This window comes from Brevundimonas sp. (assembly GCF_031412435.1).
Lineage (GTDB): Bacteria > Pseudomonadota > Alphaproteobacteria > Caulobacterales > Caulobacteraceae > Brevundimonas.
Window position 1 is genome coordinate 1 of sequence record NZ_JANODA010000063.1, and the last position, 55,548, is coordinate 55,548.

The window sequence follows — 55,548 nt, forward strand, 5'->3', positions numbered from 1 at the left end:
AGCGATCTGATCCCGGCCGGCGCGATTGCGTCTGTTGTGAAAGCTTGCCTAGCTGGGCGGGCGAACCTCGTGTGTGGGCGGCGCTTGCCGCCCGGAAATCAACAAAAGGCGGAATAGCCGTGACCGACAAGAAGCAGAACCTTCAGGACACCTTCCTCAACAGCGTGCGCAAGTCGAAGACGCCGCTCACCATCTTCCTGGTCAACGGCGTGAAGCTGCAGGGCGAGGTCAGCTGGTTCGACAACTTCTGCGTCCTGCTCCGGCGCGATGGACAGTCGCAGCTGGTCTACAAACACGCCATCTCGACCATCATGCCGTCTGCCCCCGTGCAGCTGTACGAGCCCGAGGCCGACGAGGACTGAGTTCAGTGCCAAGTGTTGAGTGGTGAGTAGCGAGCGTCAGCCGATGCGCTGACGCCCGCTCGTAACTACATGCGGTTCTGAGCGTTTCACGCCACTCGACACTCGCCACTCACCACTCGCCACTTGAGAGCCCCCCCTGAACGCCAAACTCATCGACCATTCCGTGCCGCTCATCCGCGCGGTCGTCATCCATCCCGACCTGGGCGAGCGCGCCTCGCGCCCGGCTGAGGAGCGTCTGGAGGAGGCCGCCGGCCTCGCCCGCGCCCTGGACCTCGACGTCCGCGCCGAAGAGATCGTGCGTCTGCGCAAGACCACGCCCGCGACCCTGTTCGGGGCCGGCAAGGTCGAGGAACTGGCCGCCCTGATCCGCGCCGCCGAGGCCGAGGCCGCCGTCATCGACTTCGACCTGACCCCGGTCCAGCAGCGCAATCTGGAAAAGGAATGGGACTGCAAGGTCATCGACCGCACCGGCCTGATCCTGGAGATTTTCGGCCGCCGCGCGCGAACGAAAGAAGGCAAACTTCAGGTCGAACTGGCCCGGCTCGACTATGAGAAGTCCCGCCTCGTCCGCACGTGGACCCACCTGGAGCGGCAACGCGGCGGCACCGGCTCGACCGGCGGCCCCGGCGAGACCCAGATCGAGCTCGACCGCCGCCTGATCGCCGACCGTATCGTCAAGCTGAAGGGCGAACTGGAGGAGGTCCGCCGCACCCGTGGCCTGCACCGCAAACAGCGCAAGAAGGCCCCGTTCCCAGCCGTCGCCCTGGTCGGCTACACCAATGCCGGCAAGTCGACGATCTTCAACCGGCTGACCGGCTCGGAGGTCCTGGCCAAGGACCTGCTGTTCGCCACCCTCGATACCACCCAGCGCACCATCCGCCTTCCGCAAGGCCGCCCGGCCATCATCGCCGACACTGTGGGCTTCATCTCCGACCTGCCGCACGAACTGGTCGAGAGCTTCCGCGCGACCCTCGAAGAAGTGGGCGAGGCCGACCTGATCCTCCACGTCCGCGACATCGCCTCGGCCGACAGCGCGGCGCAGGCGAAGGACGTCGAAGAGGTCCTGAAACAGATCGAACAGCCCGCCAATCCTGACGGGACGATCAAACCCCGCCGCATCCTCGAGGTCTGGAACAAGACCGACCTCCTCGACCCCGAGGCCCGCGAAGCGGTCGAGGGCCAGGCCGCACGCTCCGGCAATGCCTCGGTCGCCGTCTCCGCCTGGACCGGGGAGGGGATCGAGACCCTGCGCCAGGCCATCACCGACCTGATCGACGACGACCCCGAGACCGAACTGGTGCTCCAGCCCTCCCAGGGCGAGGCCCTCGCCTGGCTCTATGAGCACGGCCGGGTCACCGCGCGGGACACGGACGCCGAAGGGCGGATGCTGCTGACGGTGCGGCTCGACCCGCAGGCCATGGGTCGGTTCGAGCGGCAGTTCGGGTGAGGCCGTTCGACTGCGGCAGGCTCGGGACCGTCTACATTGCACACAGGGCTTTGTGGCCACGACCGACTTCGGGGCGGACATTTACTCTTCCGGAGCGCGACACGAATCTGAGCTGAACGCAAGTTGGTATTTGGGCCCGGCAAGCCCTTACAAAGGCCCCTGTTCCAACTTCTAGCGCAGGGTGCGTCCCAGGAGTTCGATCAGCTCGCCGGCCTTGGCCTTTCGCTCGGCCATGTCGTCGCCGGTCATCGCCTGCATGACGCAGTGATCAAGGTGATCCTTGAGGACTTCGTTTTCCACTCGCGTCAGCGCCGCCCGCGCGGCCTGCAGTTGGGTCAGGACATCGACGCAATAGCGGTCATCCTCGACCATCCGGCCGATGCCGCGCACCTGGCCTTCGATCCGGCTCAGGCGATTGCGGATCTTGGGTTTTGTTTCTGCCTGCATCGGTCGTCTCCGGTTCAGGTGCGTTATACCCCATGACCGTATCTTGCGATATACCCCCATGAGGTATACGTGTTCGGTTCGCCGTCAGGAGGCGCCGCATGTCCCGCCCAGAATCCTCTATCCCCGCCGACGCCTCAAAATCTTGCTGCTGTTCGGGCGCGAAGGCCGTCAGTGGCGCCAAAACGGCCATCGACCCCGTCTGCGGCATGAGCGTCGATCCAGACAAGACTGCACACCACGCGACATACGAGCACGCGGATTACGTCTTCTGTTCGGCGGGCTGTCGCACCAGGTTTGTCGCCTCGCCGCAGGCCTGGCTTGGACCGAAGAGTGAGCCCGTCCCGGCCGACCCGGGCACGATCTACACTTGCCCCATGCACCCGCAGATTCGTCAGGAAGGCCCCGGGGTCTGCCCGATCTGCGGCATGGCGCTGGAGCCGGAGACGGTGACGGCCGAGGCGCCCGTCAATCACGAGCTGATCGACTTCACGCGTCGGTTCTGGGTGGGGCTGGTGCTGACCCTGCCGGTCTTCGCCCTTGAGATGGGGGGACATCTGACAGGCCTGATGATGCGGATCCCGGGCCAGACCTCCAACTGGATCCAGTTCGTGCTGGCGACGCCGGTTGTGCTGTGGGCCGGTGCACCCTTCTTTCAGCGCGGCTGGGCGTCGTTGCGGACTCGCAACCTCAACATGTTCACCCTGATCGCCATGGGGGTCGGCGTCGCTTGGGGCTACAGCGTCGTGGCGGTGCTGGCCCCCGGCCTGTTCCCGCCCGCCTTCCTGCGCATGGACAGGAGCGCCCCGGTCTATTTCGAGGCGGCCGCGGTCATCACCGTACTCGTCCTCGTCGGCCAGATCCTGGAAATGCGCGCCCGGGAACAGACCTCGGGGGCCATTCGTGCGCTGCTGGACCTGACGCCAAAGACGGCGCGCCGCGTGCGGGAAGACGGAGCCGATGAAGACGTGACGCTGGATCTGGTCGTGGTCGGCGACAGGTTGCGGGTCCGTCCGGGCGAACAGGTGCCTGTCGATGGTGTGATCGTGGACGGCCGCGTCTCCATCGACGAGTCGATGGTCACCGGCGAATCGATGCCCGTCACCAAAGAGCCCGGAGCCGCCGTGGTGGGAGGTTCGCTGAACCGGACCGGGTCGTTCGTGATGCGCGCCGAAAAGGTCGGCGCCGACACGCTGTTGTCGCGCATCGTCCAGATGGTCGCCCAGGCTCAACGCAGTCGCGCCCCGATCCAGCGCCTGGCCGACATGGTTTCGGGCTGGTTCGTGCCCATGGTCATCGCCATGGCCATGCTGGCAGCCATTGTATGGGGCCTCGTCGGCCCTGAGCCGCGCCTGGCCTATGCCCTGGTCGCAGCGGTGTCGGTCCTGATCATCGCCTGTCCCTGCGCGCTCGGTCTTGCCACGCCGATCTCAATCATGGTCGGGGTGGGACGGGGAGCCAAGGCAGGCGTCCTGATCCGCAGCGCCGAGGCTCTGGAACGGTTCGAGAAGGTCGATACCCTGGTGGTGGACAAGACCGGGACCCTGACAGAGGGGCGGCCCTCTTTGACTGCGATCCAGCCGGTCGCGGGTTTCGACGAGAACGAACTTCTGCGTCTATCCGCCAGTCTGGAACGCGGCAGCGAGCATCCTCTCGCCGATGCCATCGTGGCAGCAGCGACCCAGCGTAATCTGATCCTGTCCGAAGCGACCGATTTTGACAGCCCGGTCGGGCGCGGTGTGTCTGGCCGGGTAGATGCAAAGGCGGTGGCTCTGGGCAATGCGCCGTTCATGGCCGGGCTCGGAGTAGACGTGTCGGCGTTGGAAGCCGGTGCTGAAGCCCTCAGAGCCGACGGGGCCACGGCGATCTTCGTCAGTGTCGACGCCCACGTCGCGGGCGTTCTGGGTATTTCGGATCCGATCAAGGCGACGACCGCCCAGGCCATCACCGATCTGCAGGCCGCGGGGCTGAGGCTGGTGATGATGACCGGCGACAATCGCACCACCGCCGAGGCCGTCGCGCGTCGGCTGGGCATCGACGACGTCCAGGCCGAGGTTCTCCCGGAGGACAAGGCCTCGATCGTTCAGCGCCTGAGATCCGAAGGCCGCGTCGTGGCGATGGCAGGCGACGGCGTTAACGACGCGCCGGCCCTCGCGGCGGCGGACGTGGGCGTCGCCATGGGCGCCGGCTCCGACGTCGCGATCGAGAGCGCGGGCGTGACCCTGCTGGGCGGCGATCTGCAGGGGATCGTGCGCGCGCGCCATCTGTCGAAGGCAGTGATGAGCAATATCCGCCAGAACCTGGTGTTCGCATTCGGCTACAACGCTTTGGGCATCCCGATTGCCGCAGGGCTTCTCTATCCGGCGTTCGGCTGGCTCCTGTCGCCAGCCATAGCCGCCCTGGCCATGGCGCTGTCGTCCGTGAGCGTCATCGCCAACGCCCTGCGACTGAGGGCCGTTCGGCTATGATGGACCTCAGCGCCTACGCGGTGAGGGTTCTCTAGCGATGACGCGTATTCCACCAAACCCGCTCGAACCGCTGAGGTCCATCCCCTTCGTCCGTATGTCCTATCCAGCATAGCGCAGGGACCCTGCCGCCTGTTTTCAGCCCTCCGCCAGCATTTCGCTTGCTAAACCGCCCGCCGCGACCGCTTCTGACGTAGCCGGATTCCAGACTGTCCGGCATGACCTCCGACACCCAGCTCAGCATCGCCGACCTCGACGGTCTTGGCGGAAACATGTGGGACCATATGCGGCGGGAGTATCTCGCCGGCGTGACGGCGGCCAGCATCTGTCAGAGGTGGGGCCTGTCGCTCAGCTCGTTCCGGATGCACGCCCGGGCCGGGGGCTGGCGGCGGATTGACCAGCTCGCGCGCGAGGCGCCGCCGGAAGCCGGCGAATACCATCCCGACGACAACGTCAGCTTCGCCGACCTGGCCGACGAGGCCTTCATGAACATCCGCCGGGCCCTCGGTACGGGCCGCGCGGCGGAGGCCGCGACCTGGATGCGCGTCTACGACAAGCTCGCCGACCGCGCCCGTTCAGAGGTCATGGCCAAACTGTCCGACATCGCGCCGCCCCGACTGGAGCGCGATCGTGAGCCGCTAAGGCTGGTCGAGGCCGACGATTGGAATGATAATGATTCGAATGCATTGTCGGATAATCCGGAGACCGCCCCGCAGGAATTGGACTCTTTGCACCCTGTTTTTTCGGAGTCCAATCCGTAACCGTCTCCTCCCTGTCGCGCAGCGATGGGGAGGTGGCGCGGCGCTTCTTCAGCGCCGTGACGGAGGGGGCGAGGTGATGCCTGAGGTTGGGGTTGCCGGCCCTCACTCATGCGCCTGTGTCGCCCCCCGCCACCCCCGCGCAAGGGCGCGGCGGTCTCCCTCCCCATTCGCCAGGCGGCCAACGGGGAGGAGAGGTTACCTCCGCTCCGCCACCTTCGCCGCGTCCCACAGGCCGTCCATCTCGGCCAGGTCCGACTGGTCCGGCGTCCGCCCGTCCTTCGCCAGCTCCGCCTCGATGAAGCCGAACCGCCGCACGAATTTGGCGTTGGCCCCGCGCAGGGCGTCCTCCGGCTCCACCCCCAGTTTGCGGGCCAGGTTGGCGACGACGAACAGCAGGTCGCCCATCTCCTCGCGAGCCTTGTCCAGGTCCCCGGCGGCGATCTCGACCTTCAGCTCGGCGACCTCCTCGGCCAGCTTGTCGAACACCTCGTCGGTGGAGGGCCAGTCGAACCCGACCCGCGCCGCCCGCTTGGTCAGCTTCGCCGCCCGGTGCAGGGCGGGCAGGCCGACCGGCACATCGTCCAGCACCCCGTGCTGGGACTTTCCGGCCCGCTCCGCCGCCTTGATGTCCTCCCAGCGCAGCTTCTGGGCCGGGCCCGAAGTCTGCGGATCCTCGTCGGCGAAGACATGGGGATGGCGGCGGACCAGCTTCTCCGACATGGCGTCGGCCACGTCGTCGAAGGCGAACAGCCCCTGTTCCTCGGCCATCCGCGCATGGAAGACGACCTGGAACAACAGGTCGCCGAGCTCGGTCTTCAGCTCCCCCATGTCGCCCCGCTCGATGGCGTCAGCGACCTCATAGGCCTCCTCGATCGTATAGGGGGCGATGGTCGCGAAGGTCTGTTCGACGTCCCACGGGCAGCCGCGGTTCGGGTCCCTCAGACGGACCATGATGGCCTTGAGCCGGTCGACGGGGCTCATGCGGCGGTCCTGTCCCGCGCTTCCAGCTCGCGCCGGATCTGGTCATGCCGCGCCGGCGTCAGCGGGTAGTTCCTCAGCAGCAGGGCCGCGCTGGCCAGCAGCAGGCCGGGCAGGGCGATGAACAGGATCTGGAGGATCAGCAGCGAGCTCTCGCTGTTTCCCTCCGCCGGAGCGATCGCCCGGAAGCCGACCCACTGCAGGATTAGATAGGGGATAAGGGCCACGACATGCCCGATCTTGGTCGTCGCCGACAGGATGGAGAACATCAGCCCGGTCCGGTCCACCCCGGTCTCCAGCCGCACCTCGTCGCCCACGTCCGCCATCATGGCCCGGAGCAGGAACAGGCCCGCCGCATACGGAAGCCCGGCGATGAACATGGCTGCGGCCGTGACGGCGAAGTTGCCGCCCGGAACCAGGGTCGCCCCGATGTAGAAGGCCGCGAAGACCAGGCTGGCCACGGCCAGAGCCCTGTCCTTGCCGATCCGTGTCGCCAGCCAGGCCCAGAACGGCGCCCCGACCAGGCCGGCGACGAAGTACAGCAGCATGAACAGCGACGCCTGGGTGTGGTCGTAGCCCTTGATCTGGCCGAAGAAGAAGAACAGCAGCGAGCCGGTGATGCCCGGCGCGACGCCCAGAACCAGGTCGGCCAGCAGCAGCTTCCGCACCGCCTTGCGCCTGAACAGTTCCAGATAGGCGCCCAGCCCCCCGTGCGGCGCCGCCCCCGCGTTGACCGGTTCCGGCACCACGAACAGGGCCAGTGCGATGGTGACGGGCAGGGCGATCAGAATGGCCCATCCCATGATCCGCACGCCGTCGGCATAGTCCCCGATGCCCGTCTGGATCACCACCGTCGGCAGGATCAGGATCAGGATCACCCCGATGATGTTGAACACCTGCCACCAGCCGTAGACGCGGCTGCGCTGGTCGTACTCCGGCGCCAGCACCGCAGCCCAGCCGAGCTGGCCCAGGGTCCCGATCGAGAAGCCGAGGTAGAGGACCAGCAACCAGGCGAACAGATACACCGGCTCGGCGCCAGGCTGGACCACCACGAACATCATGAAGGCCGCCAGCATCAGGATTGGCGTCGAGGCGACCATCCAGGGCCGGTAGCGGCCGAACCGGGTCTTCGTCCGGTCCATGGCCCAGCCGATGAAGGGGTCGAAGGTGATGTCGATCAGGCGGACGGCCATGAACACCGCCGCCACGACCCCCAGCTCCAGCCCCACATGGGTGGCGTAGAACTCCGGCAGGGTGACCGGCAGGGCGACCCCGAAGGCCGCCAGAGGCAGGCAGACCGAGGAGAAGGCGGCGAGGACCGCATTGTTGCGTCTCGTCGTCGTGGGGGCGATGGCGTCGGACATGGAGGGTTCCAGCGGCGTCGCCTTGAGTCGGCGCACGCCCTGACCATGCCAGTTTTGAGCTCGACGGAAGAGGGGCCTTGCTTGCGCCGCAACCGTGGGGCTTCCTCTCCTGATGCGCGTGGGGATGGCGGGACTGATCGTGGCGGCGGCTCTCGCATGGGGCCTGCCCGACGCCGCCTCGGCCCAGGGGCGATGCGAGACCCAGCGGCAGGTCTGGGCCGATCAGGCGGTCGCCAACGCCATCTCCCTGTATTCGCTGGAATGGACGCCGTTCGGGGCCAACGAAGTGGGCTGGGGCGTCTATCTGCCCCTGCTGCAGAAGGAGCTCGGGACCGACTGCGAGCCGGGCACCTCTGACTTCGCCGCGGCCATGGCGGCCTTCCAGGCGCGGTACGCCCTGCCGGCTACGGGCGGGTTCGATCAGGCGACCTTCGAGGTGCTGAAGGGCGTCCTGCAGGAGCGGCGGCCGTTCGTGATGGCCCGGGTACGCGACGAATGCCCCGATCCGCCGCCGTTGCGTGAGCTTGGCTATCTGGAGGCGCCGGAGGAGCATGCCGACCGGCTGACCCGGCTCTTGAGACGAGACGTCCTGGCCTCCTACCGTCGCATGGTCGCGGCAGCCCGCGCCGAGGTTCCGGAGGTCCGCAACGATCCCGAGCTGCTGCAGATCTTCTCGGGCTTCCGTGATCCGGAGGCGGATGCGGCGCGGTGCGCGGCGGAGCGGAACTGCGACGGGCTGAGACGGGCGGTCTGTTCGCCGCATCGGACCGGGACGGCGGTCGATCTCTACGTCGGACAGCTGCTGGGGATGGGCGTCGATTCGACCAACCCGGCGAGCCGCCAGCACATGACCCAGGGGGCGACCTATCGCTGGCTGGTGAAGAACGCCGGCCGGTTCGGCTTCGTGCCCTATATCTACGAACCCTGGCACTGGGAGTGGATCGGGCCGTCGGCGGGGTATGGCACGCCGTGAGGGCGCTGACCGAAGGCGAGAGGCGGCTGGCCCGGAGCGAGTTCGGGGAGGCGCTGGACTTCGAGCCCGTCCGGCTGGCGCCGACGCCCTGGCCGTTCGATCGGGCCTTCGTGCCGGGGCGCTGGTTCGGGCGGGACTGGATCCTGTGGCCGGGTCGGAGCCTGCCCAAGGACTTCGCCGTGGCGCCCGTCGCCCTGCAGGCCGTGCTGATCCACGAACTGGTTCATGTCGGGCAGGCGCAGCAGGGGGTGAACCTGCTGGCCGGCAAGATCAGGGCAGGGGACGGGCCCTCGGCCTATGGCTACCCTAGGGCGCCGTGCGGCTGGGATGAGCTGAACATCGAACAACAGGCCGTAACGGTGGAGCATCGATTCCGGGCGGCGCGGGGCCAGCGCGTCCCCGAAGAGGCGTCGCTCTACGCAGACCTGTGTCCGGTCGGAAGGACGAGCGCTTGAACGGTTAGCGATGATCGCGAGGAGCCCAAGCGCACTCTTATTCCGCGGCGGGCCTTATTCCGTAGGGCCGCCGCTCGCTCAGGCCGCCTCGGCTAGATCCACCAACGACTGGATCGCCACATAGTCGGTCTTGCCCGTCCCGAGCACCGGCAATTCACGCACCCTGACGATCTTCTTGGGCACGGCCAGCTCCGGCGCGCCGTGGGCGCGTGCCCATTCGGCGATCATGCCGACGTCGGCGTCGCTGCGCTCGGTGACCAGGACCAGTTTCTCGCCCTTGCGGCTGTCGGCGATCGAGATGACCGCATGGCGTTGCTCGGGCCAGACAGACTGGACCAGTCCCTCGACGGCGCTCAGGGAGACCATCTCGCCGCCGATCTTGGCGAACCGCTTCACCCGACCGAGAATGGCGATATAGCCCTCCTCGTCGATGTCGACGATGTCGCCGGTGTCGTGCCATCCGCCGTCCAGCGGATCGATCTTCGTCGGATCCTCGGGCGACATGTAGCCGGCCATGACGTTGGGCCCGCGCAGGAACAGCCGCCTGCCCTCGGCGATGCCCTCGACGGGCTCCAGGCGCGCCTCCATGCCAGGCAATAGTTGGCCGACGGTGCCCGGCCGGTTCCGGCCGGGATGGTTCACCGCGACCACGGGCGCGGCTTCGGTCGCGCCATAGCCTTCCAGCAGCTTCACGCCGCCGAATTTCGTGTTGAACAGATGGTGGGTCTCGTCGCGGACCCGCTCGGCGCCCGCGACCACGAACTGCAGGGTGCGGAAATCGTCCGGTGAGGCGACGCGCGCCCACTGGTTCAGGAAGGTGTCGGTCGCGAACAGGATCGAGGCCTTCACCTCGGCCAGCAGGGCGACGATCTGTTTGCCGTGCAGGGGGGAGGGGTACTGGAAGGTCTTCAGGCCATTCAGGATGGGCAGGATGACCCCGCCGGTCAGGCCGAAACAATGGAAGGTCGGCAGGGGGTTGAACATCACCCAGTCCGGATCGAGCGGGATGTGGGCGTTCACCTGACGCGCATTGGCGACCAGGTTTTTCTGGCTCAGCAGCACCCCCTTGGGCGCGCCGAAACTGCCGGAGGTGAACAGGACCACGCCCGGATCGTCGGGTTGGGTCTTCACGCGGAACTGTTTGGGCGCGATGCCGGCCATCAGGCCGAACAGCTTGTCCTGCAGGCCGATCGTGGCGCGGACGTCGTCGAGCCAGACGACCTCGGCGACCGTCTCCAGCTGGGTGATCAGCTCCTCCAGCTTGGCCTGTTCAACGAACCGCCGGGCGCACAGGATCTTCCGGACCCCGGCCGCCTGGATCGCCGCCTTCAGATTCCGCTCGCCCGAGGTGAAGTTCAGCATGACCGGCACCCGACCGAAGGCGTGCAGGCCGAAGAAGGTGACCACCACGCCCATCGATGACGGCAGCAGGACGCCGACGCGTTCGGCCGGCCGGGTCATGGCGGCGATCTTGCGGCCCAGGACGAAGGCCGCGCGGATCAGGCCGGTGTAGGTGAGGGGTTTCCTGTCCTGGTCCTCAAGGATTTCCTTGTCGCCGTATCGGGCGCGCGCCGCGATCAGGGCGTCGAACAGGGATTCTTCGCCTGCCGATGGGTCGAGGCCGGGCCTAAGCAATACGCGTCTCCTCCGGAGGGCTTTGACGCCGCCCCCTCGCTGTCAGGCGCGCAAACTAGTTAAGGCCCGCCGCGATGAAAAGGTGCGTTACGCAGCGTGAAGCTTTGGGTCCGGTGAGACAGACCGACACAGGCCGTGACTTGCCATCCGGAGACGGAAGGACGACATACCGCCTTCACCCTCCGGAGCCCGGCCCGCCTCGATGGTCACCCTCATCGACACCCTGACGCGCAAACCGTCAGACCTGCGTCACCCGGAAAAGCAGAACCGGCCCGAGACGGCCGTGCTGCGCAAGCCCGACTGGCTGAGGGTCAAGGCGCCGGGATCGGGCCAGTACAACGCCACGAAGGAGATCGTCCGCTCCAAGGGGCTGGTGACTGTCTGCGAGGAGGCGGCCTGTCCGAACATCGGCGAGTGCTGGAGCCAGAAGCACGCCACCCTGATGATCATGGGCGACACCTGCACGCGGGCCTGCGCCTTCTGCAACGTCAAGACGGGCCTGCCCCAGCCGCTGGATCCTGAAGAGCCGGGCAAGGTCGGGCTGGCCGTGGCGCAGCTGGGCCTCAACCATGTGGTGATCACCTCGGTCGACCGGGACGATGTGTCCGACGGGGGCGCGGCGCATTTCGCCGAGGTCGTGCGCCAGATCCGGCTTCAGGCGCCGGACACCACGATCGAGATCCTGACGCCGGACTTCCTGCGCAAGGACGGCGCGGCCGAGGTCATGATCGACGCCCAGCCGGATGTGTTCAACCACAACCTGGAGACCGTGCCGCGGCTGTATCTGAAGATCCGGCCCGGCGCCCGCTACTTCCATTCGCTGCGCCTGCTGCAGATGGTCAAGGAACGCGACCCCAACCAGTTCACCAAGTCGGGGATCATGGTGGGTCTGGGCGAGACCAAGGAGGAGGTCATGCAGGTCATGGACGACATGCGCTCCGCCGGCGTCGACTTCATCACCATCGGCCAGTATCTGCAGCCAACGCGCAAGCATGCCGCCATAGACCGGTTCGTCACGCCCGAAGAGTTCAAGGCCTATGAGGCGATCGCCCGGGCCAAGGGGTTCCTGATGGTGTCGTCGTCGCCGCTGACGCGGTCGTCGCATCACGCCGGAGACGACTTCGCCCGGCTTAAGGCGGCGCGTTTGGCCCAGACCGGACGGTGACTCGTACTCCTGGGCGGCAAGGAGTGAAGGCGGCGGGGACGGCGTTTTCGGCGCTTGGCGTGGCGACTTCCTGTTTCGCATCATATGCTTGGTTCGACTCCGCGCGTTTCAATACCGAGTTCAAGAGCACGAACTTCGGTGGCCCTGCTGAAAACTTCGGGCCGCTCGACGCTATGATGAACTTCGTTCCAGCAGGCGGAGTCGCTCTCATTGGGATTGGAATCTTGGTGACGTGGATCGCTGGGAAACTGCGGGCTGCTTGCTTGCTTTCGCTGACTCAGATCATTGCGCTGGTCGTGATCCGTCCCGGCATGTGGATCAGCTAACCGCAGTGGCTCTCCACCGCGTCACCCGCAATCTGCCGTACACGCCCGCCCAGCTCGCCGATCTGGTGGCGGACGTGGAGGCCTATCCGCGCTTCGTGAAATGGGTCACCGCCATGCGGGTGTGGAACCGGCGCGAGGAAAGCGAAGGCGTGTCCCTGCTGGACGCCGAGGCGGCGGTGGGGTTCTCGTTCCTGAAAGAGCGGTTCTCGACCTGGGTCCGGCATGACCGGAACACGCCGTCGGTCGAGGTCGGCCTGCTGCGCGGGCCGTTCCGGCACCTGAAGAACCGTTGGACTTTCGTTGAAATCCCGGAGGGTACGCGGCTGGAGTTCATGATCGACTTCGCCTTCAAGTCGCCGCTGCTCAACGCGGCGCTGCAGGCCAATTTCGACCGGGCGGTCTCCTCGCTGATCGGCAGCTTTGAGGACGAGGCCGCGCGGCGCTACGGGAAGCCGGGATGACACAGTTCGACTTCGACGCTGTCGTGGTGGGGGCAGGGGCCGTGGGTCTCGCCTGCGGGCGGGCGCTGTCGAAGCGGGGGCTGACGGTGCTGGTTCTGGAGAAGGAGCCGCACATCGGTCAGGGCGTGTCTTCGCGGAACTCCGAGGTCATCCACGGCGGGCTCTACTATCCGACCGGATCGCTGAAGGCGAAGTTCTGCGTCGAGGGGCGGCGGGCGCTCTACAAATATCTGGAGAGCCGCAAGATCGACTACCGCAAGTGCGGAAAACTGGTCGTGGCCACCCACGAGGACGAGGTGGCCCATATCGAGGCGATCTTCGAGCAGGCGACGACGAACGGCGTCGAGGGCCTGGAGCATCTGACAGGCGAACAGGCGCGGGCACTCGAGCCGGGGCTGAACGCCCATGCGGCTGTCCTGTCGCCCGAGAGCGGCGTGTTCGCCAGTCATGACTACATGCTGTCGCTGGAAGGCGAGATCGAGGACGGCGGCGGGTCGGTCGTGGTCTCGACGCCCTTTGAGCGGGCGGAGGTCCTGCCGGACGGCGGGTTCCGCATCACGGCCGGCGGGCCAGATTCGGGGGACGGCGGGGCGACCCTGACATGCCGCCTTCTGGTCACCGCTCCCGGTCTGTCGTCGCAGGACGTCGCGGGGCGGATCGAGGGCTTTCCGGCCGATCACATCCCGGCAGGCCATTTCGGCAAGGGCGTCTATTTCCGCCTGACGGGCAAGGCGCCCTTCGAGCGGCTGATCTATCCGCCCCCGATCGCGGGGGCGCTGGGCACCCACTACCGCAAGGATCTGGGCGGCCAGGCAGTGTTCGGGCCGGACCTCGAATTCGTCGAGACGGAGGACTATTCGGTCGATCCGTCCAAGGCCGACGGGTTCGCGACCTATATCCGCCGATTCTGGCCCGGGCTGCCGGACGGCGCCCTGACGCCCGACTATGCGGGGATCCGCCCCAAACTGCACGGCGCAGGCGAACCTCAGCCGGACTTTCAGCTGCGCGGCGCCGACGACCACGGCATCGACGGACTGGTGGCGTTGTTCGGCATCGAGAGCCCCGGCCTGACCAGCTCCCTTGCGATCGGAAAGGCGGTTGCGGCAATGCTGGAGCATGACTGAGCTCCTGATCCGCGACGCCGAGGCGTCGGACATCCCGGCCCTGCACGGCCTGATCGAAAGCGCCTACCGCGGCGAGACCTCCCGCGCCGGCTGGACCACAGAGGCCGACCTGCTGGGCGGGCAGCGAACGGATCCGCAGGAACTGGGCGTCATCATCGCCGATCCGAATCAGTTCCTGCTGACGGCCTGGGACCGATCCGGGCTGGTCGCTTGCGTGCGGGTTCTGAAGCTGTCGGACGAGGCGGGGTATTTCGGGATGCTGTCGGTGCGCCCGACGCTACAGGCCTCGGGCCTGGGCCGGCGCATGGTCGCGGCGGCCGAAGCGGCCATGGCCGGGCGATTCGGCGCCCGCCGGTCCCGCATCCAGGTCTTTCCCCAGCGACAGAGCCTGATCGCCTGGTACGAGCGGCTGGGCTACGCCCCGACCGGCGAGACCGCGCCCTTTCCCTACGACGATCTGCGCGTGGGACAGCCGCTGCGGGACGACCTGAGCTTCATCATCCTTGAGAAGCGACTGGGATGACGACGATCCGTACGGCGCGTCTTCTGCTCCGCCCTGCGCGATCCGACGATCTGGACGCCATCCACGCCGTCCTGTCGCACCCGGAGGCCACGCGCTGGTGGTCGACCCCGCCGCACGAAGACATCGAGCAGTCGCGTACCTGGCTCGAGGGGATGATCGCCAACACCGCGGCGGGCGCGGCGGATTTCGTCGTGGAGTATCAGGGCCGCGTCGTCGGCAAGGCCGGCTGCTGGAAGGCGCCCGAGGTGGGCTACATCCTCCACCCCGACGTCTGGGGGCGGGGGTTGGGGAACGAAGCGCTGGCGGCAGTGATCGACCATGTGTTCGCCACGAAGAACCTCGACGCCCTCACCGCGGACGTCGACCCGAACAATGCCGCGTCGATTCGTCTGCTGGAGCGTCTGGGCTTCGTCAGGACCGGTGAGGCCAAGGCCACATGGCATATCGGCGGCCAGTGGATGGACAGCCTCTACTACGGCCTCGAACGGTCTCGCTGGCAGATGCGTCGGGAGGGTTGAACTTCCGTCCGGCTTGAGGCATAAGCCCGCGCTCGCTGGCGGCTCTTTCGAAGGGCCGCCGCTTCTGTTTTTTGCGTCAGGCCCTCCGGGGAACCGGCGCCGTATACGAGATCGAGACGGACATGGCCGTTCCTAAGCGCAAAGTATCGCCCTCGCGTCGCAACATGCGCCGCGCCCACGACGCCCTGGGTACGAACCCGTACACCGAGGACAAGGACACGGGCGAACTGCGTCGCTCGCACCACATCGACCTGAAGACCGGCACCTATCGCGGCCGTCAGGTCCTGACGCCCAAGGAAGACTAGTTTTCGAAGCGAGGCCGGGCTCCGGTCTCACGAAGGAACTGTGAAGTTTGCGGCGCGCGGTTCACCCGCGCGCCGTTTTCGTGCGTTTATGGCGCCTCAACCGTCGAGGAGCGTCCCCATGATCCGCACCCTTACCGCCACCGCAGTCGTCGCCCTGCTACTCGCCGCCTGCGGCCAGCCCGAGGCCACGCCGCCCGCATCCGCCCCTGAAACTCCTGCAACGCCCGCGCCGACAACGCCCGCGCCGGACCCCAACGCCCTGACGGCCGGCGGCTATGGTCCGCTGCGGATCGGCATGACCCGCGCCGAGATGGTCACGGCTCTCGGCGACGACAGCGATCCGAACTCCGTCGGCGGCGCCGAGCCCGAGATCTGCGACCAGTGGCGTCCGGCCCGTGCGCCCGAGGGCGTGCTGGTGATGATTCAGGACGGTGTCCTGACCCGGATCTCGGCAGCCTCGCCCTCGACCCTGAAGACCGATCGCGGCTTCGGCGTCGGCGATACGGCCGCCGCCATCAAGGCCGCCTATGGCCCCCTGGCCGTCGCCACTCCGCATAAATATTCCGAGCCGCCGGCCGAGGACATCTTCGTCTGGGCCAGCGGCGGTCCGGCCACCGCGGGCGCCTGGGTGGATGACGCCGCAGCACGCGGTGTTCGTTACGAGATCAACGGCGAGGGCAAGGTCTCGATCGTCCACGTCGGCGGCCCGGCCATCCAGCTGGTCGAAGGCTGCTCCTGATCCGTCGTCAGCCGACGGTTGGCGATTCGCAGGCGTCGCGCTAAAGCCCGACGCCTGCACTCCCTCGCACCTCGAAGGCCTCCCCATGACCGACATCGCCGACATCGTCGCCCGCCAGATTCTCGACAGCCGGGGCAACCCCACGGTCGAGGTGGATGTGGTTCTGGATGACGGCTCCTTCGGCCGCGCCGCCGTGCCGTCGGGCGCTTCCACCGGCGCCCACGAGGCGGTTGAACTGCGCGACGGCGACAAGGACCGCTGGGGCGGCAAGGGCGTCCAGAACGCCGTCGACGCCGTCAACGGCGAGATCTTTGACGCCCTGTCCGGCATGGACGCCGAGGACCAGCGCCGTATCGACGAGGCCCTGATCACTCTCGACGGCACCGAGAACAAGGGCCGCCTGGGCGCCAACGCCATCCTCGGCGTGTCCCTGGCCGTCGCAAAGGCCAGCGCCATCTCCGTCGGTTTGCCGCTGTTCCGCTATGTCGGCGGCATTTCGGCCCGCGTCCTGCCGACCCCGATGATGAACATCATCAACGGCGGCGCCCACGCTGACAATCCGATCGACATCCAGGAGTTCATGATCCTGCCGACCGGCGCAGAGAGCTTCTCCGAAGGCCTGCGCATGGGCTCGGAGATCTTCCACGCCCTCAAGAAGCAGCTGAAGGACGCCGGCCACAACACCAACGTCGGCGACGAGGGCGGCTTCGCCCCGAACCTGGCCTCGGCTGAGGAAGCCCTGAGCTTCATCACCAAGGCGGGTCAGGCGGCCGGCTATCTGGCGGGCGAGGACTTCCACCTGGCCCTAGACGTCGCCGCGACCGAGTTCTTCAAGGACGGCGCCTACAACATGGCCGGCGAGGGCAAGATTCTGGGTGGCGAGGGCATGGTCGCCTATCTGGCCGACCTGTGCGAACGCTTCCCCATCGTCTCGATCGAGGACGGCTGCGCCGAGGACGACTTCGAGGGCTGGAAACTGCTGACGGATGCGCTCGGCGAGCGCGTCCAGATCGTCGGCGACGACCTGTTCGTCACCAACCCGGCCCGTCTGGCCGCCGGCATCGGCGAGGGTCTGGCCAACTCCATCCTGATCAAGGTCAACCAGATCGGCACCCTGTCCGAGACCCTGGACGCCGTCGATATGGCCCACCGCGCCGGCTACACTTCGGTGATGAGCCACCGTTCGGGCGAGACCGAGGACTCGACCATCGCCGACCTGGCCGTCGCCACCAACTGCGGACAGATCAAGACCGGCTCCCTGGCCCGTTCGGACCGGACGGCCAAATATAACCAGCTGCTGCGCATCGAGGAGCTTCTGGGCGACCAGGCGTCGTACTACGGCGACGGCATGCTGCTGAAATAGCCGCGGACGGGGGCGGGCGTCGTCTGCGTCCGTCCCCCTCGGCAGAACTAAGTAATTCTACGGCAGAGCTAGGGTTTGTTAGGCATTTTCGGTCACAGAGAAACAACTGTGTTCACGCTCAGAAGGAGCGTTCGTGATGCCCGAACGGATGAAGCCCTACTCGCTGTCTGCTTTCCTGTTCCTGCTCGTCGTGTACCTGGGAGTTCAGGCGCTGACGGGGGAACGGGGACTGCTCAGCGGCGCCGCGCGTGACGCACGGCTGGCCCAGCGCGAGGCCCAACTTACCAGCCTCACGGAGCAGCGCGCGGACCTCGAGGTCCGCGTCCGCTATCTGCGCACCGGCAGCCTGTCGCGTGATCTGCTCGAAGAGCGGGCCCGCGCCGTCCTCGGTTTCAGCGATCCGCGCGACTATGTGATCCGCACCGTCGCCACTGCGCCGACACCGGCGAGCGCCACCGTCTCCTGAACTCTTGTTACAGCCCCGGTGGCGTGCTTTGCCTTTCAGGAACGAAGGCTGCTACAGCCGCTTTCCGTAACGACAAGAGGCCCGAACGGCGCGTTTCGCCATGGGCTCACCCGGGAGATGCCGGATGGCGAGAGCCGCCCAGAAGACCACGGATTCCAAGGGGTCCGCCAAGATTCCAAACGCGCCCCCCCTCTCGAATAGTTTGGGGGCGTCCAAGGAGGACCTGCTCCGGTACTATCGAGAGATGGTCCTGATCCGCCGCTTCGAGGAGCGCGCCGGCCAGCTGTACGGCATGGGTCTGATCGGCGGGTTCTGCCACCTCTATATCGGCCAGGAGGCCGTGGCGGTGGGCGTTCAGGAGAGCGTCAGACAGGGCCACGACAAGATCATCACCGGCTATCGCGACCACGGCCATATGCTGGCCGCCGGCATGGACCCGAAAGAGGTAATGGCCGAGCTGACCGGTCGCTCGGGCGGATCGTCCAAGGGCAAGGGCGGGTCGATGCACATGTTCGACGTGCCGACCGGCTTCTACGGCGGTCACGGCATCGTCGGGGCCCAGGTGGCGCTGGGCACCGGCCTGGCCTTCGCCGGCAAGTATCGCGGCGATGACTCGGTCGCCTTCGTCTATTTCGGCGACGGCGCCTCGAACCAGGGTCAGGTCTACGAGAGCTTCAACATGGCCCAGCTGTGGAAGCTGCCGGCCATCTACATTATCGAGAACAACCAGTACGCCATGGGCACCAGCATCGAGCGCTCGTCCTCGACGACCGAGCTCTACATGCGCGGGGCCAGCTTCGGCATTCCCGGCGAGCAGGTCGATGGCATGGACGTGCTGGCGGTCAAGGATGCGGTCGAGCGCGCCGTGAAGCGCGCCCGCGAAGGCGGCGGCCCCTTCATCCTGGAAGTGAAAACCTATCGCTATCGCGGTCACTCGATGTCGGATCCGGCCAAATACCGGTCCAAGGACGAGGTCGACGAGGTCAAGAAGACCCGCGACCCGATCGACCACGTCAAGATGCTGCTCGAACAGGCCAAGGCCACCGAGGACGAGCTCAAGGCCATCGACGCCGAGATCAAACAGATTGTCGCCGAGGCGGTCCAGTTCGCCCAGGAAAGCCCTGAGCCCGATCCGTCAGAACTCTATACCGACGTCTATGTGGAGACCCCCGTCTTGGAGAACGCTCAGTGACCGACATCCTGATGCCGGCGCTGTCGCCCACGATGGAAGAGGGCAATCTGACCAAGTGGCACGTCAAGGCCGGCGACACGGTCAAGGCGGGCGATGTGATCGCTGAGATCGAGACCGACAAGGCGACCATGGAGGTCGAGGCCGTCGACGAGGGCGAGATCGCCGAGATTCTGGTCGCCGAAGGCTCCGAGGGTGTGAAGGTCAATACGCCGATCGCGCGCATGGCCGGCGAGGACGGCGCATCCGCCGCTCCGGCCACCGAAGCGGCCTCGGTCGCCGCACCCGTCGCAAAGCCCGACGCCGCCGAGGCCAAGTCGGGCGAGCCGGAGAAGGCGCCGCCCCAGACCGGCACCCCGACCCCGAAGGCTCCCCTGCGAGACCCCGAGATCCCGGCGGACGCCAAGCTCATCAAGACGACCGTCCGCGACGCCCTGCGCGACGCCATGGCCGAGGAAATGCGCCGTGACGAAAACGTCTTCCTGATCGGCGAGGAGGTCGCCCAGTACCAGGGGGCCTACAAGGTCAGCCGCGAGCTGCTGCAGGAGTTCGGCGACCGACGCGTGGTCGACACCCCGATCACCGAGCACGGCTTCGCCGGCCTGGGCGTCGGCGCGGCGATGGCGGGCCTGAAGCCGATCGTCGAGTTCATGACCTTCAACTTCGCCATGCAGGCGATCGACCACATCATCAACTCGGCGGCCAAGACCCTGTATATGTCGGGCGGCCAGATCCGGGCGCCCATCGTCTTCCGCGGCCCGAACGGCGCCGCCAGCCGCGTCGGCGCCCAGCACAGCCAGGACTATTCCGCCTGGTACGCCCAGGTGCCCGGCCTGAAGGTCGTCGCGCCCTACGACGCCGCCGACGCCAAGGGGCTGCTGAAAGCCGCGATCCGCGACCCGAACCCCGTCGTCTTCCTCGAACACGAGATGATGTACGGCATCGAGTTCGACGTGCCCGAGGTCGACGACTGGATTGTCCCGATCGGCAAGGCCAAGGTCCGCCGCGAAGGCACGGACGTGACCATCACGGCCCACGCCCGCATGGTCGGCTTCGCCCTTCAGGCCGCCGAACAACTGGAAGCCGAAGGCATCTCCTGCGAGGTCGTCGACCTGCGGACCCTGCGTCCGCTCGATCACGAGACCATCGTCGCCAGCGTCAGGAAGACCAGCCGTCTGGTCTCGGCCGAGGAAGGCTGGGGTCCGATGGGCGTCGGCGCCGAGGTCGTAGCCCGGGTCATCGAACACGCCTTCGACTACCTTGATGCACCGCCGATGCGCGTGCACCAGGAAGACGTGCCGCTGCCCTACGCCGCCAATCTGGAAGTCCTGTCGCTGCCCGGCGTCGACAAGATCGTCGCGGCCGTGAAAGCGGTGATGGCGTGAGCGACGCGCCGTCCGAGTTCCAGCTGACGGTGCCGGACAGCGTGGCGGCCGACCCGGGCGCCATCGAACTGATCCGCATCTGGTGGTCGAAGGACGAACCTGTGATGTCGGTGATGCCCGCGTTCGACGATCCGGCCAGGTTCGGCGAACTGCTGGCCATCGCCGCGCGGCACATGGCGTATGGATATGCTGTGCGTCACGGTCACGATGAGAAGACCGCCTATCATCGAATTCTCCACGGGCTCAGCGACGTGATCAAGGCCGACAATGTCGCCACCGTCGCCGAACCCGCCACCTTGAAGGGGGGCAACGCCTGATGACCGACATCCTGATGCCCGCCCTGTCGCCCACCATGGAAGAGGGCGTTCTGGCCAAATGGCACGTCAAGGTCGGCGATGCCGTCAAGGCCGGCGACGTGATCGCCGAGATCGAGACCGACAAGGCGACCATGGAGGTCGAGGCCGTCGATGAAGGCACGATCACGGATATCCTCGTGGCCGAAGGCGCCGAGGGCGTGAAGGTTAACACCCCGATCGCGCGTCTGGCGGAGGAGGGCGGCGCGGCCGCTCCCGCGCCCAAGGCGGAGCCGGCAAAGGCCGAGGCTCCGAAGGCTGCGGCAGCAGCCACACCTGCCGAGGCTCCCAAGGCCGCTGCGCCGGCGCCCGCCGCTGCCCCTGTCGCGAAATCCGGCGCACGCGTCTTCGCCTCGCCCCTGGCCCGTCGTCTGGCGAAGGACGCCGGTCTGGACCTGTCCACCGTCAAGGGCTCCGGCCCGCACGGCCGCATCGTGAAGTCCGATGTGGAGGCCGCCGGCAAGGGCGGCGCCCGCCCGGCCGCCGCGCCCGCAGCCGCCTCGGGCATCGAGGTCCGCAAGGTCCAGTCGCTGGCCGACATGGGCATTCCGGACGGCAGCTACGACCTGGTCCCCTTGGACGGGATGAAGAAGGCGATCGCCCGCCGCATGGTCGGCGCGGTCCAGAACGTGCCGCACTTCCCGCTGTTCATCGACGTCGAGATCGACGCCCTGCTGGCCGCACGCGCCAAAATCAATGCCGTGCTCGAAAAGTCGGGCGTGAAGGTCTCGGTCAATGACTTCGTCATCAAGGCCGCCGCCTTGGCCCTGAAGGCTGTGCCGGAAGCCAACGCCAGCTATTCGCCGGAGGGCATCGCCCTGCACCACAACGCCGATGTGGCCATGGCGGTGGCGATCGACGGCGGCCTGATCACGCCGATCATCTTCAAGGCCGAGACCAAGTCCCTGTCGCAGATCGCTGTAGAGTCAAAGGATCTGGCCAAGCGGGCGCGTGAGAAGAAGTTGAAGCCCGAAGAATTCCAGGGCGGCACCTTCAGCGTCTCGAACCTCGGCATGTTCGGCATCAAATCCTTCTCCTCGATCATCAACGAGCCCCAGGGCGCGATCATGAGTGTGGGCGCGGGCGAGCAGCGCCCGGTCGTGAAGGACGGGCAGTTGACGATCGCCACGGTCATGACGGTCACCGTCACCTGCGATCACCGTGTAGTCGACGGCGCGACCGGCGCCCGCTTCCTGCAGGCCTTCAAGCCGCTGATCGAAGATCCCGTGACGATGCTGGCCTGAGGCGATGACGGCGTCGGTCTATGATTTCACCGCGACCGGAATCGACGGGACCGAGGTCTCGCTGGACCGGTTTCAGGGGCAGGCGCTGCTGATCGTCAACACCGCGTCGAAGTGCGGCTTCACCGGCCAGTACGCCGGGCTTGAGGCCCTGCATCGCCAGTATGCCGACCAGCCGTTCGAGGTGCTGGGCTTTCCCTGCAACCAGTTCGGAGCGCAGGAGCCGGGTCGCGCCGCCGAGATCGCGTCCTTCTGTAGTTCCACCTTCGACGTCAGCTTCCCGATGTTCGACAAGGTCGAGGTCAAAGGGCCGAAGCGTCATCCGCTCTATGACTGGCTGACGCGCCAGAAGCGCGGCTTCCTCGGCAGCCGCGACGTGAAATGGAACTTCACCAAATTCCTGACCGACCGCGAGGGGAGGGTGGTCGGCCGCTTCGCGCCCCAGGTCGAGCCCGGTGCGATCGTCCCGGAAATCGACAAGCTTCTCTGACGGCCCTTGGCGGAAACGCCGGGTTTTCTATAGTGCTGTCCGAGGGTTGGGAGCGGACATGACGGACGTAATGGGAGTCTGCGCGGCGTGCGACACGCCTCTCGCCGGTCGCTACTGTCATGTGTGCGGCCAGGACGCGCGGGCCCGGCCGGCTCCATTGCGCCAGATGGCGGTCGAGGTCGCGGCCTCCTACAGCCCGCTCGACGGCAAGCTGGCGCGCACGATCGCGGTCCTGGTCCTGCGCCCGGGCCGTCTGCTGGAGGCCTACCGAAGCGGGGCCGGCTCCCTCTACGTCACGCCGTTGAAACTGTTCGTGGCCGCGACGGCCCTGTTCCTGTCGGTGCTTAACTTCAGCGACACGACCTTCTTCCAATACGTGTGGAAGGTGGACGAGCCGGGCAGGGCGGTTCACGCCGTCTATGATCCCGAGACCATGGAGGTCTCCGTCGTCGGCGCGACGGACGAGGACCGATGGCTCCAGCCCAGGATCGAGCCGGCGATCGATCCGGAAGTCACCGCCGCCATTGAGGCCGCCACCCGGAACGGCGCCGACGAGGCCACGCGGGCCAACATGCGCTACGAGCTGGTGCTGAACGATGAGCAGGAGAAGCTGGCGGCGCGGCTGTCCGCCTGGCTGCCCAATGTCCTGTGGCTGTTGATGCCCCTTTACGCCCTGGGCCTGATCCCCCTGTTCGGGCGCAAACGGCTGTTCCTGGAGCACGTTATCTTCGCCATGTGGGCCCACGCGGTCGCTTTCCTGCTGGCCATGGCGATTTCGGCGATCAACTCCCGAGGCGCCAATCTTTCGGCCGCGCTCCTGACCCTGCCCTATCTCGCCTATTTCACCCTGGCTGCCGCGCGATACTACGAACTGAGCCATCTGCAGGCGCTGTGGCGAGGGGTCGTGCACCTCATCTTCTACGTCTTCCTTGTTCTGTTTCCGACAGCGCTGGTGATCCTCGCGACCGTGACGGACTGGAACGCCTTCTTGATGTGGTTCCGGGCGCCCTGAGCGGTCACGGCTGGTTACGGCGGGACGGCCAAGCTTTCAGGCGGGGGCAGGGGCGGCTACAACCCCCTGACAATTCAACGGAGGCTTCGACTTGGCCGACTTCGATCTCATCGTCATTGGTTCGGGCCCCGGGGGCTATGTTGCCGCGATCCGCGCCAGCCAGCTGGGCCAGAAGGTCGCCATCGTCGAGCGGGAGAGCCTGGGCGGCATCTGCCTGAACTGGGGCTGTATCCCGACCAAGGCCCTGCTCAAGTCGGGTGAAAAGTTCGAGAGCCTCGGCCATCTGAAGGAGTACGGCCTGTCCGCCTCGGGCGCGACGTTCGACTTCGACGCCATCATCCAGCGCTCGCGCGGCGTCGCTGCGACGATGAGCAAGGGCATCACCTTCCTGATGAAGAAGAACAAGATCGAGGTCATCGAGGGCTCGGCGAAGCTTGAGAAGGGCGCGGCGGCGCCCAGGGTCGTCATCGATCTGAAGGCCGGCGGTTCGCGCACGGTCGAGGCGAAGGCGGTCATGCTGGCCGTCGGCGCGCGCGCCCGGTCCATCCCCCAGATCGGCCTGGAAGCCGACGGCGACAGGATCTGGGCCTATCGCGAGGCCCTGGCGCCCAAGACGATGCCCGCCTCGATCATCGTCATCGGCTCCGGCGCCATCGGCATCGAATTCGGCAGTTTCTACAGGGCCCTGGGCGCGGAAGTTACCGTCGTGGAAGCGGTCGACCGCATCATGCCGGTCGAGGACGAAGAGGTCTCCAAGGCCGCCCAGAAGTCGTTCGAGAAGCGCGGCATCAAGTTCCGTCTCGGCTGCAAGGTCACGAAGGTTTCGAAAGGCGGGAAGGGGGTGCAGGTCGCCATCGAGACCGACGGCAAGGCCGAGACTCTGGAAGCCGAGGTCTGCATCTCGGCGGTCGGCATCACCGCCAACACCGACGGCATCGGTCTGGAGGCGCTGGGCGTCAACATGGACCGCGGCCACATCACCATCGACGGCCACTGCGCCACGAACGTGAAGGGGCTCTACGCCATCGGCGACTGCGCCGGCGCGCCCTGGCTCGCGCACAAGGCGTCGCACGAAGGCATCCACGCCGCCGAATACATCGCCGGCTACAAGACCCCCAACGTCGTCTCGCCCATCGCCGGCTGCACCTATGCCCAGCCCCAGGTGGCCTCGGTCGGGATCACGGAGCAGGGCGCGCGCGAGGCCAAACGCGAGGTCAGGATCGGCCGCTTCCCGTTCCGGGTGAACGGCAAGGCCGTGGCGGCCGGCGAGGTCGACGGTTTCGTCAAGGTCATCTTCGACGCGAAGACCGGCGCCCTGATCGGCGCCCATATGATCGGCCACGAGGTCACCGAGATGATCCAGGGCTATGTCACCGCCATCGCCATGGAGGCGACCGAGGAAGACATCCACGGCATCGTCTATCCGCACCCCACCATGTCGGAGGCCATGCACGAGGCGGCGCTGGACGCCTACGGGCGGACGATCCACCTGTAGGGGCTGTAGATGTTCGCCAAAGTCACCGAGACGAACGGCACAGTGCATTGGGTCAACCTGACCCACGTTCGTGAACTGGTCATCAGACCGGGCAAGCCGGGCCTGCCGACACTCACCGAGATCCGCATCGACAACAACTGGGTCGAGCGGACGTTTCAGGTCGTTGAGACGCCGGAAGCGATCCTGTTCCAGACGGGCGGCTGAGGCTCAGCGCTTCTTGCCGAGCTCGGCGGCGATGTCCTTGACCATGCGGCCGGCCTTGCGATGGGCGGCGGTGATCTGGTCGCGGGTGACGCCCCAGCGCTTCATCCAGTATTCGACGGCCTGACGCTCGGAGAGGTCGAGACGGTCCTTGTCGATGAAGCCGCGTTTGTCCTTGAGACCGGCCATGAGGGCGTTTCCTGTTTGCGCCTAAGATATATTATGCGAAATTCTGTGTATCAAGAAGGCCATCAGATGGGCACGCTGGTGGTCCAGCCGTCGAAACCGACCTCGATGTTCGCCGGAAGAAGTGCCGACAACGCATTGTAATCAAGATCGATGTGCAGATTCGTCAGCACAGCGCGCTCGACGCCGCTGCGTGCGATCCATTCCAGAGTCCGGTCGACGTGGCTATGCGTCGGATGCTTCGTCCAGCGCAGCGCATCGACGATCCAGAGACGGCATCCCGCCAATGCCTCGAACGCCGCATCGTCAAGCGCATCGATGTCGCTGGAGTACGCCACAGCTCCCATTCGGTAGCCGACCGACCGGATCGGCCCGTGGCCCTGGCCGAACGTCACGACCGGAACCGGACCGCCGGCGCCGTCCACGGACCAGCGCGTCCCGTGGTCCGGGATTTCGCAGAGGTCGAGAATGGCCGGATAACCCTCCATGCTCTCGAAGATATAGGGAAAACGCGGCACGAGCGCGTCGCGGGTCGCGGCGTCCATCCAGGCCGGAATCCGCTGACGACGACGGATGGCGAAGACCCGCAGGTCGTCGATGCCGTGGGTCTGGTCGGCATGGTCGTGGGTGTAGAGAACGGCGTCCACCGACGTCACGCCGGCGCCCAGCATCTGCTCGCGCAGGTCCGGCGAGGTGTCGATCACCACGGTCGTGTCCCCGTCCGGGCCGCGTCGCCGCGCCAGCATGGAACAACGGCTGCGCCGGTTCTTCGGCTCGCCCGGATCGCAGCCGCCCCAGTCGCCGTCGCCGCGCGGCACACCGCCGGACGAGCCGCTGCCCAGGATGGTGATCTCCAGTTCGCCGCTCGCCACTCCGGTCATTGGCGCGGGATCCTGTCGAACAGGTCGAAGAAGGCGTCGGTCGTGCGCGCCTCCGCCTCCTCCCGCGACCAGCCCCGGATGTCGGCGAGCGCCTGAAGCACATGGCCGATATAGGCAGGCTCGTTACGGCGTCCCCGATGCGGCACGGGCGCCAGATAGGGGCAGTCGGTCTCGACGATGATCCGGTCGGCCGGCATGGCGCGGATCACCTGACGCACATCCTCGGCCGCCTTGAAGGTGGCGATGCCGGAAACCGAGAACCACGCGCCCATTTCTGCGGCCTGTTCCGCCAGTTCCGCGCCGCTGGTGTAGCAGTGCATGAGGAAACGAAACGGCGCCTTCGCCTGGCCCTCGCGCAGGATCGCGGCCATTTCGGCGTCGGCCTCGCGCGTATGGACGATCAGCGGCAGGCCCGTCGCCTGCGCCGCCTCGATGTGGACGCGGAAGACATCGGCCTGGGTCTCGCGCGGGCTGAGGTCGTAGTGGAAGTCGAGGCCGCATTCGCCGATGCCGACGACGCGCGGCCGCTGCGCCAGGGCGATCAGATCGGCGGGGGTCATCGCCGTGTGGTCCCTGGCCTCATGCGGATGGGCGCCGACGGTGCACCAGATGTCGGGATGCGCCATGGCCAGGCCGTGGGTCGCCTCGAAGGTCGAGAGCTTGTCGGAAATCTCGACCATCATCTGCACACCGGCCTCGCGGGCACGGGTGATGACGGCGTCACGATCCTCATCGAACTGGACGGCGTGGAGGTTCACATGGCTGTCGATCAGCATCAGCCCGCCATCCGTTTGACGCGCGCCAGGTCCGCCAGGGCCCCGGCCAGCAGGTCGCCCTTGTCCAGATTGATCGCCGCCGCCCGTTCCGGGGCCTCGGTCAGCCGGGTCCACAGATCGGCCCAGGCGGCCCCCTGCCCCGACTGCGCCAGCGACCGCGCCTTCACAGCCGCCGCCAGCCGGTCCATCAGGGCCTCGAACCGCGCCTGACCCTCCGCGCCCCGGAAACCGTCGGCGAGGGACAGGGCCTCCGCCCGATCCACCGGCCCCTCATCGACCCAGCGGCGCGCCAGCCGGTCGAGTTCAAGATTGGCCGTCGTGGCCAGAGACAGGGCCGCGCCGGGCGATCCCCGCGCCATGCCGGCGATTCGGACAGCCTCGTCACGATCCAGCCCGGTCTGCCGCGCCAGCAGCCCGGCGACTTCAGGCTCGGGCCAGGGCTGGAAGGTCAGGCGACGGCACCGCGAGCGGATGGTAGCCAGCAACCGGCCGGGCGCATGGGTCACAAGGAACAGCACGCCGCGCTCGGGCGGTTCCTCCAGAACCTTCAGCAAGGCATTGGCGGCATTGAGGTTCAGGTCGTCGGCCGCGTCGATGATCGCGACGCGATAGTCGGCCCGCGACGGGCTCTTGGAGAAAAAGTCCGGCAGGTCGCGCGCCTGATCGACGGAGATCGACTTCTTGGTCTTGCCGCCCTCGACGAGCCGTTCCAGCACCAGCAGGTCGGGATGCGACTGGGCCGTGACCAGCTGGCTGACCGGATCGGACGGCCGCGCGCCGAGCGGTCCGCGCGAGGGATCCGGCGCCGCGCCCAGCAGACGACGGGCGGCGCGATAGGCGAAGGTCGCCTTGCCCAGTCCCTCGGGCCCGCAGATCAGCCAGGCGTGATGCAGCCGGCCACGATCCAGGGCGTCGAGGAAGGCGAGCTCGGCGTCCGGCGACGGGACCAGGTCGAAACGGTCGCGCGGATGCTCGCTCACGGCAGGATCGGCTCGACGGCCCGCCAGACGCGCTCGGACACCGCATCCGGTTCGCCGGTGGCGTCGATGATCCGGCAGCGCTCGGTGTGCTGGGCGGCGACGGACAGGAATCCGTCGCGCAGGCGGCGGTGGAACTCCAGCCCCTTGGACTCGAACCGCGTTTCCGCTGCGCTTCGCTCCAGCGCCCGCTCCAGCCCGACCTCGACCGGCAGATCGAAAATCAGCGTCAGATCGGGCTGATCGGCGCCGACGACGTCGCGGTCCAGCGCCTCAATAAGGTCGGCCGAGGCTCCGCCGCCATTCCCCTGATAGGCCCGGCTGGAATCGGCGAACCGGTCGCACACGACCCAGCGACCCGCCTCAAGGGCCGGAAGGATGGTCCGCTCCAGATGGTCCGATCGGGCCGCGAACATCAACAGCAACTCCGTCCGCGACGACCAGCGTTCGGCGGCGCCCGAGACCACCAGTCCCCGAATCGCCTCGGCGCCGGGCGAACCGCCGGGTTCGCGCGTGTGCACGACCTCGAGGCCGCGCGCGGCCAGCCGGGCGACCAGTCTGGCGGCCTGGGTGGACTTGCCGGTCCCCTCCCCGCCCTCAAGCGTTATGAATTGTCCTCGGGTCACCGGCGCACAATGGCGATCCGGAGCGACGGGGCCAAGGGCGCAGTCGGTTCAGGGCGCCGATATCAACAGGGCGTCGGCGAATCCGTCGGCCATGACCATCCGGCGGGCCCTTTCGGCGGCGTCGGCGTCGTTCCACGGCCCCATCAGGACGCGGAACATGCTCTGGTCGGTCGCGGCCTGGACGCGGGCGGAGCGACCGATTCTCCCCGCAACGGACTGGGCCTGCGGCTGATCGCGATAGGCGACGACCTCGATCCAGTACCTGTTGCCGGTCTCCCCGGGCTGCGCGACCGGAGGCGGGGGCGCCGCCTCCGCGACCTGCAACACCGTCCCGCCGCCCAGACGCGGGGCGCGGCCCAGATAGCGGACCCTCACCTCCCCGACGCCCCGGTTCAACAGGTCCAGAGCCTCGGCCGCGCCACGCGAGAGGTCGATGATCCGGTCGTCGACGAAGGGACCGCGATCATTGACCCTCAGGACCACACGACGGCCGTTGGCCAGGTTCGTCACCTCGACCAGTCCCGGCAGGGGCAGGGTCTTATGCGCGGCCGTCAGTTGATGCATGTCGAACCGCTCGCCGGTCGCCGTGGGCCGCCCGTTGAACTGGTCGCCGTACCAGGACGCCAGTCCGACCTGATCGTAGTTCGGCTGTTCCTCCGGCTGATACCAGCGTCCCCGGATCTGATAGCGGCGCATGGTCCCGGACACGATCGGCGCCGGATCGGTCACAACGGGTGGGGCCGCGGCCAGACGCGTTCCGCCGCGCGTAGGTCCCGAAGGACCGCCCGACGTCGCCCCCGCACTCGCACAGGCGGCCAGCAGGGCCGTCGCGGCGGCGACGAGCGCGACCCGGGAGGCGCGACGGAGGAGAAGGGGCGACATCGACATGGCGAAATCATCGCCGAACCGATTTCCGTTTTGGTTAACGCGCCATGCGCTGCTATGCCCCCTCTCCAGCCGGACAGGTGGCTCAGACCGTCACCGATCAAGCCTGTCGCAAGCGACAGCAGCAGTGCGGCATGGAAGTGTGGCCGAGTGGTTTAAGGCACTGGTCTTGAAAACCAGCGACGGTGAAAGCCGTCCGTGGGTTCGAATCCCACCGCTTCCGCCACGCCGACCTTGAGGCAGTAGCCGAGCCGTACCGTCGACGGTCCCGGATCGGCCGCCGACAGAGATCAGACCAGCCGGCTCTGCACCACGGCCGCTTCGATGAAGCTGGCGAACAGCGGATGCGGCTTGAAGGGGCGGCTCTTGAGTTCCGGGTGGTACTGGACGCCGATGAACCAGGGGTGGTCGTTGCGCTCGACCGTCTCGGGCAGGACGCCGTCGGGCGACAGGCCGGCGAAGATCAGCCCCTTGGCCTCGATCGCGTCGCGATAGTTGATGTTGACCTCGTAGCGGTGACGGTGCCGTTCGCTGATGGCGGTCGTGCCGTAGATCTCCGCGATCCTCGAGCCCGGGGCCAGGGTCGAATCATAGGCCCCCAGACGCATGGTGCCGCCCAGATCACCGCCCTGCTGGCGCAGGACCCTCTGGTTGCCCTGGGTCCATTCGGTCATCAGGCCGACGACCGGCTCTTCAGTCGGGCCGAACTCGGTGGAGGAGGCCTTGGGATAGCCGGCCTGGTTCCGGGCCGCCTCGATCACGGCCATCTGCATGCCGAAGCAGATGCCGAAATAGGGGATGTTGCGCTCGCGGGCGAAGCGGGCCGCCTCGATCTTGCCCTCGGCCCCGCGCTCGCCGAAGCCCCCGGGCACCAGGACAGCGTGCGCCCCCTGAAGCCGGTCCTCGCAGGCCTGACGGTCGCCCTCGAAGGTGTCGGCCTCGACCCAGTCGATATTGACCTTGACCTGGTTGGCGACGCCGCCGTGGTGCAGGGCCTCGATCAGGGATTTATAGGCGTCCTTGAGCACCGTGTATTTGCCGACCACGGCGACCGTGACCTCGCCGTCGGGCTGCAGCCGGCGGCGCACGATCTCGTTCCAGCTCGACATGTCGGGCTCGGGCGCGTCGGTGATGCCGAAATGGGCCAGGACCTCGGCGTCCAGACCCTCGCGGTGATAGTCGAGCGGCACCGCATAGATGTCCTCGGAGTCCATCGCCTGGATGACGCCGGAGGGACGGACGTTGCAGAACAGGCCGATCTTGCGCTTCTCATCCTCGGGGATCGGGAACTCGCAGCGGCACAGCAGGATGTCCGGCTGGATGCCGATGGAGCGCAGCTCCTTGACCGAGTGCTGGGTCGGCTTGGTCTTCATCTCGCCGGCGGTCTTGATGAAGGGCAGCAGGGTCAGGTGGACGAAGCAGGACTGGCCGCGCGGCAGATCCTGGCCCAGCTGGCGGATGGCCTCGAAGAAGGGCAGGCCCTCGATGTCGCCGACCGTGCCGCCGATCTCGACCAGGACGAAGTCGACGTCCTCGCCCTCGTCCGTGACGGCGGGCGTCAGGCAGAAGGATTTGATCTGGTCGGTGACGTGCGGGATCACCTGGACCGTCGCGCCCAGATAGTCGCCGCGCCGTTCCTTCTCCAGGATGGTCGAGTAGATCCGGCCGGTGGTGATGTTGTCGGACCGCGCCGCCGAAACGCCGGTGAACCGCTCGTAGTGGCCGAGGTCGAGGTCGGTCTCGGCCCCGTCGTCGGTCACGAAGACCTCGCCGTGCTGGTACGGGCTCATCGTGCCCGGATCGACGTTCAGATAGGGGTCGAGCTTGCGCAGGCGGACCTTGTAGCCGCGCGCCTGAAGCAAGGCGCCGAGGGCCGCGGACGCCAGCCCCTTGCCCAGCGAGGAAACCACGCCGCCCGTGATGAATACATATCTAGCCACGGGGGATCACCTTAGGCGCTGATTCGGCGCCGCCGAAGGACCGCGATGCGATCCTGCTGTTGAAAACAAAACTCCGCCCCGGAGCGGGTCCGGAGCGGAGGTGTTGGTGGCGGGAGGAGCGGCGGAGGGTATCCCCGCCGTCACCTTACTGCGCCGGCGCGGGGGCCGGAGCGGAACCGGCCGTCGGCAGGCTGGCTTCCAGGTCGTCGAGCGACGGCGCGGCCGGAGCGGCCGGAGCCGTTTCGGCCGGAGCGGTTTGCTGTCCGGCAGCCGGAGCTGTGTCGAGCGCGATCGAACCGACGGCGTCGGCGTCCACGACTGAACGGCTGGCTCGTTCCATGTTGCCGACGATGGTCAGGCTAAGGGCGCAGATCACGAAGAGGGCGCCCAGCCACCAGGTCGTGGTGGTCAGAAGATTGCCCGCGCCGCGCGCGGTCATGAAGCCGGACGGCCCGCCGCCCATGCCCAGCGCGCCGCCCTCGGAGCGCTGCAGCAGAATCACCCCGGAAAGGGCGATCGAGATGATGATCATGGCGACGAGGAGAATGGTCTGGAGCATGGGTGCTTACATGTGTGGCGGACGACCGCCGATCAAGCGGCGGCGTCTATCATCCTTGTCCGTCGGCGGCAACGATGGCGGTCAGGCCGCGCGGATGATGGCCAGGAAGTCCGCTGCCTTCAACGATGCTCCGCCCACCAGAGCCCCGCCCACCTCGGCCACGGCCAGGATGTCGCGGGCGTTGGCCGGATTGACCGAGCCGCCGTAGAGAATCGGCGCGGCGCGACCGCCTTCGCCCAGCCTCTCGACCATGGCGGCCCGCGCGGCGGCGTGAATCTCGGCGATCTGCTCCAGCGTCGGAGTCAGGCCGGTGCCGATGGCCCAAACCGGTTCGTAGGCCAGAGCCCAGTCCTGACCCGCCAGTTGATCACTAAGCGATCCGAGGATCTGGCTGCGCACGACTGAAACCGCCTCACCGGCCTCCCGCTGCGCCAGCGTCTCGCCGACGCAGATGATCGGCATAAGTCCGGCCCGCAGAGCGGCGCCGACCTTCTCCGAGACCAGGGCATCGCTTTCGCCGAACTCCTGACGACGCTCCGAGTGACCCAGGATGACCATCGTCGCACCGGCATCGGCCAGCATCTCGGCCGACACCCCGCCGGTGAAGGCGCCCTTGGTCTCGACGCGACAGTCCTGCCCTCCGACCTCGATCAGGCCGCCCTCGATGGCGCGAACCATGCGGTCGATCAGGGTCGCCGGCGGGCAAAGGCCGGCGCGCACCGAAGCGGGACGCGCAGACAGATCGGCCAGCATCTCGGCGACCGCGCCCGTCAGATCGGCGGCCAGGCCGTTCATCTTCCAATTGCCGACGATCAGCTTCACGGATTGTTTCATACGCCCTGTCTAGGCGCCGTCTCGCCGGATTCCAAGCCTGCGGCGACTCGCGCTTGCGGGGCAACGGCGCCCTCCCCTATACGGCGCGGTGGCGCTCTTCGCCGTCTGACCGTCAGGCCACCTTCGATGATTTCCAACTTCCGCGACTTCGCCAAGTCCAAGTGGGCTGTCGCCCTGTTCGTCCTGCTGATCATCAGCTTCGCCGTCGTCGGCGGATCCCAGACGGACGTGTTCAGGGGACTGGGCGCCCAGCATGTCATCTCGGCCGGCGAACGCTCGGTGGACGCGGTGCAATTCCGGGCCGACTTCGAACGCATCCGCACCAACGCCTCGGAACAGGAGGGCCGCCCCCTGACGACCCAGGACCTGGTCAACGCCAACGTTCACGTCCGCTATCTGGAGGCCCAGACCCAGCGTCTCGGCTTCCTCGATTGGGCGCACAAGGTCGGCATCCGCCCGGACGAATCCCTGATCATCAAGCGCATTCGCGAAATCCCCGCCTTCTTCAACCAGATCACCGGCGCCTTCGACCAGACCCAGTACGAACAGACCCTGGCGCAGCAGAACTATTCGCCGGTCCAACTGGAGGAAGAGTTCCGCGACGCCGCAGTCACCGAACATTTCGGCAGCGCCGTCCAGGCCGGCATCCGTTCGCCTCGCATCTACGGCGCCCTGATCGCCGGTCGTGCGCTGGAACTGCGTGACGGCCGCTGGTTCAACGTGACCCAGGCCATGGCCGGAACCGCCGGCGCCCCCACGGACGCCCAGCTCACCGCCTTCATGAACGAGAACGCCGCCCAGCTGCGTCGTCCCGAATTCCGCATCGCCTCGGTCGTCCTGTTCAACGACGCCGTCGGCGCCGCCGCCCCGGAAATCCCCGAAGCCCGCATCGTCGAGCGCTTCAACTTCCGCAAGGACGGTCTGTCGACGCCGGAACGCCGCACCTTCACCACCCTGACCGCGCCCGACCGCGCCGGCGCAGACAGGATCGCCGCCGCCCTGCGCGCCGGTCAGTCGCCGACGGCCGTGGCCGAGGCCAACCGCATCCAGCCCGCCGAATACGCGGCCCAGCCTCAGAGCGCCGTGCCTGACCCCGCCGTCGGAACCGCCGTTTTCGGCCTGACCGCCGGCCAGGTCTCGGCCCCGATCCAGGGCCGTGTCGGATTTACCGTAGCGAAGCTGGTCTCCGTCACGCCGGGCGCGCCCGCAACGCTGGAAGGCGTCCGCGAGGCCATCGTCGCCGAGCTGCAGGAAGAGGACGCCAAGGCCCGTATCTTCAGTCGCGTGGAGGCCTATGAGAAGGCCCGCACCGACGGCAAGCCGCTGGCCGACGCCGTGCGCGAAATCGGCGCCCGCATCGTGCAACTGCCGCCGTTCACCCAGGACGGCCGCCTGCCCGACGGCCAGCCGATGAACGCTCCGCCGCAGATCACCCAGAACGCCTGGACCCTTACCAAAGGCGCAGAGTCCGACGTGATCGACGCCGGCCAGGGCCAGTATTTCGTCCTGCGTCTCGACGACATCCAGCCGGCCGCCCTGCCGACCCTGGCCGACGTGCGCGAACCGCTGGCCCAGCAGTGGACCGCGCGTGAGAACGCCCGCCGCCTGACCAACAAGGCCGAGGAACTGGCCGCCCGCGTGCGCGGCGGCGAGGATATCGCCGCTGTCGCGGCCTCGGCCGGAGCGACCCTGACCAACCGGGCCGGGGTGCAGCAGAACGCCGAGGCGCAAGCCGCGCTCGGCGACGGCATCCTGGGCGGCCTGTTCGGACAGGGCCGCGGTCAGGTCTTCACCGGCCCGGCCTCGGAGACGGCCTTCGTCGTCGGTCGCGTGGATGCGGTTCGCGCGCCCACGGCGGCCGTCGCCGCGCCTGTCGCCGACCAGATCCGCGCCCGTCTGGCCCAGGAACTGCTCAATGGAGCCGGCGAAGGCCTGGTCGCCGCCGCCGCCCGCGCCTCCAAGGCCGAGAACGACCCCGCCCGCGCCATCGAGGCCCTGGGCGTGACAGCTCCGGCTCCCGGCGCCGCCACGCCGAACGCTCCCGCTCAATGAGCCCAGGCGGCGCGGAGCCTGATCGCGCGGAGATCGTCGCGGAACTGACGCAGGGCCGACCCCAGGTCGTCGTGCGCCGGATCGTCGACGACCTGGAGACGCCGGTCTCGGCCTATCTGAAGGTGGGCTGGGGCCGGCCCCACGCCTTCCTGCTGGAATCGGTCGAGGGCGGCGCCCTGAACGGCCGCTATTCGATCATCACGCTCGAGCCCGACGTGGTCTGGCGCTGCCGCGACGGCGTCGCCTCGATCGCGCGCGGTCCCGACGTTGCCGCCAAACGCTATTCGACCCAGGACGGCGGCGCGCTCGACAGCCTGCGCGCCCTGATCGCCGAAACCCGGTTCGACCTGCCCGAGGGCCTGCCGCCCATGGCCGCCGGCCTGTTCGGAGTCTTCGGCTACGACATGGTGCGGTTGCTGGAGCCGCTCGGCGCGCCCAATCCCGATCCGCTCGACCTGCCCGACGCAGTCCTGACCCGCCCCTCCGTGATCGCCGTATTCGATTCGGTGAAGCACGAGATCGTCGTCATGGCTCCGGTCTGGCCGGGCGCGTCTGACGCGACCGCAGCGGTTGAGGCGGCCGAAGCCCGTCTCGACGATTTCGAACTCCGCCTGCGCCGTCCGCTGGTGGCCCGGGGCGCTGCCGCGCCGACCACGGACCTGGCTTTCAAGTCGCCCGTTGACGCAATCGCCTACGGCGACCTGGTCGCCGCCGCCAAGGGATACATCGCCGCCGGCGACATCTTCCAGGTGGTGCTCAGCCACCGGTTCAGCGCGCCGTGGTCGGGCGATCCGTTCGCCTTCTACCGCTCGCTGCGCCGCCAGAACCCGTCGCCCTATCTGTATTTCCTCAACTTCGACGACTTCCAGCTGGCCGGCTCCAGCCCGGAGATCCTCGTCCGGCTGAAGGACGGGGGCGTCACCATCCGCCCGCTGGCTGGCACCCGGCCGCGCGGCGCCACGCCCGAGGCCGACAGGGCGCTGGAGGCCGAACTGCTGGCCGATCCGAAAGAGCGCGCCGAGCACCTGATGCTGCTGGACCTGGGCCGCAACGACGTCGGCCGGGTCGCCGCGCCCGGCACGGTGAAGGTGACCGAGAGCTTCGTCGTCGAACGCTACAGCCAGGTCATGCACATCGTCTCCAATGTCGAGGGCCGGGCCCACCCTGATCTGGACGCCGTCGACACCCTGCTCGCCGCCCTGCCCGCCGGCACCCTGTCCGGGGCCCCCAAGGTCCGGGCGATGGAGATCATCGACGAGTTGGAGACCGAAAAGCGCGGCGTCGGCTATGGCGGGGGCGTCGGCTATATCTCGGCCGGCGGCGAGGCGGACATCTGTATCGTCCTGCGGACCGCCATGTTCGCGAACGGTCAGGTGTTCGTTCAGGCGGGCGCCGGCGTCGTCGCCGACAGCGACCCCGCCGCCGAGTTCGCCGAGACTGAGGCCAAGGCCCGCGCTCCCATGCGCGCCGCCGAGGACGCCTGGCGGTTCGAACTGGGTGCGCCGCTCAATACCGCCGGCGAGATCTAGAAGGTCTGGCTCGTGGTCGGGGCCGTGTCCTCGATCGCCACGCCCGGCCCCAGGATCATGACCCCCGCCAGCAGCACGGCCGCACAGGCCGCCAGACTGGCCGCGGCCAGCGTCCCCATCACGCCGTTGCGAGCCACCGGCTCGGTCAGCGCCACACGGGCGGCGTCGATCTGGATCTGGGTCTCGCGCATGGAATCGTCGGCTCCGGTGGAAGCTCCGATTTCGGCCGCAGAAGGTTAACGGTCCGTGTTCGGCGACGTCCGCTTGGCGGCGCGACCCACAGCCTCTAGAAGCGCCGGATGATCCTCGTCGTCGATAACTACGACAGCTTTACCTACAACCTCGTCCACTACCTCGCGGAGCTGGGCGCGACGACGCATGTCGTCCGCAACGACGACCTGACGACCGAGGAGGCCTGGGCGCTCAAGCCCGAGGCGGTCCTGCTGTCGCCCGGCCCATGCGCCCCGGATCAGGCCGGCATCTGCCTGCCCCTGATCGACACCGCGCCGCTGGACATGCCGATCCTGGGCGTCTGCCTGGGCCATCAGGCGATCGGCCAGGCCATGGGCGGCCACGTCATCCGCGCCAAGGCCCTGATGCATGGGAAGACCTCGCCGATCATCCATGAGGGCAAGGGCATGTTCGCCGGCCTGCCCTCGCCCTTCACCGCAACCCGGTATCACTCGCTGGCGGTTCAGCGCGAAACCCTGCCCAATACGCTGAACGTCACGGCCTGGACCGAGGACGGCGAGATCATGGGCTTCCAGCATCACGAGCGGCCGATCCACGGGGTCCAGTTCCACCCCGAATCCATCGCCACCGAACACGGCCACGAGATGCTGGCCAACTTCCTCGATCAGGCGGGCGTCAAGCGTCTGGCGATGGTCTGACGCTGTGTCAGAGGGTGGTTTCAAGCCGCTGCTGGCCAAGCTGGTCGACGGCCAGGTCCTGAGTTCGGAAGAGGCCGGCGACTTCTTCGCCGCCTGTTTGCGCGGCGAGCCGACCCCGGCCCAGGTCGCCGCCGCCGTCACCGCCCTGCGTATCCGGGGTGAGACGGTCGAGGAGATCGCCGCTTTCGCCCAGGCGATGCGGGACGCGGCCGTAACCCTCGACCACCCCTGGGACGTCATAGACACCTGCGGCACTGGCGGCGACGGGGCCCACACCTTCAACATCTCGACCGCCGCTGCGCTTGTGCTGGCTGGCGCAGGCCTGAAGGTCGCCAAGCACGGCAACCGCGCGATGAGCTCCAGGTCCGGATCCTCCGACGTGCTCGGCGTTCTCGGCGTCGACCTGACCGCGGGCCTGGCCCAACAGCGTCAGGCGCTCGACGAGGCCGGCATCGCCTTCCTGTTCGCCCCCGCCTATCACGGCGCCATGCGCCACGTCGGACCGGTCCGGGCCGAGATCGGATTCCGTACCGTCTTCAACCTGTTGGGGCCGCTTTCTAATCCGGCGGGTGCGAAACGTCAGGTCATGGGCGTCTATGATCCACGCCTGCTGGAGCCGCTCGCCGAGGTGCTGGGCCGTCTCGGGGCCACCCGCGCCTGGACCGTTCATGGTCAGGGCCTGGACGAACTGACCACCACGGGTCCGACCGATGTGGCCGAGTGGAAGGATGGCGCTGTCCGCCGCTTCGTTGTGACGCCCGAGGACGCCGGTCTGCCCCGCGCCGATCTCGAATCCCTGCGCGGCGGGGATGCCGAGACCAACGCTGCCGCCCTGACCGCCCTGCTGGCGGGCGAGACCGGCCCCTATCGCGACATCGTCCTGCTGAACGCCGCCGCCGCCCTCGTGGTCGCGGACAAGGCAGCGGACCTGAAAGCCGCCGTCGCCCTCGCCGCCGCCGCAATCGACGACGGCAAGGCGGCCGAGGCGCTCGCCGGTCTCGCCCGCATCACCTCGACTCCGCCGCCGATCGAACACCCCGCATGACTGACATCCTCGACCGCATCGCCGCCTACAAGCGCGTGGATGTCGCCGCGCGGAAGGCGGCCCAGTCGCAAGACCAGATCGAATCCCTCGCCTTGATCGCGGGCATGCCGCGCGGCTTCCGTAGCGCCCTGGAGCGCCGCGCCGAGCCCGGTGGTCCCGCCCTGATCGCAGAAATCAAGAAGGCCAGCCCCTCAAAGGGTCTGATCCGCCCCGACTTCGACCCGCCGGCCTTGGCCCGGGCCTACGAGGCGGGCGGCGCGGCCTGCCTGTCCGTCCTGACAGACGGCCCCAGCTTCCAGGGCGCAGACGCCTACCTGGTCCAGGCGCGGGCCGCCGTCGCCCTGCCCTGCCTGCGCAAGGACTTCCTCGTCGACCCGTGGCAGGTGGCCGAGAGCCGGGCCCTCGGCGCCGACTGCATCCTGATCATCCTGGCCATGATCGACGATGTCCTGGCCGACGAGCTCCTGTCGGAGGCCCGGCGCTTCGGCATGGACGCGCTGATCGAGACCCACGACGAGGACGAGATGGCCCGCGCCGCCGACCTCGGCGGCGACCTGGTCGGGATCAACAACCGCTCGCTGCGGACCTTCGACGTCGACCTCGGCGCCACGGCCCGGCTCGCGCCACTGTCGCCGGGGGGCTCGCTGCTGGTGGCCGAAAGCGGGATCTTCAGCCCGGCCGACGTCGCGGAAGTCTCTGGAGCCGGGGCTTCGGCCATCCTCGTGGGTGAAAGCCTGATGCGTCAGACGGACGTCGAGGCGGCGACCCAGGCGCTGCTCGCCTGACATTTGCGGCATCGGCGGCCTTGGCCGTCCCGACAAGCGGCAGTTCGCGGTGTCTGCGGTTCACGTCTCGAAATTTTCGCCGTCGAACTTTTCGAGAGCCAGTCCGCATTGACGGCATTCCGGCGGGCCGCAAACCGCTCCCTGGATTTCAGTCTGGCGGACCATCTGCCGTTAAGTTGACATTAGGCAAGAACACTTACAGAACATCGGCAACGGTTCACGACTTGTTCTGAAGGCGATTCCCACCATGCTGACCCGCAAGCAGCACGAACTCCTGATGTTCATCCATGAACGCATCAAGGAGACCGGTGTCTCCCCGTCGTTCGACGAGATGAAGGAGGCGCTGGATCTGGCGTCCAAATCGGGCATCCACCGGCTGATCACGGCCCTGGAGGAACGCGGCTTCATCCGCCGCCTCGCCCACCGCGCCCGCGCCCTCGAGGTCACCAAGCTCCCGGAACAGGCGACGGCCGGAGCCGTGCGCGGTCGCACGGGCTTCACCCCGGCGGTCATCGAGGGCGGCGGACGCCCGGCCTCCGCCGAGCCCGCCAACGACACCCGCGAACTGGTTCTGGTGGGCAAGATCGCCGCCGGCGTGCCCATCGCCGCCCTGCAACAGGACCACGGTCGCTATCAGGTGCCCGAGTCCATGCTAGGCGCCGGCGAACACTACATGCTCGAGATCGAGGGCGACTCGATGATCGAGGCCGGCATCCTCAATGGCGACCTGGTCGTCATCAAGCGCGTCGACACCGCCGCCTCGGGCGAGATCGTCGTCGCTCTGGTGGAAGGTGAAGAGGCGACCCTCAAGCGCCTGCGCAAGAAGGGGAATTCCATCGCCCTGGAGCCCGCCAACCGCAACTATGAGACCCGCATCTTCGGACCCGACCAGGTCGAGGTTCAGGGCAAGCTGGTCGGCCTCATCCGCCAGTATCACTGATCCCGGATCAAGTCCGGGATGACAAGGTCCCACCCTTGTCATCCCGGAACGTCGAAGACGTATCCGGGACGGCTCCACGGCCGGTCGCCACGCACCTCGGCGGCCCAGACCGCGCGCCAGCCCTGAGCGGTGCGCCACAACTCGACCGATCCGCCTTTCTGATAGTCGAGCCCGTCCAGAACCAGTTTGCCGTCGCAGGCGGCAGGAAGCGCTTGGACAACGGCCCGGACGCTGACCAACGGCGCCGACGCACAGAGCGCAGCCAGTTGTTCCCGGTCAGGCGCGGCCTTTCCCCACCACAGGGCGACGAGGCCGGACGCAGCTCCGGCCGGGGCGCAGCTTGACCTCAGACAGGCCCATCCCTCGCCCGGCCGGGGCTCCAGCGTCAGGCCCCGCCGCCGCGACCAGAGATCCGCTGCGAACTGGCGCACGCCGGGCCTGACCACGACCGCCGCGCCACCCGCGCTGAACGCCGCATTCGTGCCGCCATCCCCGATCCACACCGCGGGCGTCGGCGCGCGGGGCCAAACGAGGACGGCGCAGGCAAACGGCAAGCCCAGCCACCGCATCCGCCCCTGCCACAGGCTCAGGAACAGGACGCCCAGGAATGAGATCGGCAGCACATAATCCGGCGCGCTGGCGATGGTCCTGACCGCGCCCGGCAGGCCCGCCGTCCAGTGGCCGATCGCCAGCATCAGATCGACGCCCTTGCCCGCCACCCAAAGGAACGGCCCGCCCAGTCCGACCGGCTCGAGCAAGGCCCCCAGCGCCAGCGCCGGCATCATCACGAAGTCCGCGATCGGCGAGGTCGTCAGATTCGCCACGAGCCCGTACATGGCGGCGCGATTGAAATGCTGGACCGCGAACGGCCCCGTGGCCGCCCCCGCCACCAGACTCGCCGTCACCGCGATCACCAGCCAGTGCCGGACTGACTGAAACGCCGCGATGGGCCAGGGCACGGACAGCTCCCGCGTCCGGGGCGGCCAGGCCTCCGACAGGGCCACCAGCGCCGCGGTCGCCGCGAACGACATCTGGAACCCCGGCGTCACAATGGCTTCCGGCTGCAGGATCAGCACGACCATCGCCGCCACCGCCAGCGCATGCATTGTGATCGCAGGCCGATCCAGCAGGATCGCCGCGAACGCCACCGACGCCGTGATCGCCGCCCGCTGCGCCGGCGCCGGCGCGCCCGACAGCACCAGATAGCTCCACACCGCGACCAGTCCGACGACCGCCGCCACCTTCTTGCCCGACACCCGCAACGCCAGCGACGGCCAGGCCGCGACGCCGAGCCGGACAACGAAGAAGGCGAACCCGCCGACGATGGCCATGTGCAGGCCGGAGATCGACAGGATGTGCGCCAGGCCGGAATCCCGCATGGCGTCGAGGTCTTCCCGTGCGATCCAGGTCTCGTGCCCCGTCGTCATGGCGGCGGCGATCCCGCCCGTCCGCTCGCCCAGCCGGCCGACGATCCTTTGCGCCAGGGCGAATCGCGCGCCGTTCACCGCCATCGCCAGCCGCAGTCGCCAGGGCGGCGGCGCCAGTCGCGCCTCCCGGGTCTCGCCCAGCGCGAAGGCCGTGCCGCCCAGTCCCTGGAACCAGGCGTTGCGCCCGAAATCATAGGCGCCCGGGCTGGCCGGGGGCGGCGGCGGATTGAGGATGGCGAACAACCGGATCGCCTCGCCCGGCCTCGGTGGCTCCCCCCGCACCGTTGCCCGCAGCCTGATCGGCGTGACCGCGGGCTCAAGCGCCCGGATCCACGCCGGCGCGAGGACGATCCGATGGCCTCGATCACCGGGGCTGTCGACATCGACAACCCAGCCCTCGACCACGGTCGGCTCAGCCATGGCCGGAGCGATGGGAGCCGCCACCCGCTCCGCCCTCACCTTTGCGCCCGCCAGTCCGAGGAACAGGCAGGCGACCAGCATCAGCGGCAGGGTGACCACACGTCCCGGCCCACGCATCCGCGCCCCGAGCCACAACCCCGTCGCCAGCAAGGCCGCCACCGCCAGCGGCCACAACGGCGGCTCCGACCTCAGGGCGAATAGATCGCCGCCCCGCCGCCGAACGCCACCGGCGCCCACAGCCGCCAGCGCATCGACTGGGCCAGCATCTCGTCCCGGGCCCAGGCACGAAGACGCGCCGACAGGCTGGGCTTTGCCGCTTCGGGGGGTATAAGGGCGGCCCGTTCGGACCCCTCCCCCATGCCCACAGCCTCATCCCCCCAGGTCGTCACCCGTTTCGCCCCCTCGCCCACCGGCTACCTCCACATAGGAGGCGCGAGGACGGCGTTGTTCAACTACCTTTACGCGAAAGGTCGCGGCGGCAAATTCCTCGTCCGCATCGAGGACACCGACCGGGAGCGCTCGACCGACGACGCTGTGAAGGCCATCTTCGACGGCCTGAGCTGGCTCGAGTTGTTCGCCGACGAGGAACCCGTCTTCCAGCACGCCCAGGCCGACCGCCATCGCGAAGTCGTGGATCAGTTGCTGGAGCTCGGCGCGGCATACCGTGACTTCACCTCGGCCGAGGAAACCGGCCGCCTGCGTGACGAGGCCAAGGCCGAGCGGCGCACCTTCGAATCGCCCTGGCGCGACCGCACCCCGACGGTCGATGATTTGTCCCAGCCCCACGTCGTGCGCTTCCGCCGGCCCTTGCCCGGCCGCGTCTTCGTGCCCGACGCCGTCCAGGGTGAGGTCAGCTGGGGCAATGAGGATCTCGACGATCTGGTCCTGCTGCGCTCCGACGGCGCCCCGACCTACAATCTCGCCGTCGTCGTCGACGACCACGACATGGGCGTCACCCACGTCATTCGCGGCGACGACCACCTGAACAACGCCGCGCGCCAGTCACTGATCTACGACGCGCTGGGCTGGACCCGACCGGTCTTCGCCCACATCCCGCTGATTCACGGCCCGGACGGCGCCAAACTGTCCAAGCGCCACGGCGCCCAGGCGGTCCACGAGTATGCGGAGATGGGCTACCTGCCCGAGGCCATGCGCAACTATCTGGCCCGCCTCGGCTGGGCCCACGGCGATGACGAACTGTTCGGCGACGACCAGGCGCGCGAGTGGTTCGATCTGGACGGCGTCGGCAAGGCGCCCGCCCGTCTGGACTTCGACAAGCTGGCCCATGTCAATTCGCATTGGCTCCGTCTCGCCGCCGACGAACGCCTCGCAGGCATGACGCTGGACGCCCACCTCGCCCGGGGGGCGCCGTTGAACGAGGGCGACGAGGCCCGCCTCCAGCGCGCCATGCCGTTCGTCAAAGATCGCGCGAAGACCCTGCTCGACCTGGCGGATCAGACCGCCTTCGTGCTGAAAACCCGCCCGCTGGACCTCGACGAAAAGGCCCGCGGCCTGCTGTCCGGAGAGACGGCCGAACGTATCGCCCGGGTTCGCGCTCGCCTCGCCCTGTTCGAGAGCTGGGACGTCTTCGCGCTTGAAGCGGAGTTGAAAGCCTTCGCCGAGGAAGAGGGTATCGGCTTCGGCAAGATCGGCCCTCCGATGCGCGCCGCCCTGACCGGTGGCTCCGCATCGCCCGATATCGCCAGAACTCTGTCGGCCCTCGGACGCGAAGAAGCGCTCGGGCGCTTGGATGATGCGCTGCAACAGACTAGACCTTGATCAGCTGAGGAGGAACTGCTTCGCAGTTCCGCTGATGCCGTGAATCAAGGTCCAGCTTGATACATTGGGCGTGACGTGACCGGAAAACCGCTCACACTTTTCCGCGTCACGCCCTATGTGATCGGCAATAACAATCGGGTTCCGGGGTTCTCCCGTCCGGACAGAACACGAAAGCAAGGGCGCCAGATGACCGAAACCTCAAAATCCGCCGGATCGGCGACCCTGACCTACGGCGATAAATCCGTCGAACTGCCCGTCCTGTCCGGCACAACCGGTCCCGACGTTATCGACATCCGCAAGCTGTACGGGGCGACCGACGCCTTCACCTTCGACCCGGGCTTCACCTCCACGGCGGCCTGCGAAAGCGCCATCACCTATATCGACGGCGATGCGGGCATCCTGTTGCACCGCGGCTATCCGATCGGACAGCTGGCCGAGAAATCGAACTTCATCGAGGTCTGCCACCTGCTGCTGCACGGCGAACTGCCGACGGCCGCCCAGTACGAGGCCTTCGAAGAGACCGTGACGCGGCACACGATGCTGCATTCCCAGTTCGACCGCTTTTTCGACGGCTTCCGCCGCGACGCGCACCCGATGGCCATCATGGTCGGCACGGTCGGGGCCCTGTCGGCCTTCTATCACGACAGCCTGGACATCCATGATCCGGTCCAGCGCAACATCTCGGCCATCCGCCTGATCGCCAAGATGCCGACGATCGCCGCCCGCGCCTACAAATATCACATCGGCCAGCCGTTCGTTTCGCCGCGCAACGACCTCTCCTACGCCGAGAACTTCCTGCGCATGTGTTTCGCCGTTCCGGCCGAGGACTATGTGGTCGATCCCAAGATGGCCAGGGCCATGGACCGGATCTTCACCCTGCACGCCGATCACGAACAGAACGCCTCGACCTCGACCGTCCGTCTGGCCGGATCGTCGGGCGCCAATCCGTTCGCCTGTATCGCCGCCGGCATCGCCTGCCTGTGGGGTCCCTCGCACGGGGGCGCCAACGAAGAGGCGCTGACGATGCTCAAGGAGATCGGCACCCCGGACAAGATTCCGGAGTTCATCGAAGGCGTGAAGGCCAAGAAGTACAAGCTGATGGGCTTCGGCCACCGCGTGTACAAGAACTACGATCCCCGGGCCACGGTGATGAAACAGTCGGCGGACGAGATCCTCGACCTCGTCGGCGCCGAGAACGATCCCCTGTTCCAGGTCGCCAAGGAGCTGGAACGCATCGCCCTGTCGGACGAGTATTTCATCGAGCGCAAGCTGTTCCCGAACGTCGACTTCTATTCGGGCATCACCCTTTCGGCGATGGGCTTCCCGACCTCGATGTTCACCGTGCTGTTCGCCCTGGCCCGCACCGTGGGCTGGATCGCCCAGTGGGAAGAAATGCTGGCCGATCCGGCGCAGAAGATCGGCCGTCCGCGCCAGCTCTACACCGGCCCGACCCAGCGCGACTACGTGCCGATCCAGAACCGGGGCTAGACCGTCCGCACAGACAGAACGCCGGGGCGCGCCCCGGCGTTTTTTTTGTCCGGACACCTTCATCGCCTGTCCGGACACGACTTGGCTGGCTTGAGGCGCGGATCGCGGCTCGACTGTCGCCATGACCCAGACTTCCGACACCCTGAACACCGAAAGCCTCGCCGGCTCCGCGCCGCCGTCCACAGTCGCCGAGATCATCGACATCGCCCGCACCGTCGCCGTCGCGCTTGCGGCCGCCGTTGCGATCCAGACCGTCGCCTTCCAGCCCTTCACCATCCCCTCGGCTTCGATGGAGCCCGGCCTGATCGTCGGCGACTATCTGGTGGTGTCCAAATTCGCCTACGGCTGGAGCCGCGCCTCCCTGCCCTTCAATCCGCCCCTGCCGTCGGGCCGGTTATTTGAGCACCTGCCGAAGCGCGGCGACGTCGTCGTCTTCCGCCGCCCGAGCAACCCGCAGGAGACCTGGATCAAGCGGGTGATCGGACTGCCCGGCGACACGGTGTCGGTATCGGGCGGCGTGGTGACCGTGAACGGTCGGGCACTGCCCCAACGCGCGCTCGGACCGGGCGTCGACCTCGATCAGCCCGGACGGCCGGTGGAACAGGTCGAGGAGCGTCAGGCGGACGGCCGCGCCTATGTCACCTTCGACGGCGGCCCTGGGGCCGGCGACGACCGGCCGGCCGAGGTCGTGCCCCAGGGTCAGCTGTTCGTCATGGGCGACAATCGCGACAACTCGCTGGACAGCCGCTGGTCAGGCGATGTCGGGGTCGGCCTGCTGCCGGTGGGCAATGTCGTGGGCCGGGCCGAGGTCGTCGTCGCCTCGTGGAATCCCGGCGCGGCGCTCTGGAAGCCATGGACCTGGTTCAACCTGCGCCCGGGCCGGTTCGCTCAGTCTATCCGCTAGCGCGACCGGAACTCGGCGAAGGAGACGACGCCGTCGTGATTGGCGTCCATCTGGTCAAAGGCGGCGCGCGAGCCTGGCAGGGCCTGGGCGATCGACGGGGCAGCGGCCGCGCCTATGGCGATGCCGGCGACCGCAGCGGCCAGGGTCTGCCAGCTCTTCATCCGCCGGGCTTTCGGGGCCACAGCGGTTTCTTTCTCGATCAGGCCGCGCATGACCTCGCTCGCCGTCAGACCGGCTGCGCGGCAACGCTCCATGAAGGCGAGCTTCGAGGCATGCGGCAGCCGGATTTCCAGCGTCTCGCTTTTCTTGGGCGGTCGGGCAGAAGTCATTCGACGAACATCCAGCAGGGATCAGCGATCGGAATCTAGGTCGGATGCACCCTTTGATCCAGAGGCGCCCGCGATGACGTCCAGGACGGCCTCGGCCGCCAGGGTCGAGGGATCGGCCCCGCTCCGCCCCATATAGTCCAGCGCCTCGGTCTGGCGTCGGCTCTGGGCTGTCCGGGCGTCGGGATTGCGGAAAAGCCGATCGACCTCGGCCGCGACCTTCTCCGGCGTCGCGTCGGTCTGGATCAGCTCGCGCGCGATCTCCTCGTCCGCCGCGTGGTTGAACAGGGTCGCGTACTTGCCAGTGAAGAAAGGCTTCATGATCGCATAGCTGAGCGGCGCGAACCGGTAGCCGATGACCATGGGTGCGCCGGCCAAGGCCAGTTCGGTCGAGACCGTGCCGCTGGTGGCCAGGGCCACGGTCGCGGCCCTCATCGCCGCGTACTTGTCCGCCTCGGTCACCACATGCGCGCGGAAGGGCCAGGCGGCGACGCGGGCCGTGACGTCGTCGGCGACCGTGCCCGCGACGACGACGGCGACCTCCAGCCTCGGATCGGCGGCCTTGAGCGATTTGATCGCCGCCTCATAGACGGGCGTCATCAGCCGGACCTCGCTCGGCCGACTTCCGGGCAGGACCAGCAGCAGCCGTGCGTCAGGCGCGATGCCCCGCGCGGCCCGGAAAGCGGCCGGATCGGCTGCGCCCATGTCGATATGCAGGGCCTGTGAGCCGACGACCGTCGTCGGCAGGCCCTCGCGCTCAAACCACGGGGCGTCGAAGGCGTAGAGGGCCAGCAGGTGGTCGACCGCTCCGGCGAGCGTCTTCGCCCGCCCCGGCCGCGACGCCCAGACCTGGGGCCCGACATATTTGATCAGGGGGATGCCCGGCAGCGCCTCGCGCAGGGCCTTGGCGACCCGGATGGTGAAACCCCAGCTGTCGATGAGGACGACCGCATCCGGCCGCTCCCGCACCGCAAGGGCGACTGTGTCGGCAACCCGTGCCCTGACCCGGCCGTAGGCGCGCAGGCCCTCCAGCCAGCCCAGGATCGACAGTTCGGCGATGTCGAACGGGCTTTCGATACCCTCGGCCGCCATTTTCGGCCCACCGACGCCGACGAAGCCGATATCCGGGCTGCGCTCCCGCAAGGCCTGCGCCAGACCGGCGCCGAGCGCATCGCCCGAAGCCTCTGCGGCGACCAGCATGATCTTCACGAGCGGTCCTCGCCCCAGACGAACAGCCCAAGCCGGTCCGCCGCCTCGATGATCGCGGCCCGGTCGATCAGGATCAGCCTGCCCGCGACCCCGCCGACGCCCGCCAGACCGGCGGCGGCGGCCATCTCGAGGGTCCGTGCTCCAATGACCGGCATGTCGACCCTCAGGTCCTGGATCGGCTTGGGCGCCTTGCCCAGGGCGCCCTTCAGATTTCCGGACACTCCGCGCAGGTCCGCAGGCAGGCCGGCGACGCGTCCGAGCATGGCGTCCGTGCCCTCCTGGGCCTCGACGGCAAGCACCAGGCCGTCACACACGACCGCCCCCTGGCCAATGTCGAGTTCACCCGCCTTTTCCGCGACATGGAGCGCCTTCCTGAGATCGGAGAGCTGGTTCTCGTCCGGCCTTACCCGTCCAAGACCGCCGACCGGGAGCGTCTCCCCGCCCAGAATGTCGTCGGCCCCCTCGATGGCGTAGCCCTCGGCCTCGAACACCGACAGGATCTTGCGCAGCAGGGCGTCATCGCCCTTCGTCGCCGCCGCGATGATTCCCGGCAGCACCATCGCCCCCTTCAGATCGGGCTTCAGCGCCTTGAAATCCGGGCGACTGACTGTGCCGGCGAAACAGACCGCCGTGCAGCCCGCCGCCTTCAGCGCCGACAACACCCTGCCGATCTCGGCCATACCGGCCTCGATCCCCGGATAGCGGATCAGATGCGGGTCGGCGAAGCTCGTCAGACGCACCACGAAGACGGCCCGCTCTTCCAGGTCGCACCGCGCCGCGATGGCCAGAGGAAGCGCGCCGCCGCCCGCGATCAGGCCCAGTTTGCCGGTGCTCAAGACCCGGCTCCCCGGAACCGGGCGTTTGGTGATGTTGGCGAGGTTGACCAGCCGACTGGTCGAGTTGGCGACGAAATTTGACGGGTTTGGTGTCCGGGATTGGTCATTCTCCGGGCAGACACAGCGGCCGTTTGCCCCCTTCGCGGATGAAGGCCGTGATCTCCATGATCTCGGGCAGGTCGGCGTAACCGGCCTCGACCGTCTCCAGCCGGTCGGCGAACACGCCGTCGCCTTCGAACAGGTCGCGGAAGGCCGCCAGCAACCGCCGGACCGCGTCCTTGCCATAGCCCTTCCGCTTCAGCCCGATCAGGTTCAGGCCATGCAGCCGCGCGTGGTTGCCCCAGGCCGACCCGTAGGGGATCACATCGCGCGTCACGGCCGCCAGGCCGCCGACGATGGCGCCCTGCCCCACACGGCCGTTCTGATGCACGGCGCACAGGCCGCCCAGGAAGACCTTGTCACCGATGCGCGCATGGCCGCCCAGGGTCGCGCTGTTGGCCATCACCACATGGTCGCCGACGACCGCATCGTGGCCGACGTGGGCGCCGGTCATGAACAGGCCGTGGGAGCCGACGCGGGTGACGCCCGATCCCTGCGGCGTGCCCCGGTTGAAGGTCGCATGCTCGCGAATCGCGTTGTCCGAGCCGATCTCCAGCCGGACGGTCTCGCCCTTGTAACCGTTGTGCTGGGGGTCACCCCCGATCACGGCGAAGGGATGGATGACCGTGCGAGCCCCTACCGTCGTGTCCTGCTGGACGACCACATGGCTGATCAGATGGACGCCGGCGTCGAGCTTCACGCCCGGCCCGACCGTACACCACGGCCCGATCGCCACATCCTCGCCCAGCTCGACCGAGCCGTCGACGATGGCGGTGGGGTGTATATGGCTCATGGTGTGACCGGCTTGTCGACGGTGACCACCATGGCCGCGAAGTCGGCTTCGGCCGCCAGCTTGCCGTCGATGAAGGTCTCGCCCCGGAACTTGAAGATGTCGCCGCGCTGCTTCGTCACGATCACATTCATGCGCAGCTGATCGCCCGGCCGTGCAGGCTTCCTGAAGCGGACGCCGTCGATGGACATGAACATGATGACCTTGCCCTCGACCGCGACATCCAGGCTCTTGGACATCAGCAGAGCTCCCGTCTGGGCCATGGCCTCGACGATCAGGACGCCCGGCATGACCGGGTCGATGGGGAAGTGTCCCGGGAAAAACGGCTCGTTGTGCGTGACGTTCTTGATACCCGTGATCGAGGTGCTGGCCACGAAAGCCTCTGCCTTGTCCACCAACAGGAAGGGATAGCGATGGGGCAGCCGGCGCATGACCTCGGCATAGTCGATGGTCAGCCCAGGTTCAGTCATCCGTCCGCTCTCTTTTTCGCCCCGCCTGTTTGGCCACCCAGATGGTTTCGCGCAAGAACTGACGGATCGGTTTGGCCGGATAGCCGGACCATGTCTCGCCCGCCGGAATATCGGCCAGTACGCCCGCGCCCGCCGCGACCCGCGCGCCGACGCCGATGGTGAAGTGGTCGCCCACCCCGGCCTGGCCCCCGAACATCACGCCGTCGCCGATCGTCACCGACCCCGAGATCCCCGTCTGGCCCGCGATCAGGCAGTTTCGCCCGATGATGCAGTTGTGGGCGATCATGACCAGGTTATCGATCTTGGTATTCTCGCCGATCACGGTGTCGTCGAAGGCGCCGCGGTCGATGCAGGTATTGGCCCCGATGGTGACCCCGTCCTGAATGATGACCCGCCCCAGCTGGGGGACATCGACGGGACCGCTCGTCCCGCCAGCCGCCCCGAACCCGGCCTCGCCAAGGCGGGCGCCGGCATAGATCTTCACCCGGTCGCCGATGAAGGCGAAGCGGATGGTGACGTTCGGTCCGATATCGCAGTCGCGGCCGATCTGGACGCCGGGCCCGATCAGAGTGTTGGCGCCGATCCGGCTACCCCGCCCGATGCGAGCACCCTGACCCAGAACCACACCGGGCTCGATCACGACGCTGTCGTCCTCGCAGACCTCAGACGGCGAGGTTACCGTCAAGCCGACAGGCCGGTGCAGGGCCGCGGCGGCGGCGGCCCAGGCCGCCTGGGGCGTCCGGGAGACGATGACAGCCGCTCCCGCCGGAGCGGCGTCCGCGGCCTCTCCGGACACGATCACGCAGCCGGCGGCGGTCGATCCCAGGGCCGGAAGGAACTTCCGGTCGCCGAGAAAAGCCACGGCCTGACCATCCGCCGTCGCCAGAGGCGCGACACGCGCGATACGGACGTCCGAAGTTCGAACGACCTCGCCGCCCGTCAGGGCCGCGAGGTCGTCGACGCCGAACGGGCTCAGCGTATCGAAGAAACGGGCGTCGGGCGTCATGCCCTGCGCCTTACTGAGCCGCTTGGGCCGGGATCGGCAGGCGGTTGAAGCTCAGGGTCGGCAGGGCGGTGTTCAGGCGCTGAATGACCACGTCGGTGACGTCCATGGCCGGGTTCAGGATGAACACGCTCTCGCGGTCGATCAGGATGCCGCAGCCGCGCTCCTGATAGACGGCGACCAGGATCGGCTCGACCTGGGCCGAGATCAGGCGGCGCTGTTCCGACAGAGTGTAGCGCAGCTCGTCCTGGCGAGTCTGTTCGAGGGTCTGGGCCTCGGTGATACGAGCCTGCAGGGCCGTGCGACGGGCGCCGTCCGGATCAGCAGCCTGGCCGCCCTGCTGCAGCGTGTTGATCTCGTTCTGGATCGCCACGCCGTAAGGGGCCAGTTCGCCCTGAACCTCGGTCGCCAGCTGTTCCATGCGCGCCTGAACGGCCTGACCGGCGGTCGAGGTCGCCAGCAGACGCTGGTTGAAATAGACGCAGACGCCGGGAATGGCGGGGCCGGGGTTCTGCGGGCCTTGGGTCTGGGCGACAGCGGTCGAGGCGACGAGCGAGGCCAGGGCGAAAGCGCCGATAGCGAGGATTTTCATGGGTAACCTTATAGGGCCGACAGGCCCGGGCTTAGAACTGGGTTGAGGTCGAGAAGCGGAAGGTTTCGGTCCGGTCGTATTCTTCATTGCTCAGAATCTGGCTGAAATCGAACCGGATCGGACCCATCGGCGACCTCCAGTGAACGCTGAGGCCGGCGGAGGCGCGCAGCGACAGGTCATCCGCAATGGAAGCGTCCGGCAGGCCGTTGGTGCCGAGGGTGTAGCGGTTGTCGAGAACACCGAGGGTGCCGACGTCTGCGAATAGCGAAGTCTTGATGCCGTACTGTTCGGGCAGGACGTTCGGCAGGGTCAGTTCGAGGGTGCCCACGGCGTAGAAATTGCCGCCCAGCGCATCCTGGGTCGTCAGGTCGCGCGGCCCCATGCCTGCGTTTTCAAAGCCCCTGAAGCTGTTGCCGCCCTTGAAGAAGCGATCGTTGATCCGGATCGCATCGCCGTTCCAGCCCGAAACATAGCCGGCGGAGCCCGCCAGGGTGACGATCCAACTTGGCGTGATGCCGTAGTAGACGGTCGCATCCACTTCGGTCTTCACGTAGTTCACGTCGCCGCCGAGGCCTGCGAAATCCTGACGAAGCGAGCCAGTCCAGCCGCGCGTCGCGCGCACCGGGTCGTTCCGGCGATCCACCAGCAGGGTGTAACCAACAGACGAGTTCAGCGAGGCCCCAACCTGTTCGCACAGGGCGGACGAGCCGGATCCCCCGGTGTCGCAGTACCCCACCGGCACCAGGATCTCGTCGTCCTTGATGAAGTAGCGCGTCGACAGGCGGCTGTAGCCGTTCAGCGGATAGGTCAGGCGCAGGCCCGCGCCGGTCGACCGGTAGTCGAACGAGGACTCCTCCTGGAAGTCGTAGCGCGAGTGGAACAGGTCGAAGCCCGCCCCGATGTCCCGACCCAGGAAGCGGGGCTCGGTGAAGCGGAAGTCGATCTGCTGGCGCAGCGAACCCCATTCGACGCGGGCGACCACGTTCTGGCCCCGGCCGCGGAAGTTGCGTTCAGAGATGCCCAGATTGACCACGAAGCTGTCGACCGAACTGAAGCCGGCGCCGACGGACAGTTCGCCGGTCGGCTGTTCCTCGACGGTGACGTTGACGATCGAACGGTCCGGCGCGGCGCCGCGTGTCTCGTCGACGGTGACTTCCTTGAAGAAGCCCAGGGCCCGCAGATTGTTGCGCGACCGCTCCAGCAGGGTGCGGTTGAAGGCGTCACCTTCGGTCAGCATCAGCTCACGGCGGATGACCGGGTCGATGGTGCGGGTGTTGCCGATGACGTTGATGCGGTCGACGTAGACGCGCTGCCCTTCCGACACGTTGAACGTGACGTCGATGGTGTCGGTCTCGGGATTCGGTCGGTAGGTCGGATTGATGTCGACAAAGGCGTAGCCCGCCGAGCCCGCCGCGAACGTCAGCGCATCGACCGAACTCTCGATCTTGTCGCTCTCGTACAGGTCGCCCGTGCGGATCGGCAGCAGCAGTTCCAGGAAGTCCGCATTCAGGCGGTCGTTCTCGGTCACGACCTGGATATCGCCGAAGTTGTACTTGTCGCCCTCGTCGACTGTCAGGGTCATGGCGAAGGCGCTGTCATCCGGCGCCAGCTCGGCCACGGCCGACGTGATGCGGAAGTCGTAGTAGCCGCGGTTCGTGTAGAATTTCCGCAGCTGCTCACGGTCGTAGTCCAGACGGCCGGGATCGTAGTTGTCGTTCTTGGTGAACAGCCGCCACCACTGCGTCTGCTTGGTCACCATGACCTCGCGCAGTTCGCTGTCGGCGAAGGCGCTGTTGCCGAGGAAGGTGATCGACTGGACGCCCGTCTCCGGACCCTCGTCGATCTCGAAGATCAGGTCGACGCGGTTTTGTTCCAGCTGCACCAGCTTGGGCGTAACGTTCGCCGAGATGCGGCCCGACAGGCGGTAAAGCTCGATGATCTTGCCCACGTCCTCCTGAACCCGGGCGCGGGTGTAGATTCCGCGAGGCGCGATAGTGACTTCCTCGCGCAGCTTGTCCTCGCTGATCGCGCCGTTCCCTTCGAACACGACCTGGTTGATGATCGGGTTTTCGACGATGCGAACAACAAGGTCGCCATTGGGCTGGAGGCCGATCTGAACGTCGGCAAACAACTGGGTGCGCGTCAGGGTCCGGATGGCGACGTCCAGGATGACCGGATCGATCGTGTCGCCGGGCTGGATCGGCAGGTAGGAAAGAACCGTGGTCTGATCGATACGCTGGTTGCCCTGAACCAGGATGCGGTTGACGACGCCCGACTCGGACGGCGCGGCCGGAGCCGCCTGCTGCACCGGTGCGGCAGGCGCGGTCTGTGCGAGGGCCGGCGTTCCCGCGACAAGCGCCAGCAGGCTTGCGGTCGCTGCGCAGGTCCTGCGCAGGTTGCGGTCACCCGTATTGGAAGCGGCGCGGAGGTCGTTCAGGATCATGCGGGGAACCATCGGGGGCTGGCGTCGGCTCAACTGACGAGCCCGCCGAGGAATTGGAACACGTTCGACTTCTGCAGGTCGTTCCAGGTGGCGAACAACATCAAACCCGCCAGCAAAGCAAGACCGACCCTGTATCCGGCCTCCTGAACGTTGGCGGCAACGGGTTTCTTCGCCACAGCCTCGTAGGCGTAGAAGACCAGATGTCCGCCATCCAGAACGGGGATGGGCAACAGGTTTAGAAAGCCGATTCCGATCGAAAGTATGGCGGCGAAGCTGGTTAGCGTCAGCAGCAGGTTCAGCGCCATGGCGCCCGGATCAGGATTCGCGGCCACCGCCGCGTTGGTCAGGGCGCCGGAAGCCTTGGCGATCCCGAGGGGTCCGCTGAGCTGGTCGCCCGACTCGCGGCCGGTGAAGATACGTCCGAGATAGGTCAGAGTCGTACCCAGAATGTCGCCCGTCTCCCGAACACCACGACCGACCGCTTCAATCGGATTGTAGCGAATATAACGCGTCGTCCCCGGCGAACTGGTCAGTGACAAACCGATGCGGCCCACGTTGACGCGACCGGCGATGGGATCGATCTCGGTCCGACGAACCGGCATGGCGACCAGTTCGACCTCGCCTCCGTTTCGTTCCACGGTGAAGCGCAGGGCGTCGCCGCTGGACAGGGTGACCTTGCGCGTCACTTCGCCGGCGTCGCCGATGACCCGGCCGTTGATCGCTGTGATCAGGTCGCCGGTCTGGAAACCGGCGGCGGCTGCGGGCGATCCCGCGCTGACATCAGCGACCTGGGCCGGTCGCAGCCTGTCTCCGATCGCAGAAAACAGCACGGTGAAGATGAAGATGGCGAGGACGAAGTTCGCCGCCGGGCCGGCGGCGACGATCAGCATTCGCTGCCACACCGGCTTGAAGTGGAAATAGTCGCGCTCGGCGCCGACGCCGTCCCTCGCGATGATCTCGGACTTCAGCGCGTCCAGGCCACGGCTGTCCGGGACGCTGGAGGCGTCCATGTCGCCGGAGAACTTCACATAGCCGCCCAGCGGCATCCAGCCGACGCGCCATTCGATCTCGTTCCGGTCCGTGCGGCTGAAGATCGCCTTGCCGAAGCCGATGGCGAACCGGTCGACCTTCACGCCGAAGGCGCGCGCCACCAGAAAGTGGCCCAGCTCATGGATGGTGACGATGACCGTCAGCACCAGCAGGAAGGGCACGACATAGATCAGGGCCTGTCCCAGCGCGTTCAGCATGCCGTCTCCGTTCCCGCCCAGCCAAATGGCTCAGGCGGCGAGCGCCAGATTCCCGACGATTTCGATCGCGACCCGGCGGGCCCGAGCGTCGAGCGCGAGAGCGCCCGCACAGGCATCGTCAAAATCGGCATCCGCCCCCGTCTTCGTCATCCGATCAAGGGTTTCGGCGACGACTGCGGCAATATTGAGAAAGGCCAGACGGCGGTCAAGGAAGGCGAGCGCGGCGACCTCGTTGGCGGCGTTGAAGATCGTCGGCGCCCCCCCGCCCGCCTCCAGCGCCTCGCGAGCCAGCGTCAGTGACGGAAACCGCTCCGGATCGGGCGCCTCAAAGGTCAGGCAGCCCAAGGCAGCCAGGTCCAGCCTCGGCGCA

General features: G+C 67.5%; 59 protein-coding genes and 1 tRNA gene (1 of these 60 only partly in view). 34 read left to right on the forward strand and 26 right to left on the reverse strand.

Annotated features, from left to right (window positions below; genetic code table 11):
• Positions 1-119 precede the first annotated feature (119 nt).
• Both hfq and hflX read left to right on the forward strand, forming a co-directional pair.
• Positions 120-362: an RNA chaperone Hfq gene (hfq, locus tag RMO01_RS12100; protein ID WP_309629313.1), complete on the forward strand. Its 243-nt coding sequence runs from the start codon at positions 120-122 to the stop codon at positions 360-362.
• Positions 363-498: 136 nt separating this feature from the next.
• Entirely contained in the window at positions 499-1,809 is a 1,311-nt protein-coding gene (gene hflX / locus RMO01_RS12105) for a GTPase HflX (RefSeq protein ID WP_309629399.1), read from the forward strand.
• Between the two features lie 171 nt (positions 1,810-1,980).
• Here hflX and RMO01_RS12110 read toward each other — a convergent pair whose 3' ends face one another.
• On the reverse strand, positions 1,981-2,256 hold the full coding sequence (locus RMO01_RS12110) for a metal-sensitive transcriptional regulator (RefSeq protein ID WP_309629314.1): 276 nt from the start codon (positions 2,254-2,256) through the stop codon (positions 1,981-1,983).
• Positions 2,257-2,354: 98 nt separating this feature from the next.
• Between RMO01_RS12110 and RMO01_RS12115 the strand changes: the two genes are divergently transcribed.
• Positions 2,355-4,721 (forward strand): heavy metal translocating P-type ATPase, encoded by a 2,367-nt coding sequence (locus RMO01_RS12115; RefSeq protein WP_309629315.1) that lies wholly within the window; start codon positions 2,355-2,357, stop codon positions 4,719-4,721.
• A gap of 215 nt (positions 4,722-4,936) precedes the next feature.
• A complete protein-coding gene (locus RMO01_RS12120) occupies positions 4,937-5,479 on the forward strand; it encodes a hypothetical protein (protein ID WP_309629316.1) in 543 nt (180 codons plus the stop codon).
• A 195-nt stretch (positions 5,480-5,674) separates the two neighbouring features.
• Here RMO01_RS12120 and mazG read toward each other — a convergent pair whose 3' ends face one another.
• Complete coding sequence (gene mazG, locus RMO01_RS12125) at positions 5,675-6,460, reverse strand: nucleoside triphosphate pyrophosphohydrolase (RefSeq protein WP_309629317.1); 786 nt, start codon at positions 6,458-6,460, stop codon at positions 5,675-5,677.
• Positions 6,457-7,821, reverse strand: a complete 1,365-nt coding sequence (locus tag RMO01_RS12130; RefSeq protein ID WP_309629318.1) for an MFS transporter — start codon at positions 7,819-7,821, stop codon at positions 6,457-6,459. Before RMO01_RS12130 ends, mazG begins: the two co-directional genes overlap by 4 nt.
• A 94-nt stretch (positions 7,822-7,915) precedes the next feature.
• Between RMO01_RS12130 and RMO01_RS12135 the strand changes: the two genes are divergently transcribed.
• Both RMO01_RS12135 and RMO01_RS12140 read left to right on the forward strand, forming a co-directional pair.
• Positions 7,916-8,794 (forward strand): D-alanyl-D-alanine carboxypeptidase family protein, encoded by an 879-nt coding sequence (locus RMO01_RS12135; protein WP_309629319.1) that lies wholly within the window; start codon positions 7,916-7,918, stop codon positions 8,792-8,794.
• Positions 8,791-9,249 (forward strand): hypothetical protein, encoded by a 459-nt coding sequence (locus RMO01_RS12140; RefSeq protein WP_309629320.1) that lies wholly within the window; start codon positions 8,791-8,793, stop codon positions 9,247-9,249. The genes RMO01_RS12135 and RMO01_RS12140 overlap by 4 nt, the downstream gene beginning before the upstream one ends.
• A gap of 78 nt (positions 9,250-9,327) precedes the next feature.
• Here RMO01_RS12140 and RMO01_RS12145 read toward each other — a convergent pair whose 3' ends face one another.
• Positions 9,328-10,884 (reverse strand): AMP-binding protein, encoded by a 1,557-nt coding sequence (locus RMO01_RS12145; RefSeq protein ID WP_309629321.1) that lies wholly within the window; start codon positions 10,882-10,884, stop codon positions 9,328-9,330.
• 202 nt (positions 10,885-11,086) lie between these two features.
• Here RMO01_RS12145 and lipA point away from each other — a divergent pair, with 202 nt between their 5' ends.
• The 18 genes from lipA (at position 11,087) to RMO01_RS12235 (ending at position 25,243) form a co-directional block, all read left to right on the forward strand.
• Positions 11,087-12,049, forward strand: coding sequence for a lipoyl synthase (lipA, locus tag RMO01_RS12150; RefSeq protein WP_309629322.1), 963 nt, complete (start codon positions 11,087-11,089; stop codon positions 12,047-12,049).
• Positions 12,046-12,375 carry a hypothetical protein gene (locus RMO01_RS12155; RefSeq protein WP_309629323.1) on the forward strand — a complete coding sequence of 110 codons (330 nt, stop codon included), beginning with the start codon at positions 12,046-12,048 and terminating at the stop codon, positions 12,373-12,375. The genes lipA and RMO01_RS12155 overlap by 4 nt, the downstream gene beginning before the upstream one ends.
• 5 nt (positions 12,376-12,380) lie before the next feature.
• A complete protein-coding gene (locus RMO01_RS12160; protein ID WP_309629324.1) occupies positions 12,381-12,836 on the forward strand; it encodes a type II toxin-antitoxin system RatA family toxin in 456 nt (151 codons plus the stop codon).
• Complete coding sequence (locus tag RMO01_RS12165) at positions 12,833-13,960, forward strand: NAD(P)/FAD-dependent oxidoreductase (RefSeq protein WP_309629325.1); 1,128 nt, start codon at positions 12,833-12,835, stop codon at positions 13,958-13,960. The genes RMO01_RS12160 and RMO01_RS12165 overlap by 4 nt, the downstream gene beginning before the upstream one ends.
• Positions 13,953-14,483: a GNAT family N-acetyltransferase gene (locus RMO01_RS12170; protein ID WP_309629326.1), complete on the forward strand. Its 531-nt coding sequence runs from the start codon at positions 13,953-13,955 to the stop codon at positions 14,481-14,483. The genes RMO01_RS12165 and RMO01_RS12170 overlap by 8 nt, the downstream gene beginning before the upstream one ends.
• A complete protein-coding gene (locus tag RMO01_RS12175; protein WP_309629327.1) occupies positions 14,480-15,001 on the forward strand; it encodes a GNAT family protein in 522 nt (173 codons plus the stop codon). The genes RMO01_RS12170 and RMO01_RS12175 overlap by 4 nt, the downstream gene beginning before the upstream one ends.
• A gap of 122 nt (positions 15,002-15,123) precedes the next feature.
• Positions 15,124-15,306, forward strand: coding sequence for a 50S ribosomal protein L32 (rpmF, locus tag RMO01_RS12180; protein WP_029416334.1), 183 nt, complete (start codon positions 15,124-15,126; stop codon positions 15,304-15,306).
• A gap of 118 nt (positions 15,307-15,424) precedes the next feature.
• Positions 15,425-16,045 (forward strand): hypothetical protein, encoded by a 621-nt coding sequence (locus tag RMO01_RS12185; protein WP_309629328.1) that lies wholly within the window; start codon positions 15,425-15,427, stop codon positions 16,043-16,045.
• An 85-nt stretch (positions 16,046-16,130) separates the two neighbouring features.
• The gene (gene eno / locus RMO01_RS12190; RefSeq protein ID WP_309629329.1) at positions 16,131-17,408 is read left to right on the forward strand and encodes a phosphopyruvate hydratase; all 1,278 of its coding nucleotides are present in this window, start codon (positions 16,131-16,133) and stop codon (positions 17,406-17,408) included.
• A 136-nt stretch (positions 17,409-17,544) separates the two neighbouring features.
• Positions 17,545-17,874 (forward strand): septum formation initiator family protein, encoded by a 330-nt coding sequence (locus RMO01_RS12195; protein ID WP_309629330.1) that lies wholly within the window; start codon positions 17,545-17,547, stop codon positions 17,872-17,874.
• 124 nt (positions 17,875-17,998) lie between these two features.
• Positions 17,999-19,066, forward strand: coding sequence for a pyruvate dehydrogenase (acetyl-transferring) E1 component subunit alpha (pdhA, locus tag RMO01_RS12200; RefSeq protein ID WP_309629331.1), 1,068 nt, complete (start codon positions 17,999-18,001; stop codon positions 19,064-19,066).
• Positions 19,063-20,448 (forward strand): pyruvate dehydrogenase complex E1 component subunit beta, encoded by a 1,386-nt coding sequence (locus RMO01_RS12205; RefSeq protein ID WP_309629332.1) that lies wholly within the window; start codon positions 19,063-19,065, stop codon positions 20,446-20,448. The genes pdhA and RMO01_RS12205 overlap by 4 nt, the downstream gene beginning before the upstream one ends.
• Positions 20,445-20,765, forward strand: coding sequence for a DUF5076 domain-containing protein (locus tag RMO01_RS12210; RefSeq protein WP_309629333.1), 321 nt, complete (start codon positions 20,445-20,447; stop codon positions 20,763-20,765). The genes RMO01_RS12205 and RMO01_RS12210 overlap by 4 nt, the downstream gene beginning before the upstream one ends.
• Positions 20,762-22,045: a pyruvate dehydrogenase complex dihydrolipoamide acetyltransferase gene (locus RMO01_RS12215; protein ID WP_309629400.1), complete on the forward strand. Its 1,284-nt coding sequence runs from the start codon at positions 20,762-20,764 to the stop codon at positions 22,043-22,045. Before RMO01_RS12210 ends, RMO01_RS12215 begins: the two co-directional genes overlap by 4 nt.
• A gap of 4 nt (positions 22,046-22,049) precedes the next feature.
• Positions 22,050-22,532: a glutathione peroxidase gene (locus RMO01_RS12220; RefSeq protein WP_309629334.1), complete on the forward strand. Its 483-nt coding sequence runs from the start codon at positions 22,050-22,052 to the stop codon at positions 22,530-22,532.
• Positions 22,533-22,590: 58 nt separating this feature from the next.
• Positions 22,591-23,544 (forward strand): DUF3667 domain-containing protein, encoded by a 954-nt coding sequence (locus RMO01_RS12225; protein ID WP_309629335.1) that lies wholly within the window; start codon positions 22,591-22,593, stop codon positions 23,542-23,544.
• 91 nt (positions 23,545-23,635) lie between these two features.
• Entirely contained in the window at positions 23,636-25,039 is a 1,404-nt protein-coding gene (gene lpdA, locus RMO01_RS12230) for a dihydrolipoyl dehydrogenase (RefSeq protein ID WP_309629336.1), read from the forward strand.
• Between the two features lie 9 nt (positions 25,040-25,048).
• Positions 25,049-25,243 carry a hypothetical protein gene (locus RMO01_RS12235; protein WP_309629337.1) on the forward strand — a complete coding sequence of 65 codons (195 nt, stop codon included), beginning with the start codon at positions 25,049-25,051 and terminating at the stop codon, positions 25,241-25,243.
• 3 nt (positions 25,244-25,246) lie between these two features.
• Here RMO01_RS12235 and RMO01_RS12240 read toward each other — a convergent pair whose 3' ends face one another.
• The 6 genes from RMO01_RS12240 to RMO01_RS12265 form a co-directional block, all read right to left on the reverse strand.
• Positions 25,247-25,429 carry a DUF3606 domain-containing protein gene (locus tag RMO01_RS12240; protein ID WP_013269402.1) on the reverse strand — a complete coding sequence of 61 codons (183 nt, stop codon included), beginning with the start codon at positions 25,427-25,429 and terminating at the stop codon, positions 25,247-25,249.
• 62 nt (positions 25,430-25,491) lie between these two features.
• Positions 25,492-26,307, reverse strand: coding sequence for an MBL fold metallo-hydrolase (locus RMO01_RS12245; protein WP_309629338.1), 816 nt, complete (start codon positions 26,305-26,307; stop codon positions 25,492-25,494).
• Positions 26,304-27,083, reverse strand: a complete 780-nt coding sequence (locus RMO01_RS12250) for a TatD family hydrolase (protein WP_309629339.1) — start codon at positions 27,081-27,083, stop codon at positions 26,304-26,306. Before RMO01_RS12250 ends, RMO01_RS12245 begins: the two co-directional genes overlap by 4 nt.
• Positions 27,083-28,063 carry a DNA polymerase III subunit delta' gene (locus RMO01_RS12255; RefSeq protein WP_309629340.1) on the reverse strand — a complete coding sequence of 327 codons (981 nt, stop codon included), beginning with the start codon at positions 28,061-28,063 and terminating at the stop codon, positions 27,083-27,085. Before RMO01_RS12255 ends, RMO01_RS12250 begins: the two co-directional genes overlap by 1 nt.
• On the reverse strand, positions 28,060-28,686 hold the full coding sequence (gene tmk, locus RMO01_RS12260; RefSeq protein WP_309629341.1) for a dTMP kinase: 627 nt from the start codon (positions 28,684-28,686) through the stop codon (positions 28,060-28,062). The genes RMO01_RS12255 and tmk overlap by 4 nt, the downstream gene beginning before the upstream one ends.
• A gap of 48 nt (positions 28,687-28,734) precedes the next feature.
• Complete coding sequence (locus tag RMO01_RS12265; RefSeq protein WP_309629342.1) at positions 28,735-29,574, reverse strand: septal ring lytic transglycosylase RlpA family protein; 840 nt, start codon at positions 29,572-29,574, stop codon at positions 28,735-28,737.
• Positions 29,575-29,707: 133 nt separating this feature from the next.
• Between RMO01_RS12265 and RMO01_RS12270 the strand changes: the two genes are divergently transcribed.
• A tRNA-Ser gene (locus RMO01_RS12270) sits at positions 29,708-29,797 on the forward strand.
• A gap of 64 nt (positions 29,798-29,861) precedes the next feature.
• On the opposite strand, the gene RMO01_RS12275 is transcribed toward RMO01_RS12270, so the two are convergent.
• The 3 genes from RMO01_RS12275 to tpiA all read right to left on the reverse strand — a co-directional run bounded on the left by RMO01_RS12275 (position 29,862) and on the right by tpiA (position 32,904).
• Complete coding sequence (locus tag RMO01_RS12275) at positions 29,862-31,511, reverse strand: CTP synthase (RefSeq protein ID WP_309629343.1); 1,650 nt, start codon at positions 31,509-31,511, stop codon at positions 29,862-29,864.
• 145 nt (positions 31,512-31,656) lie between these two features.
• On the reverse strand, positions 31,657-32,070 hold the full coding sequence (gene secG, locus RMO01_RS12280; RefSeq protein ID WP_309629344.1) for a preprotein translocase subunit SecG: 414 nt from the start codon (positions 32,068-32,070) through the stop codon (positions 31,657-31,659).
• An 81-nt stretch (positions 32,071-32,151) separates the two neighbouring features.
• The gene (gene tpiA, locus RMO01_RS12285; RefSeq protein ID WP_309629345.1) at positions 32,152-32,904 is read right to left on the reverse strand and encodes a triose-phosphate isomerase; all 753 of its coding nucleotides are present in this window, start codon (positions 32,902-32,904) and stop codon (positions 32,152-32,154) included.
• A 126-nt stretch (positions 32,905-33,030) separates the two neighbouring features.
• Between tpiA and RMO01_RS12290 the strand changes: the two genes are divergently transcribed.
• A complete protein-coding gene (locus RMO01_RS12290; protein ID WP_309629346.1) occupies positions 33,031-34,956 on the forward strand; it encodes a peptidyl-prolyl cis-trans isomerase in 1,926 nt (641 codons plus the stop codon).
• Complete coding sequence (trpE, locus tag RMO01_RS12295) at positions 34,953-36,485, forward strand: anthranilate synthase component I (RefSeq protein WP_309629347.1); 1,533 nt, start codon at positions 34,953-34,955, stop codon at positions 36,483-36,485. Before RMO01_RS12290 ends, trpE begins: the two co-directional genes overlap by 4 nt.
• Here trpE and RMO01_RS12300 read toward each other — a convergent pair.
• Positions 36,482-36,676 (reverse strand): peptidoglycan-binding protein, encoded by a 195-nt coding sequence (locus RMO01_RS12300; RefSeq protein ID WP_309629348.1) that lies wholly within the window; start codon positions 36,674-36,676, stop codon positions 36,482-36,484. The two genes, trpE and RMO01_RS12300, sit on opposite strands and share 4 nt — an antisense overlap.
• Before the next feature lie 108 nt (positions 36,677-36,784).
• On the opposite strand from RMO01_RS12300, the gene RMO01_RS12305 reads away from it, so the two are divergent.
• The 4 genes from RMO01_RS12305 to lexA all read left to right on the forward strand — a co-directional run bounded on the left by RMO01_RS12305 (position 36,785) and on the right by lexA (position 40,145).
• Entirely contained in the window at positions 36,785-37,375 is a 591-nt protein-coding gene (locus RMO01_RS12305; protein WP_309629349.1) for an aminodeoxychorismate/anthranilate synthase component II, read from the forward strand.
• A gap of 4 nt (positions 37,376-37,379) precedes the next feature.
• Positions 37,380-38,420 (forward strand): anthranilate phosphoribosyltransferase, encoded by a 1,041-nt coding sequence (gene trpD, locus RMO01_RS12310; protein WP_309629350.1) that lies wholly within the window; start codon positions 37,380-37,382, stop codon positions 38,418-38,420.
• Positions 38,417-39,205 carry an indole-3-glycerol phosphate synthase TrpC gene (trpC, locus tag RMO01_RS12315; protein WP_309629351.1) on the forward strand — a complete coding sequence of 263 codons (789 nt, stop codon included), beginning with the start codon at positions 38,417-38,419 and terminating at the stop codon, positions 39,203-39,205. The genes trpD and trpC overlap by 4 nt, the downstream gene beginning before the upstream one ends.
• 247 nt (positions 39,206-39,452) lie before the next feature.
• Positions 39,453-40,145, forward strand: coding sequence for a transcriptional repressor LexA (lexA, locus tag RMO01_RS12320; protein ID WP_309629352.1), 693 nt, complete (start codon positions 39,453-39,455; stop codon positions 40,143-40,145).
• A gap of 38 nt (positions 40,146-40,183) precedes the next feature.
• Here the strand turns inward: lexA and RMO01_RS12325 are convergent, their stop codons facing one another.
• Positions 40,184-42,166: a ComEC/Rec2 family competence protein gene (locus tag RMO01_RS12325; RefSeq protein WP_309629353.1), complete on the reverse strand. Its 1,983-nt coding sequence runs from the start codon at positions 42,164-42,166 to the stop codon at positions 40,184-40,186.
• Between the two features lie 14 nt (positions 42,167-42,180).
• Entirely contained in the window at positions 42,181-42,351 is a 171-nt protein-coding gene (locus RMO01_RS12330) for a hypothetical protein (protein ID WP_309629354.1), read from the reverse strand.
• Between RMO01_RS12330 and gltX the strand changes: the two genes are divergently transcribed.
• The 3 genes from gltX to lepB all read left to right on the forward strand — a co-directional run bounded on the left by gltX (position 42,350) and on the right by lepB (position 46,163).
• On the forward strand, positions 42,350-43,771 hold the full coding sequence (gene gltX / locus RMO01_RS12335; protein ID WP_309629355.1) for a glutamate--tRNA ligase: 1,422 nt from the start codon (positions 42,350-42,352) through the stop codon (positions 43,769-43,771). The genes RMO01_RS12330 and gltX overlap by 2 nt on opposite strands.
• A gap of 186 nt (positions 43,772-43,957) precedes the next feature.
• Positions 43,958-45,259 carry a citrate synthase gene (gltA, locus tag RMO01_RS12340; RefSeq protein ID WP_309629356.1) on the forward strand — a complete coding sequence of 434 codons (1,302 nt, stop codon included), beginning with the start codon at positions 43,958-43,960 and terminating at the stop codon, positions 45,257-45,259.
• 121 nt (positions 45,260-45,380) lie between these two features.
• On the forward strand, positions 45,381-46,163 hold the full coding sequence (lepB, locus tag RMO01_RS12345; protein WP_309629357.1) for a signal peptidase I: 783 nt from the start codon (positions 45,381-45,383) through the stop codon (positions 46,161-46,163).
• Here lepB and RMO01_RS12350 read toward each other — a convergent pair.
• From RMO01_RS12350 to dxr, 10 genes are all read right to left on the reverse strand, one after another.
• Entirely contained in the window at positions 46,160-46,492 is a 333-nt protein-coding gene (locus RMO01_RS12350; protein WP_309629358.1) for an EF-hand domain-containing protein, read from the reverse strand. The genes lepB and RMO01_RS12350 overlap by 4 nt on opposite strands.
• Before the next feature lie 21 nt (positions 46,493-46,513).
• Positions 46,514-47,689 carry a lipid-A-disaccharide synthase gene (gene lpxB, locus RMO01_RS12355; protein WP_309629401.1) on the reverse strand — a complete coding sequence of 392 codons (1,176 nt, stop codon included), beginning with the start codon at positions 47,687-47,689 and terminating at the stop codon, positions 46,514-46,516.
• Positions 47,690-47,694: 5 nt separating this feature from the next.
• The gene (lpxI, locus tag RMO01_RS12360) at positions 47,695-48,534 is read right to left on the reverse strand and encodes a UDP-2,3-diacylglucosamine diphosphatase (protein ID WP_309629359.1); all 840 of its coding nucleotides are present in this window, start codon (positions 48,532-48,534) and stop codon (positions 47,695-47,697) included.
• Positions 48,535-48,637: 103 nt separating this feature from the next.
• The gene (gene lpxA / locus RMO01_RS12365) at positions 48,638-49,426 is read right to left on the reverse strand and encodes an acyl-ACP--UDP-N-acetylglucosamine O-acyltransferase (protein WP_309629360.1); all 789 of its coding nucleotides are present in this window, start codon (positions 49,424-49,426) and stop codon (positions 48,638-48,640) included.
• Positions 49,423-49,893: a 3-hydroxyacyl-ACP dehydratase FabZ gene (fabZ, locus tag RMO01_RS12370; RefSeq protein WP_309629361.1), complete on the reverse strand. Its 471-nt coding sequence runs from the start codon at positions 49,891-49,893 to the stop codon at positions 49,423-49,425. Before fabZ ends, lpxA begins: the two co-directional genes overlap by 4 nt.
• The gene (gene lpxD, locus RMO01_RS12375) at positions 49,886-50,899 is read right to left on the reverse strand and encodes a UDP-3-O-(3-hydroxymyristoyl)glucosamine N-acyltransferase (protein ID WP_309629362.1); all 1,014 of its coding nucleotides are present in this window, start codon (positions 50,897-50,899) and stop codon (positions 49,886-49,888) included. Before lpxD ends, fabZ begins: the two co-directional genes overlap by 8 nt.
• Before the next feature lie 10 nt (positions 50,900-50,909).
• Positions 50,910-51,488, reverse strand: coding sequence for an OmpH family outer membrane protein (locus tag RMO01_RS12380; RefSeq protein WP_309629363.1), 579 nt, complete (start codon positions 51,486-51,488; stop codon positions 50,910-50,912).
• A gap of 31 nt (positions 51,489-51,519) precedes the next feature.
• Positions 51,520-53,931 carry an outer membrane protein assembly factor BamA gene (bamA, locus tag RMO01_RS12385; RefSeq protein WP_309629364.1) on the reverse strand — a complete coding sequence of 804 codons (2,412 nt, stop codon included), beginning with the start codon at positions 53,929-53,931 and terminating at the stop codon, positions 51,520-51,522.
• Between the two features lie 29 nt (positions 53,932-53,960).
• Positions 53,961-55,178: a M50 family metallopeptidase gene (locus RMO01_RS12390; protein WP_309629365.1), complete on the reverse strand. Its 1,218-nt coding sequence runs from the start codon at positions 55,176-55,178 to the stop codon at positions 53,961-53,963.
• A 30-nt stretch (positions 55,179-55,208) separates the two neighbouring features.
• A protein-coding gene (gene dxr, locus RMO01_RS12395) for a 1-deoxy-D-xylulose-5-phosphate reductoisomerase (RefSeq protein WP_309629366.1) crosses the window boundary here: on the reverse strand, positions 55,209-55,548 show its 3' end. The gene runs 857 nt beyond the window's last position; 340 of the gene's 1,197 nt are visible here — the last part of the coding sequence; the start codon falls outside the window, past its right edge — the gene reads right to left on this strand; the stop codon is at positions 55,209-55,211.

Coding starts and splice junctions, on each gene's coding strand:
- RMO01_RS12110 (WP_309629314.1), bottom strand. CDS start 2,256: ATGCAGGCAGAAACAAAACCCAAGATCCGCAATCGCCTGAGCCGGATC.
- RMO01_RS12115 (WP_309629315.1), top strand. CDS start 2,355: ATGTCCCGCCCAGAATCCTCTATCCCCGCCGACGCCTCAAAATCTTGC.
- RMO01_RS12120 (WP_309629316.1), top strand. CDS start 4,937: ATGACCTCCGACACCCAGCTCAGCATCGCCGACCTCGACGGTCTTGGC.
- mazG (WP_309629317.1), bottom strand. CDS start 6,460: ATGAGCCCCGTCGACCGGCTCAAGGCCATCATGGTCCGTCTGAGGGAC.
- RMO01_RS12130 (WP_309629318.1), bottom strand. CDS start 7,821: ATGTCCGACGCCATCGCCCCCACGACGACGAGACGCAACAATGCGGTC.
- lipA (WP_309629322.1), top strand. CDS start 11,087: ATGGTCACCCTCATCGACACCCTGACGCGCAAACCGTCAGACCTGCGT.
- RMO01_RS12165 (WP_309629325.1), top strand. CDS start 12,833: ATGACACAGTTCGACTTCGACGCTGTCGTGGTGGGGGCAGGGGCCGTG.
- RMO01_RS12170 (WP_309629326.1), top strand. CDS start 13,953: ATGACTGAGCTCCTGATCCGCGACGCCGAGGCGTCGGACATCCCGGCC.
- RMO01_RS12175 (WP_309629327.1), top strand. CDS start 14,480: ATGACGACGATCCGTACGGCGCGTCTTCTGCTCCGCCCTGCGCGATCC.
- rpmF (WP_029416334.1), top strand. CDS start 15,124: ATGGCCGTTCCTAAGCGCAAAGTATCGCCCTCGCGTCGCAACATGCGC.
- RMO01_RS12185 (WP_309629328.1), top strand. CDS start 15,425: ATGATCCGCACCCTTACCGCCACCGCAGTCGTCGCCCTGCTACTCGCC.
- eno (WP_309629329.1), top strand. CDS start 16,131: ATGACCGACATCGCCGACATCGTCGCCCGCCAGATTCTCGACAGCCGG.
- RMO01_RS12195 (WP_309629330.1), top strand. CDS start 17,545: ATGCCCGAACGGATGAAGCCCTACTCGCTGTCTGCTTTCCTGTTCCTG.
- pdhA (WP_309629331.1), top strand. CDS start 17,999: ATGGCGAGAGCCGCCCAGAAGACCACGGATTCCAAGGGGTCCGCCAAG.
- RMO01_RS12220 (WP_309629334.1), top strand. CDS start 22,050: ATGACGGCGTCGGTCTATGATTTCACCGCGACCGGAATCGACGGGACC.
- RMO01_RS12225 (WP_309629335.1), top strand. CDS start 22,591: ATGACGGACGTAATGGGAGTCTGCGCGGCGTGCGACACGCCTCTCGCC.
- RMO01_RS12235 (WP_309629337.1), top strand. CDS start 25,049: ATGTTCGCCAAAGTCACCGAGACGAACGGCACAGTGCATTGGGTCAAC.
- RMO01_RS12240 (WP_013269402.1), bottom strand. CDS start 25,429: ATGGCCGGTCTCAAGGACAAACGCGGCTTCATCGACAAGGACCGTCTC.
- RMO01_RS12245 (WP_309629338.1), bottom strand. CDS start 26,307: ATGACCGGAGTGGCGAGCGGCGAACTGGAGATCACCATCCTGGGCAGC.
- RMO01_RS12250 (WP_309629339.1), bottom strand. CDS start 27,083: ATGCTGATCGACAGCCATGTGAACCTCCACGCCGTCCAGTTCGATGAG.
- RMO01_RS12265 (WP_309629342.1), bottom strand. CDS start 29,574: ATGTCGATGTCGCCCCTTCTCCTCCGTCGCGCCTCCCGGGTCGCGCTC.
- secG (WP_309629344.1), bottom strand. CDS start 32,070: ATGCTCCAGACCATTCTCCTCGTCGCCATGATCATCATCTCGATCGCC.
- tpiA (WP_309629345.1), bottom strand. CDS start 32,904: ATGAAACAATCCGTGAAGCTGATCGTCGGCAATTGGAAGATGAACGGC.
- RMO01_RS12290 (WP_309629346.1), top strand. CDS start 33,031: ATGATTTCCAACTTCCGCGACTTCGCCAAGTCCAAGTGGGCTGTCGCC.
- trpE (WP_309629347.1), top strand. CDS start 34,953: ATGAGCCCAGGCGGCGCGGAGCCTGATCGCGCGGAGATCGTCGCGGAA.
- RMO01_RS12300 (WP_309629348.1), bottom strand. CDS start 36,676: ATGCGCGAGACCCAGATCCAGATCGACGCCGCCCGTGTGGCGCTGACC.
- RMO01_RS12305 (WP_309629349.1), top strand. CDS start 36,785: ATGATCCTCGTCGTCGATAACTACGACAGCTTTACCTACAACCTCGTC.
- trpC (WP_309629351.1), top strand. CDS start 38,417: ATGACTGACATCCTCGACCGCATCGCCGCCTACAAGCGCGTGGATGTC.
- lexA (WP_309629352.1), top strand. CDS start 39,453: ATGCTGACCCGCAAGCAGCACGAACTCCTGATGTTCATCCATGAACGC.
- gltX (WP_309629355.1), top strand. CDS start 42,350: ATGCCCACAGCCTCATCCCCCCAGGTCGTCACCCGTTTCGCCCCCTCG.
- RMO01_RS12330 (WP_309629354.1), bottom strand. CDS start 42,351: ATGGGGGAGGGGTCCGAACGGGCCGCCCTTATACCCCCCGAAGCGGCA.
- gltA (WP_309629356.1), top strand. CDS start 43,958: ATGACCGAAACCTCAAAATCCGCCGGATCGGCGACCCTGACCTACGGC.
- lepB (WP_309629357.1), top strand. CDS start 45,381: ATGACCCAGACTTCCGACACCCTGAACACCGAAAGCCTCGCCGGCTCC.
- RMO01_RS12350 (WP_309629358.1), bottom strand. CDS start 46,492: ATGACTTCTGCCCGACCGCCCAAGAAAAGCGAGACGCTGGAAATCCGG.
- lpxB (WP_309629401.1), bottom strand. CDS start 47,689: ATGCTGGTCGCCGCAGAGGCTTCGGGCGATGCGCTCGGCGCCGGTCTG.
- lpxA (WP_309629360.1), bottom strand. CDS start 49,426: ATGAGCCATATACACCCCACCGCCATCGTCGACGGCTCGGTCGAGCTG.
- fabZ (WP_309629361.1), bottom strand. CDS start 49,893: ATGACTGAACCTGGGCTGACCATCGACTATGCCGAGGTCATGCGCCGG.
- lpxD (WP_309629362.1), bottom strand. CDS start 50,899: ATGACGCCCGACGCCCGTTTCTTCGATACGCTGAGCCCGTTCGGCGTC.
- RMO01_RS12380 (WP_309629363.1), bottom strand. CDS start 51,488: ATGAAAATCCTCGCTATCGGCGCTTTCGCCCTGGCCTCGCTCGTCGCC.
- bamA (WP_309629364.1), bottom strand. CDS start 53,931: ATGATCCTGAACGACCTCCGCGCCGCTTCCAATACGGGTGACCGCAAC.
- RMO01_RS12390 (WP_309629365.1), bottom strand. CDS start 55,178: ATGCTGAACGCGCTGGGACAGGCCCTGATCTATGTCGTGCCCTTCCTG.